We start from the raw sequence: 55,145 nt of genomic DNA on the forward strand, positions 1-55,145 counted from the left end.
ATGAACTTCAGGTCGCTCGTGGCGTGTTCGGCGTACTGCGACAGGGCCAGCGCGACGAGACCGCCGGCTGCCTTCTCACCGCCCTCGCCCCCGCCGTCGCCACCCTCGGCGGTGATCGTGCCCGCACTCGTCGCCGCCGACGTCAGATGCTCGCCGTACGACTTCGCGTACGTCTCGATCTTCCCCGCGGTCTCACCCGTCGTCTTCAGCACGCCCTGAATACCCTGCGGCTTCAGATCCCACCCGGTCACCAGCTAACCCCCGTGCCCAACTGGCCGGGCAACTGCCCGATCATCAAAGGTCCATCAAAAGATTCCGTACACGCCTGGCCCCCGAGGACTCCCGTCCCGGGGGCCCGCCCGCCCAGGTCAGCCGATGTTGTCGACTGCGGCCTTCGCCCGCGTGATGGTGTGCTGCGCGGTGCCGTCGTTCTTCTCCAGCGTCGTCTTCAGCAGCTGGATGATGTTCTTGACCTCCTGCGAGGCCCGGTTCCACCGCAGTTCCTTGCCGTGGTACTCGTCCGCGACACCGTCCGCGGTGAAGTCCGCCATCGCCGCCTTGACCTGGCCGTCCCGCGCCGCGATCACTTCCTCCAGACGCGCGATCACGACCTGGATATTGCCCTGCGCATCCGCCGACGCACCCGTGTCGTACGCACGACGGTCACTGTCACCAGCCATCAACAAACACTCCCCGTGAAATCTGTGGAACCCATGAAACCGAGAGGCGGTCAGCGTCCGCCGAAACGGGCCGCGTCGAAGTTCGCCGCACCCATCTGCTGCCGGGCGTTGTCGCCCTGCTCCTGGTCACCCGAACCGAACGCCTGCTCCATGCCCGACTGACCACCCAGCAGCGCCGAAAGCGAACCGTTCAACGCCGCCGTGATCTCGTCCGAACGATTCTTGAACGAGTCGAACGCCACCCGCCCCGCGCCGTTGAACTTCCCCTCCAACGGCGCGGCCGCCTGCACCAGCTGACGGATCAACGCGCCCAAGTCATCACTCGAACCACGCGACTGCGACGTCAGAGTCGACAGAACCTGCGCCCCCATGTCGAACTTCATGCGCTTCCCCCTGTCACACCAACTGATCCCATAGGGCGCCATCCTTGCGAACCCTGGCCCGGCGGTGCAACCGAGGGACCCCGCTGTGACCAACGCACGACAGGTCTGCGGGGACCCAATGCGCCCGAACAAGGACATCGGCGAACGAATGTTTTTCAGTGCCGTCCAGCCAGCCGGTCCGCCACCTTGGCGATCGGGTCGGTGGTGGCTTCGGCCGAGGTGAGTTCGCGGCGGTCCGCGGTGCGGTAGGCCGCGTACATGCCGTGGACGCCGATCCAGCGGAAGGGTTCCGGTTCCCAGCGGCGGACCTTGTGGTTGACCCAGGGGAGGGTGGTCAGGTCGGTGGGGCCCGACTGGCCGGAGTCCTGCTGGATCAGGTCGCGCAGGGTGCGGGCGGCGAGGTTGGTGGTGGCGACGCCGGAGCCGACGTAGCCGCCGGCCCAGCCGAGTCCGGTGGAGCGGTCGAGGGTGACCGTGGCGCACCAGTCGCGGGGGACGCCGAGGACGCCGGACCAGGCGTGGTCGATGCGGGCGCCCGCGGTGGTGGGGAAGAAGCGGACCAGGATCTCTCGGAGGGCCTCGATGGTGGCGGGCTGGGTGCGCCCGTCGTTGTCGGTACCGGAGCCGAAGCGATACGGGACGCCCCGGCCACCGAGTGCGATGCGGTCGTCGGCGGTGCGCTGGGCGTACATGTAGGCGTGGGCCGTGTCGCCGAGCGTTTCGCGGCCGTCCCAGCCGATGGTTTCCCAGACCGACTTCGGGAGCGGTTCGGTGACGATCATCGAGGAGTTCATCGGGAGCCAGGTGCGCTTCTGGCCCTTGAGGTTGGCCGTGAAGCCCTCGGTGCAGCGCAGGATGTACGGGGCGCGGACGGTGCCGTACGGGGTGTGGGCGTGCTTGGGCTTGATCTCGGTGACGGGTGTCGACTCGTGGATGGTGACGCCGAGCGCCTCGACGGCGTCGGCGAGCCCCTTGACGAGTTTGACCGGGTGCAGGCGGGCGCCGTGCGGTGTCCAGGTGGAGCCGACGGCTCCGGTGACGCGGATGCGTTCGGCGGTCTCGCGGGCGCCGCGCAGGACCCGGTCGGTCTCGCCGAAGGCGATCTCGACGGAGTGGAAGTCCTTGAGGCGGGCCAGTTGGGCCGCGGTGTAGGCCACTTCGAGGACGCCGCCCTGGTGGATGTCGGCGTCGATGTTCTCTTCGGTGGCGACGCGTACGACCTCGTCGACGGTGTCGTTCATCGCCTTCTGGAGGCGGACGGCGGCGTCGTGGCCGTGGAGTTTCGCGTAGCGGTCGCGGCCTGCGATGCCGTTGTAGAGCCAGCCGCCGTTGCGGCCGGAGGCGCCGTAACCGCAGAACTTCGCCTCGAGGACGGTGATGTTCAGGAAGGGGGCGGCCTTCTTGAGGTAGTACGCCGTCCAGAGTCCGGTGTATCCGCCGCCGACGATGCAGACGTCCGTGGTGGTGTCGCCGGGCAGGGGCTCGCGCGGGACAGGTGTGCCGTGGTCCGCGTACCAGAACGATATTCCGCCGTTGACCGTGCTGACCGTGCTCATGTTGCCCCTGCTCGTCCTTGTGAAGCCGAGTTCCTGTGTGGCGGGACGTTACTGCGCGGGGGCGGTTTCGTCCTCCCCAGGGTGAGCGGATAGCAGGCGAGACCGATGAGGACGGCGGTGATGTGGCCGAGGTCGGTGAAGGTGCGGCCCCTGATGAGGGGGATGCCGTAGACGACGAGGACGGCGAAGAGGTACCCGTACCGCAAGGGCCGGGAGACGTGGTACGTGAGGACGGCGACGACGCCCGCGAGTGCGTAACTGACCCCGACGTCCAGGGTGTGGACCGCCGACGCGGGTGCCTCTCCGTGCCGGACGGCCCAGGCGAGGACGCCCTCGCTGACGAGGGTGGCCAGGATGTGGGCGAGCGCCGCAACCGCCAACCAGCGCAGCGTGCCGAGCCAGCGTTCGGCGGGGGCGTGGAAGACCGTGAAGAGGAAGGCGTACGGGAGCCACTTGCCGCTGTCGATCCAGAAGGCGCTGGAGATGAGGACACGTACCGGGTCGCGGATGAGCTCGTGGATGTTGGTCGAGTGCTGACGCAGGAAGTCCTCCTCGAAGTCGGGGGACATCTGATGCACCACGACCGTGGTGACGAAGAGGGCCGTCAGCCAGATGTACGTGCCGGGCGCGCTGCGGATCCAGAAGCGGACGGCGCGCAGGGCGCGCCTCGGGAGGGAGAGCGGGTTCGCGGGCGGGGCCGGGCTGCTGGGGGGCATAACCGATTGACGCACGGGCCTACGACCGGGTGCGTGATTGACATTCCGGACGCGCTGATCGCCACCCGGTCCAAGTACACCGGCGAGACCGGGCGGGTGCTCCTGGCCGCGCTTCCGGAGCTCGCGGACCGGTTCCTGGGCGAGCGGAGGCTGCGGCCGGACGAGAGAGCCGCTTGGGGCCGGAGCCGGCGGACATCGCCCGGCAGCTGCGGGGCCAGGGACAGCGGGAAGACGGTGGTCGGGGCGGCTGCTTACGCTGCTCCCATGATTCGTACCGCTACTGCTGCCGATGTCCCCGTCATCCATTCCATGGTCCGCGATCTCGCCGAGTACGAGAAGGCGCTCCACGAGGTGAACGCCACCGAGGAGCAGCTGTACGAGGCGTTGTTCGGCGAGCGGCCCGCCGCGTATGCGCACATCGCCGAGTCGGACGAGGACGGGGAGATCGTGGGCTTCGCGCTCTGGTTCCTGAATTTCTCGACGTGGCGCGGGGTGCACGGCATCTACCTGGAGGACCTGTACGTACGCCCCGACCGGCGTGGCGGCGGGCACGGCAAGGCGCTGCTGACGGAGCTGGCACGGATCTGTGTGGAGCGGGGGTACGAGCGTCTGGAGTGGTCGGTGCTGAACTGGAACGCCCCGTCCATCGCGTTCTACGAGTCGCTGGGTGCGCGCCCGCAGGACGAGTGGACGGTGTACCGGCTGACGGACGGGGCGCTGGTGAAGCTCGGCGGCTGACCGAGGTCCTAGGAGTATTGCCTCGAGAGGCCGGGGACGAGGACGACCTTGCCGATCGTGCCGCGCGTCTCCAGGGCGCGGTGGGCGGCGGCCGCCTCGGCGAGCGGGAAGCGCTGGACGGCGGGACGCAGGCGGCCCGCGGCGGCTTCGGCGAGCGAGCGTTCTTCGAGGGCGCGCAGGCCGCCCGCCTTCTGCATCATCACCGGGCCGAGGACGCCCTGGGAGGTGATGCCGCGTTCGGCGAGCTCCTCGTCGGTGAAGGTGAGCGGGGACCCGTTGTGAAGTCCCTCACCGGACCAGCCGAAGACGATGTGCTGCCCGCCCTTGCCGAGGAGGCCGACGGCGGCGCGCGCGGTGACGCCGCCGACGGAGTCGTAGACGACGGTGGCGCGGCGGCCGAGGCCGTCGAGGTAGGTACGGACCCGGGCCGGCCAGTCGGGGAGGGTGTAGTCGACGGCGAGGTCGGCGCCGTTGGCCTGCACCGCTGCGACCTTGGCGGGTCCGCCGGCGAGGCCGATGACGGTGGCTCCGGCGTGCTTGGCGTACTGGACGAGCAGGGTGCCGATGCCGCCCGCAGCGGCGGGGACGACGGCGATCGAGTCGGGGCCGAGCTCGGTGAACTGCAGGATGCCCAGGGCGGTGCGGCCGGTGCCGATCATGGCGACGGCCTCGGCCTCGTCGAGGCCGGGCGGGATCGGGTGGAGCTTGTCGGCGTCGGTGACGGCGAGTTCGGCGTAGCCGCCGGGGGCCATGCCGAGGTGGGCGACGACGCGGCTGCCCAGCCAGCCGGGGTCGGTGCCCTCACCGAGCGCGTCGACCGTTCCGGCGACTTCGCGGCCGGGGACGGTGGGCAGCTCGGCGGGGGCCGGGAACGGCCCCGTCATGCCCTCGCGCAGGGCGGCGTCGAGGAGGTGCACACCGGCCGCGGCGACGGCGATCCGGACCTGGCCGGGGCCGGGTACCGGGTCGTCGGTCGTCTCGTACGTGAGGTTCTCGGCGGGGCCGAAGGTGTGGAGGCGGACGGCATGCATGGTGTGCTCCCCGGGTCGGTTGGCTCTCGGGGATCACCCTCCGACCTCAACCGCGCTCGAGGTCAAGCGTCCGACGGGTCGACCGCGGCTGTTCGCTCGCGCCGAGCGCGAGCACGGCGGCCTCCATTCCACTGTTGAACGACACCTCGCTGAGCAGTCCGGGCGCCGCGACCTGGTCGCCCGCGAGGTAGATGCCGTTGCCGCGGTCGATGGCCGGCCGGTCCCGCCAGGTGGTGCCGGGGCGGTCGACCGCGCCCGTACGGCCGGTGGCGAGAGCCTCGCGCCGCCACTCGACGCGGTCGCGCCAGCCGGGGAAGCCGAGGTCGAGGACGTCTTCGGCACGGGCGATGCCCGCCGCCTTCGACTCGCCCGGGGCGACGGGGAACTGGCCCTGGAGGAGCTGCCGACCCGCCGGGGCAAGGGTGTGGTCCTGGGCAGTGAAGCGTTCGATCCAGCCGGGGGCGTCCAGGTCGGAGACGGCGAAGGCGTCGCCGCGCCGGGTGCGCAGGGCCAGGTCGATCAGAGCGGTTCGGCCGCTGTCCCAGGTCAGCGTGGGGTCGCAGAGCAGCCCGCGGGCGGCGTCGAGGGAGGTGGCGACGATGACGGGGCCGCTGCGGGCCAGGTCGTCGAGGGCGCTCGGATCGATCCGGCTCACCGTCTCTATCCGGACGCTCAGGTTCCAGGCGCGTGCGGCCATCCGGTCGACGACCTGAGCCCAGCCGCCGACCGGGTAGCGGGCCTCGGGCGGCAAGGCGGCGGCGCGGCGCAGCCGCTCCTGGACGAACGCGGCGGAGAGCGAACCGGGGTCGTGGTGGAAGAGCGCGACGGCGGCGAAGTGCGCGGCTGTGCGGGCGCCCTCCTCGCCGACCTGGGCGGTGGCCCAGGTGTGGAAGTCGGTGTCGACGGGGGCGTGTTCGGTCCGGCGTCGGGTCAGCCGGAGGAGGGTGAGGGGTGGGGTCCTGCGCAGGGCGCCGCCCAGCCGGAAGCGGAGCCTGGCGGCCTGCCGCAGCGGCACGGTGGCCATCGCGCCGAGAAGGTCACGCTGTGCCAGCCAGGCCCAGTGCGGTCCGTGGCGGTAGAGGGCGTGAGGTCCTTCATTGGTGAGGTACGGGCCTTCGGCGGTCCTGGCGCGGCCGCCGAGGGTGTGGTGGGCCTCATGGACGGTCACCAGGGCGCCGGACTCGGCGGCTGTGATCGCTGCGGTGAAGCCGGCGACGCCGCCGCCGATGATGTGGATGCGCTGCATGTGTACCGGTCTCCTCGTCGTCGGAACGATGACAAAGAGGTGACGTCCTGAAGGGGCCCGGGTGTGACATCGACGCGGGGGCGTTGTCAGTGGTGTGGGTCACGATGGGGTCATGGCACGTAACAGCAGGAGTGGTGGCGGGAAGGACGCCGTGGCGGCGGCGCGACGGCCGGAGGTGCGGTTGCCACCACTCGTTCCGTACGACCGGGTGGGGCTGGAGCCGGACGGGGACTACGACGGTGTGCGGTTCGAGGGGACGGACCTCTCGGACGAGTCGGGTCCGGGCGCCCGGTTCATGGACTGCGCGCTGGAGGGATGCGCGCTCGACCGTACGGAGCTGATCAGGGCCCGCTTCATCGACTCGGTCCTGACGGGGGTGCGGGGGGTGGGCACCGATCTCGCGGGGGCGTCGCTGCGTGATGTGGAGGTGGTGGACGCGCGGCTGGGCGGGGTGCAGCTGCACGGTGCGGTGCTGGAGCGGGTCCATGTGCGCGGCGGGAAGATCGACTATCTGAACCTGCGCACGGCGCGGCTGAAGGACGTGGTCTTCGAGGGCTGCGTGCTGTCCGAGCCGGACTTCGGGGGCGCGCAGCTGGTGCGGGTGGAGTTCCGGGACTGTGTGCTGAAGCGGGCCGACTTCAGTTCCGTGCGGATGGAGTCGGTGGACCTGCGGACGGCCGCCGAGCTGGACATCGCCCGTGGCGTGGAGCGGCTGGCGGGGGCGGTGATCAGCCCGGTGCAGCTGACGGAACTGGCCCCGGCGTTCGCGGCGCAGATCGGGGTGCGGGTGGAGGCGTAGGGGGTGTCCGGCGGGTCATGGCCGGGTCCCTGATCCGCCGGACACCCCCAGCCGGTTTCCACGGATCCGCTCGTCAGACCCGGGGGAAGCGGGCCTGGAGGTCCCAGATCACGGGGTTGTCGGCGAGCCCCTCGTGCATGTCGGCGAGGTCCGCGATCAGGTCGTGCAGGAAGTCGCGGGCCTCGCGGCGCAGCAGGGAGTGGCTGAAGGTGAGCGGGGGCTCGTCGCCGGGCATCCAGTCGGCTTCGACATCGACCCAGCCGAAGCGGCGCTCGAAGAGCATCCGGTCGGACGACTCGGTGAAGTCCAGCTCGGCGAACTGACGTCGGTGCGAGCGGCTGCCGCGGGGGTCCTGGTCGATCTGCTCGACGATGTCGCAGAGCGCCCAGGCGAAGTCGAGCACGGGCACCCATCCCCAGGCTGTGGATACCTCGCGGTCCGCCTTGGTGTCCGCGAGGTAGACGTCCCCGGAGAACAGGTCGTGCCGCAGGGCGTGGACGTCCGCGCGGCGGTAGTCGGTCTGCGGGGGATCGGGGAAGCGTCGGGAGAGGGAGTAGCCGATGTCGAGCACAGTTCGATGGTGTCATGCCCGGGAGTGCACCGACGCCGGAGCGATGGGTCGCCCCACGGCCCCCGGGACCGTGGGCGCCTGGCGCCGCGGCGGTCCTCGCCGCAGGCGGACCGGCTCACGGCAGCAGCCGCTGTTCCTTCGCCACGGCCACGGCGCCCGCGCGGGTGTCGACGTCCGCGACGAGGAGCGGCGCACCCCGCTGCTCCTCGCCGTCCACGGCGACCACGTCGAGCTCGCCCGGCTGCTCGTCGAGGCGGGTGCGGACCCCGATGCGCAGGACCGGCGCGAGGACAGTTCCTGGCTGGCGACCGGCGTCACCGGCAGCGTCGCGATGCTGCACACGCTGCTGCCGGCCGGTCCCGACCTGAAGCTCCGTAACCGCTTCGGCGGCATCGCGCTGATCCCGGCGAGTGAGCGTGGCCATGTCGGTTACGTACGGGAGCTGCTCCGGGTCACGGACATCGACGTCGACCATGTCAACCGGCTCGGCTGGACCGCCCTGCTGGAGGCCGTGATCCTGGGCGACGGCGGCCGTGCGCACCAGGAGATCGTCGAACTGCTGCTGGCGGCGGGCGCGACCCCCGGTCTGCCGGACGGCGACGGGGTGACGGCGCTGGAACACGCGGAGCGGCGCGGGTTCGCGGAGATCGCGGCGCTGCTGCGGAACCGGACCCCGAGGTGAGCATTCACCGATCCGCCAAACCGACATTCCGCACATAGGATTATCTGCGTGCGTCCCACCGCTCTGATCCTGGTCCTCGTCACGACCACCGTGGTTTCTCTCGGCACCGCCTGCTCCGCCGGGATCGGTGGTGTGCAGGGCACCCCCGGCGCCGCCGGTCTGCGCGACCCGTACTTCCCGAAGGCCGGCAACGGTGGGTACGACGTCACTCATTACGACCTCACCCTCGACGTCGACCCGGCCGCCCAGCACCTGCGCGGCACCGCCGTGATCACCGCGCGCGCCACCCAGGACCTCAGCGCCTTCAATCTCGACCTGGCCGGGCTGACCGTCGAGTCCGCGCAGGTCGAGGGCCGCCCGGCCGCCGTCAACCGGGCGGCCCACGAACTGACCCTGCGCCCCGATGCCGAGGTGGAGAGCCACCTCCACAAGGGCAGGACGTTCCGTACGGTCGTCCGCTACTCCGGTTCCCCGCTGACCCTCACCGACCCGGACAGGTCGAAGGAGGGCTGGCTGAGGACGGCGGACGGATCGGTGGCGCTCGGTGAGCCGGTCGGGGCGATGGCTTGGTTCCCCGGCAACAACCACCCGAGCGACAAGGCGTCCTACGACCTCACGGTCACCGTTCCCAAGGGCCTGACCGCCGTGTCCAACGGCGAGCTGACCTCCCGTAGGACCTCCGGTGCCACCACCACGTTCCACTGGCACACCGCCGCGCCCATGGCGACCTATCTCGCGACGCTCACCATCGGGCACTTCGACACGAAGGCGTCGACGACCCCCGACGGCATCAAGGTGTTCACGGCCGTGGACCCGAAGTCGGCGGCGGCGAGCGCCCGGACCCTGGCCCGGATCCCCGAGGTCGTGCGGTGGGAGGCCGAGCGCTTCGGCCCGTATCCGTTCTCCTCGACCGGCGCGATCGTCGAGCGCGCGAACGACTCCGGGTATGCGCTGGAGACCCAGAACCGGCCGTTCTTCCCCGGCCCGCCGGGGATCGGGCTCCTCGTCCACGAGATGTCCCACCAGTGGTTCGGGAACTCCGTCACGCCCGAGAGCTGGCGGGACATGTGGCTCAACGAGGGCTTCGCGACGTACGCGGAATGGCTGTGGCAGGCGGACAAGGAGGGCGTCCCCGTCCAGGACAGCTTCGACCGCGCCTTCGCGAGCGATGCCAACTGGGCGTTCCCGCCGACCGATCCGCCGACGACCGCGGACATCTCGCAGGCGCCGGTGTACGGGCGCGGGGCGATGGTGATCCACAAGATCCGGCAGGCGATGGGCGACGACAAGCGGTTCTTCGCCCTCGTCAGGGGCTGGACGAAGGCGCACCGGCACGGCAACGCGTCGACGGCCGACTTCACCGCCTATGCGGAGAAGACGACCGGCCTGGATCTGACGAGCCTGTGGAACACCTGGCTCTACGGCAGGAGCCGGCCCGCCACGAAGGGCTGACCGGCTCCCGGAACCGCAGATGCGGGGGTTACTTCACGTTGATTCCGGACCAGGCGGCGGCGACGGCCGCGTACTCCGTGCTTCCCGCCCCGTACAGATCGGTCGCCGCCTTCAGGGTCGCGGTCCGCGCCCCGGCGTAGTTGGTGGTCGACGTCATGTAGGTGGAGAGGGCCCGGTACCAGATCTGAATGGCCTTGTCGCGCCCGATCCCCGTGATCGTGGAGCCGTTGGAGGTCGGCGAGTTGTAGGAGACTCCGTTGATGGTCTTCGCGCCGCTGCCCTCGGACAGCAGGTAGAAGAAGTGGTTGGCGGGCCCGGACGAGTAGTGGACGTCGAGGCTGCCGACCTTCTTCGACCAGTAGTCGGCGGAGGCGCCGTCCTTGCTCGGCTGGTCCATGTAGCGCAGCGGGGTGCCGTTGCCCCTGATGTCGATCTTCTCACCGACGAGGTAGTCGCCGACGTCGTTGCTGTTGGCGGCGTAGAACTCGACCGAGTTACCGAAGATGTCGCTGGTCGCCTCGTTGAGGCCGCCCGACTCGCGGCTGTAGTTCAGACCGGCGGTGGACGCGGTCAGACCGTGGCTCATCTCGTGCCCGGCGACGTCCAGCGAGGTGAGCGGCTTGAGGTTGCCCGAGCCGTCGCCGTACGTCATGCAGAAGCAGCTGTCCGACCAGAAGGCGTTGACGTACGCGTTGCCGTAGTGGACCCGGGAGTACGCGGCCCTGCCGTCGCCCGCGATGCCGTTGCGTCCCAGGACGTTCTGGTAGAAGTCCCAGGTCATGGCGGCGCCGTAGTGGGCGTCGACGGCGGCGGTCTGACGGTTGGTCGCGAGACCGTTGCCCCAGATGTCGTCGGCGTCGGTGAAGAGGGTCCCGGTGCCGGCGCTGCCGCCGTTCAGGTCGTACGTGTTGTGGCCGCCGCGACCGCCGTCGGTCAGGTTGTAGCCGGACCCGGAGGCCGTCGTGCCCAGGTTCACCGTGCCGCTGTACTGGCTGGTGCCGGACCCGGTCTCGATGCCCTCGTACGCGTAGAGCTCCTTGCCGGTGGTGGCGTCCGTGATGACGTGACGCTCGCTGGGCGTCCCGTCGTGCTGGGTGCCCTTGACCACGTTCTCGTAGGCGAGCGTGGGCTTGCCGCTGGCGGCCCAGATCACCTTCCGCGCACCGGCCTTGGCGGCGAGTGCGGCGGTCGTCGACGGGACGGCGATGTCGGCGGCGGTGGCCTTGGAGACCCCCTTGAGTGAACCGTCCTTACGAGTGTGGGTGACGAGGTCGCCGCCGAGGACGGGCAGTCCGTCGTAGGTGCGCTCGTATCGGGTGTGAACCGTGCCGTCGGCGTCCTTGATCACATCGCGGACGACGAGCTTTTCCTTGCCGCCGAGCTTGATCTTCGCGGCGGTCGAGGCGGCCCCGGCCTGGGCCTCCTTGAGGGCTGAGACCCGCTGGGACGCGCTGAGAGGCAGGGCGGTGGCCCCGGACTCGCGGTCCTGGGCCGCACCGGCCGGACCTGCTTGTACGCCGACGACGACCATGGCGGCGGTTGCGGCAAGAGCGGCGGCACGCAGAGTGGTTCTCACTCGTTCTCCTTCACTCGGTCCATGAGCTCCGTGAGGGGGCTGCGGAGAGAGTGGCACCGAACCGCCCGTATTGGCAGGGGCGCGTCAAGGATTTGACCGGATCTTGTCCGTCTGTGAGGGAGCATCATCCGATATGCGGCATACGGTCATCGGTGTCTTGGCGGTGGCCGACGGCAGGCGGACGAACGGGAGCCCCTGGCCGAAAACGATCGGCCGGGGGCTCCCATTGTCCGGGCCTTCAGGCCCCTGGGCTCTGCGTCAGAGGTTGACGCCGAAGTCCTGTGCGATGCCGCGCAGGCCCGAGGCGTAACCCTGGCCCACCGCGCGGAACTTCCACTCCGCGCCGTTGCGGTACAGCTCGCCGAAGACCATCGCGGTCTCGGTGGCGGCGTCCTCGCTCAGGTCGTAGCGGGCGATCTCGACGCCGCCGGCCTGGTTGATGATGCGGATGAACGCGTTGCGCACCTGGCCGAAGTTCTGGCTGCGCGTCTCGGCGTCGTAGATGGAGACCGGGAAGACGATCTTGTCGACGTCGGCAGTGAGGCCCGCCAGGTTGACGTTGATCTGCTCGTCGTCGCCCTCGCCCTGGCCCGTGACGTTGTCACCGGTGTGGACGATGGTCTGGTCCGGCGTCGACTTGTTGTTGAAGAAGACGAAGTGGCCGTCGGAGACGACCTTCCCCGCCGCGTTCACCGCGATCGCCGAGGCGTCGAGGTCGAAGTCGGTGCCGGTGGTGGTACGGACGTCCCAGCCGAGGCCGACCGTGACGGCGGTCAGGCCCGGGGCCTCCTTGGTGAGCGAGACGTTGCCGCCCTTGGACAGGCTTACTGCCATGGGAAGTCCCTTTCATCGTCGTGTGCGGGCTTCATGCGTTCACGAAGCTACCGTCACCCGTCATAACGCAGGCGAAGGACCGAGAGGTTCCTGGTCTCTTTGCTTTCTTTACGGCCGGGTGCGCGATAGAGAGTGGATCAGCGAGCGGCGTCATGGGGCTTCGAATCCAAGGCGGAGGAGTGAGGCGACGCGGAGCGTCGTCGACCGACGACAACGCCGGAGGCGGAGTCGCATGACGCCGGGAGCCCGCTCGCTATCGTGCACCCGGCCGTTACCGAATGCGCAGCCGGAGCGACGGCCGGGCACGGCAAAAGAAGGTGACGAACAGGTCCCCGGCCAGGGAACATGGGTGTCATGTCCGGGCCCTATGTCATCCGTGGTTCGGTCTCCCTGCCGGAGGCCGAACTCATGTGGCGTTTCTCGCGGTCCTCCGGGCCCGGCGGTCAGCACGTCAACACCAGCGACTCCCAGGTGGAGCTGCGCTTCGACCTCGCGGCGACCGAGTCGCTTCCGGAGGTATGGAAGGAGCGGGCGCTCCAGCGCCTGGAGAGCCGGCTGGTGGGCGGCGTGGTCGCCGTACGGGCTTCGGAGCACCGCTCCCAGTGGCGCAACCGCGAGACCGCACTCGTCCGCCTCGCCGCCCTGCTGGCCGAAGCCACCGCGCCGCCCCCCAAGCCGCGCCGCAAGACCAGGATCCCGCGCGGGATCAACGAGCGGCGGCTGCGCGAGAAGAAGCAGCGCGGCGACACGAAGCGCGGCCGCTCCGGCCGCGACTGGTAGGCGGCGTCCGCGGCCGCTCCGGCGGCGGACGGGTCGCACCCGCGATCCGTTCCGGCCCCGACCGGACGGCGCCGGTGACTCCCGGTCAGCTCAGCTGCCGGTAGCGCCCCCGGAAGTACGTCAGCGGCCCGCCGTCCGCGCTCGGCAGCGCCGCGCTCACCACCCGCCCGATCACCAGGGTGTGGTCGCCCGCGAGCACCCGCTGCTCCGTGCGGCACTCCAGAGTGGCAAGAGCGCCGCTGATCAGCGGCGCGCCGGACACCTCTCCCCGTACGTAGGGGATGTCGTCGAACAGCAGCCGATCGCTGATCCGGCCCTTCATCGCGAACCGTCCCGCGATGTGCCGCTGGCTCTCCGCGAGCACGGAGACCGCCCACAACGGCTGCTCGCCCAGCAGGTCGTCCATCCGGGAGCCGTTGCGCAGGCTCACCAGGACCAGGGGCGGGTCCAGTGACACGGACATGAAGGCGGTTGCCGTCATCCCCACGTCCTCGCCGCGCCCGTCCTCGTCGAGCGGCGGCTCCTGGGCGGTGATCAGCACCACGCCTGCGGCCAGCCGGGCGAGGGCGCCGCGGAACTCCTCGTTGCTCACCCCTTCAGCATGGGGGACGGGCTCGGATCGTGGGGTGGGGGGTTTCGTCTGCAACACACCGGCACGCTAGCCGTAGCCCGCGCGCGGTCGCATCGGGCCAGGGGACCAGCCGGGTCCTAGGACTCCGGCCCCATGGGGCCGCACCGCCACGGCACAACGCGACGAGGCGCGGCGCCGCGCAACGTACAGATGTGCGTTCGAGAAGAGGAAGGGCCTCTTCCGGAGGTCGCTCGGTCCCCTTCATCATCTGTTGTGACTTGAGTCACAGGGGGCACTATTTGTTGACCCTGTGTACCGGGTGCACAGCTCACTGTGATTCAGTGGCTGTGACACTGCGAACAAGTACGTCGATATGAAGCCTGGAGTGCTGTCGAGGTCTCGGGGAGTGCGATCAATGGAGGCCGAGTCGGAGCCGTACGTTCGTCTAGCGACGATGCGGCAGCTGCATCAGGCCGTCGCCGATCTCAACACGGCGCGGAGCCTGGCCGACACACTGCAGACCGTGGCCGACGGAATCGTCGCCGGTCTTGGGTACGAGCTGGCTTGCGTCAACCTTGTCCGCCCCGACGGCGACCTCGTCGTCGCCGCGTTCGCGGGCAACTCCGCCGCCGAAGCGCTGATCACCGGCCGCGTCGGCTCGCGCACCTCCTGGGAGCGCAGGCTCTCCATGGGGGAGCGCTGGGACGATCTCTGTTTCATACCGCACACCGACGGCTGGGTCCTCCTCGACGACGACGTACCGCAGTGGCACACCGAGGGGCCGGAGCCCCGCTTCGAGGACGAGTGGCATCCGCAGGACCGGCTCTACGCCCCGATGTACGCGTCCGGCGGCGGCCGGGACCTCCTCGGCGTCATATCCGTCGACCGCCCGCGCAACGGCCGCCGCCCCGGCGCCTGGGGTCGCGAGGCCCTCCAGATGTACGCGTCCCAGTCGGCCATTGCGATCAGCAACGCCCGGCTCCGAGCGAACATGCAGCGTGCCCTGGTCCGGCTCGAACGGGAGCAGCAGGCGCTGCGGGCCAGCGAGGAATCCTTTCGCCAGGCCTTCGAGTACGCCCCCAGCGGTATGGCCATCGCCGAGATGGGCGGCGACCAGCACGGCCGGCTGCTGCGCACCAACGACGCACTGTGCCGGCTCCTCGGCCGGCCCGCCTCCGTCCTGCGCCGCTACTCCTTCGCCGACCTCGTGCACCCCGAGGACGTCGGCACCCTGCTGCGCACGTCCGCCGAGGGCGGCCGGGCCGAGCTGCGGCTCGGGCGCCGGGACGGCACCTACCTCTGGGTCTCGCTGCGCAACTCCGTCGTCGCGGACACCACCGACGGCCCCCGCTTCCTCCTCACCCATGTGGAGGACATCGAGGAGCGCAAGCGCCACGAGCTGCACCTCGCGCACCGCGCCTCGCACGACGCGCTCACCGGCCTGCCCAACAGCGCCGAGCTGCGCGCCCGGCTCGGTGCCCGGCTCTGCGAGCGCCCGCACTCGGCGGCGACCACCGCCGTGGAGGCGCTGGACGCGGCGTACGGCGACGTCGAGGACATGGACGCCCGGACGCACGGCTTCCGGGCCGACGGCTTCGAGGCGGACGCGGTGGCGGGCGGCGGCCCGTACGACCACCATGTGCACGCGGTGGCGCCCGACAGCGAGCAGGACGACGGGACGAAGGGGCTGGCGGTCCTCTTCTGCGACCTCGACGGCTTCAAATCCATCAACGACCGCTTCGGGCACCACACCGGCGATGCCGTCCTGATCGAGGTCGCCCGGCGGCTCACCACCTGTGTGCGCGACGGCGACACCGTCGCCCGGCTCGGGGGTGACGAGTTCGTCGTCCTCGCGGACGGGCTCGGTGCCGCGGACGCCGCAGACCTGGCCGTACGGTTGCGCAACGCCATCATTCCCCCCATTCGGGTGGATGGCCGTGCGGTGCGGGTCGGGGCGAGTTTCGGGATCGGCTGGGCCGGCTGCGGCATGACCGCCGAAGAGGTGCTGCGCTCTGCCGACCAGCGGATGTATGTGGAGAAGCGGTCGCGGTCGAAGGTTCACCGCAGAGCCGGCTGACGTTCACGGCAGGTCCGTTCCGGTAACCCGCCCCGGTTCCGGCACGGCACCCCGAAGGCCGACGGCAATTCTTGGTGTGCTCCGTTCGAGGTAGGCTCGGCCGGTCGGCGACGGCTGGCGATATTCGGCGACGGCTGGCGACATGGTGAGGAGTGACCCAGGGATGACGGCCGGGAACAACGGCGCAAGCACACCCGAGGACGACGATCCGTTCGGCTACCTGTACGAGGACGGGCAGGCGTCCGGCGCCCAGTCGCCACGGCAGGGCGGCTACGGCTATCCGGGTCCTGCCTCGCAGCCCGGCGTGCCCAGAACCTCGTACAACCAGGTGCGGACGGTCGGCGAGCGCCAGTACGGGCAGCAGGTGCCGCCGCAGCCGTACGGCGGGCAGCAGCAGGCGCAGTACGGCGGGCCGAACGCCCAGTACGCCGCCCCGGAGACGTACCCCGGCGGTCCCGCCGGGCACGTTCCGGTGCAGGGCGGCCGCGGCCGCAGCGGCGGTCCCGGCAACGGCGGTCCGAACACCAAGGGCCTGCTGATCGGTGCGATCGCGGTCGTCGCGGTCGTCCTCGTCGGCATCGGCGTCGCGATGGTCACGAACAACGGCAAGGACAGCAACAAGAAGGACGAGGCCACCACCTCGGACGGTCCCACCGGTCAGGTCGAGGAGTCCCCGAAGCCGAAGCAGTCCGAGACATCCTCCGAGGCCTCGGAGGAGCTGCCGAAGCAGGACGCCGCGACGCTGAAGCTCGGCGGCGCGGCCACCGTCGAGAAGACCATCAAGGGCGCCGAGGGCGCGGACGGCGTGTACGTCAACGGCTTCAACCAGCCGGGCTCCTCGGTGACCTGGAAGGCGCCGATGAAGACGGCGGGCTCGTACCGGCTGACGGTGCGGTACGCCATCCCGGCCAAGGACGCCAACGCCACGCTGACGGTCAACGGCAAGGCCAACAGCCAGCCCATCGGTCTGAAGAACTTCGTGCACTCCACGGACCCGAACTGGGAGAAGAACTGGCAGACCACATGGGCGCCGGTCACCTTGAACCAGGGCGACAACGAGATCAAGATCTCGTGCGAGACCGGTAATCAGTGCGACGTGATTCTCGACTGGCTCGAGGTCACGTCGGCGAACGGCTGAGCACTCCCGAAACCGATCTGCCCTACGCCTTTCTCCGAACCGCGACCGGTTCCGAGAAAGGCGTAGGGCAGATCTTCTGTGCCGGCCGCCTCGTGGCGCCTCAGAGCCTGTCGGGTGACCTTCGATCAGAGGTCACCCGACAGGCTCTCAGCCCATCAGTGCCAGGAACCCCGCCACCGTCGTGGCCATCGCCTCACGGCCCGGGACGATGTACTTGCGTGGGTCGACGCCCGTCGGGTTCTCGGCCAGGTACGCGCGCACCGCGCCGGTGAACGCCGTGTTCAGCGCCGTACCCACGTTGATCTTGCGCATGCCCGAGGCGACCGCCTGGCGGATCTCCTCGTCCGGGACGCCGCTGGAGCCGTGCAGCACCAGCGGGACCGGGACCGCGTCGCGCAGCCGGCCGATCAGGGCGTGGTCCAGGGCGGCGGTGCGCTCCGTCATCGCGTGCGAGGAGCCGACCGCGACGGCCAGCGCGTCGACGCCGGTCGCCGCGGCGTAGGCGGCGGCCTCGGCCGGGTCGGTCCGGACGCCGGGGGCGTGGGCGTCGAGCGGGGCCTCGCCCTCCTTGCCGCCGACCTTGTCTGTGTCCTTCCCGCCCACCCGGCCCAGCTCTGCCTCGATCCAGATCCCGCGCTCGTGGCCCCAGGCGACCGCGTCGGCCGTGGCCCGCACGTTCTCCTCGTAGGTCAGCTTCGAGGCGTCGAACATCACCGAGCCGAAGCCCTCGTCGTGCGCCTGGTGCAGCAGTTCCACGGACTCGACGTGGTCCAGGTGGAGCGCGAGCGGCGCGTGGGACGCGCGGGCGACGGCGGCGGTCGCGGCGGCGATGGCGGAGAGCCGACCGCCGTGGAACTTCACGGCGTTCTCGGAGATCTGCAGGATGGCGGGCGCCCCGGCGCGTTCCGCGCCCGCGGCGATGGCCTCCGCGTGCTCCAGTGTGATGACGTTGAAGGCGGCGACTGAGCGTCCGTCGGCCTGGGCGGCCGAGACGAGTTCACCGGTGCTGACGAGCGGCATGCTGCCCCCTGGGACTTCGTGTGGTGCGGGATGATCCGGGACGGTGCCGGGCGCGCGATGCGGGCTGGTTCCGCGCCGCTCAGACCGCCGGTACTTGTTCCTCGATGCCGACGCGCGGCAGCAGCTCCTCGTACGCCGCCCGGTCGAACTCCCCGGCCGCCGGCGCCAGCACCGTCGCCGTTGACAGTGCCACCGCCCTGCGCAGCCGGTCCGGCCAGCTCAGCCCCTCGACGAGACCGGACAGCAGCCCGGCCACGGCGGAGTCGCCCGCTCCGGTGGGGTTGCCCGCGACCCGGTCCGGCGGCGCCGCCCGCCAGGCGCCCTCGGGTGTGACGGCGAGCATGCCGTCCGCGCCGAGCGAGGCGATCACGCCGTGCGCGCCCCGGCGGCGGGCGTCATGGGTGGCGCGCAGCGGGTCGCGGGAGCCGGTGAGCTGGGCGAGCTCGTCGGCGTTCGGCTTGATCAGGTCGGGGCGGGCGGCTATGCCCCGGCGCAGCGGTTCGCCGCTGGTGTCGAGGAGCACGGGGACCTCGGCGGCCCGGGCGATGCGGACCAGTTCGGCGTAGGCGCCGACGTGGATGCCGGGCGGCAGGCTGCCGCAGAGTGCGACCGCGTCCGCGCCGGCGAGGAGCTTCTCGTACGTGGCGAGGAAAGTGGTCCACTCGTCGGCGCTGACGAGTGGGCCGGGTTCGTTGAGCTGGGTGGTGTCGCCGGTGGACGCGTCGACGACCGCGATGGTGCGGCGGGTGTTCCCGGCGACGGGAACGAGTGCGTCGCGCGGCGGGAGGTCCGCCAGGAGCTCGCGGAGTACGGCTCCGGTGGCGCCTCCGGCGAAGCCGGTGACCACGGTCTCGTGGCCGAGCGCGGAGAGCACCCGGGCGACGTTGAGTCCTTTGCCGCCGGGGCGTTCGGATATGTCACCGACGCGGTGGCTGGTGTGCGGGACCAGCGCCGGGACGCCGTACGTCAGGTCGAGTGCCGTGTTCAGCGTGACCGTGAGGATCACCTCGGTCACCCCTTCGATCCGTGCCGGAGCGCGGATCCCTTGTGCCAGAACGCGCTTTCCCTGCTGTTTACGAAGCGATCATGCCAAAGAGAAAGCGGTCGGCCCAGACTTCCGGGCCAACCGCTGCCTCTTCGTTACGTATTCGCCCCTCTGTCAAGAATGGCTGAAATCACCCGAGTTCGGGCTCAATGACCCATTCGCCCTTGTGCATGACGCCCTTGAGTGCGAAGTCCGCGTCCAGGACCACCAGGTCCGCGTCCTTGCCCGGGTCGAGCGAGCCGACCTTGTCGTACACGCCGAGCAGCCGTGCCGGGTTGGCGGAGATGGACCGCACGACGTCCTCGACCGGGATCCGGTCGAGCGTGACGGCCCGGCGGAACGCGGTGTCCAGGGTGAGCGTGGAACCCGCGATCGAGTTGCCCTCGACGAGCCGGGCGACGCCGTCCTTGACCTCGACGGCGAGCGGACCCAGCTGGTACTGGCCGTCACCGAACCCGGCCGCGTCCATCGCGTCCGTGATCAGCGCCACGCGGGCGGCGCCCGCGTGGTGGTATGCCAGCTCCAGGGCGGCCGGGTGCAGATGTGTACCGTCGTTGATCAGCTCGACGGTGATCCGCTCGTCCTCCAGGAGGGCGGCGATCGGACCGGGATCGCGGTGGGCGAACGGCGGCATCGCGTTGAACAGATGAGTGGCGACGGTGGCGCCCGCGTCGATCGCCTCGACGGTCTGCTCGTACGTCGCGTCGGTGTGCCCGATCGCGGCGATCACGCCGTGCTCGGCGAGCAGCCGCACCGACTCGATGCCGCCCGGCAGTTCGGTGGCGAGCGTGACCATCTTGGCGGTGCCGCGCGCCGCGTCCATCAGCTTGCGGACCTCGGCCGGGTCCGGGTGGCGCAGCAGCGTCTCGCTGTGCGCGCCCTTGCGGCACGGCGAGATGAACGGGCCCTCGAAGTGGATCCCGGCCAGATCGCCCTGCTCGACCAGCTCGGAGAGGATCCCGGCCCGCTCGGCGAGGAAGTCCATCTCGCCGGTGACGGTGGAGGCGACCAGGGTGGTGGTGCCGTGCTCGCGGTGGGTGCGGACGCCGGTGAGGACCTCGTCCACGGTGCCGGAGGTGAAGGACGCGCCGCCACCGCCGTGGTTGTGCATGTCGACGAAGCCGGGGACGACCCAGTGGCCGGTCAGATCGATGGTCCGGGCGCCCTCCGCCGGACCCTCGGTGATCCGAGTGCCCTCGATGATCACCCGGCCGTTCTCGACGGTGCCGGTGGGAAGGACCACCCGGGCCCCGGCGAGAACCGTGCTGTCTGCGCGTCCGGCCATCAGGCGGATACCTCCGTGGAGAGAAGATCCCAGGCGAGCAGCCCTGCACCCAGGCATCCGGCGGTGTCCCCGAGGGCCGCCGGGACGATGTCGGGCAGCTTCTGGAACGTGACACGTTCCTCGACGGCCGCACGGAGTGGTACGAACAAGGTTTCCCCTGCCTCGGCGAGGCCGCCACCGATGATGAGCGCGCGGGGGTCCAGCAGGGTCAGCGCGGTGACCAGCCCGGCGGCGAGCGCGTCGACCGCGTCCTGCCATACCCGTACGGCCGCGGGGTCACCCGATTCGACGGCCTTCGCGCAGTCCGCGGCGTCGGCTTCCGGGACCCCCGACGCGGCGGCCCAGGCGCGGCTGACGGCGGAGGCGGACGCGAGGGCCTCCAGGCAGCCGCGCTGTCCGCACCCGCAGTCCGGTCCGTCCGGCCGGACCACGATGTGCCCGATCTCGCCGGCGTACCCGTGCGCGCCCGCCTCGATGGTGCCCGTGATGCCGATGGCCCCGGCGATGCCGGTACCGAGCGGGACGAACAGGAAGCGGTCGGCGCCCTTGCCCGCGCCGATCCTGCCCTCGGCGAGGCCACCGGTCCTGACGTCGTGGCCGAGCGCCACGGGTACGCCGCCGAGCCGTTCGCCGAGCAGGGTGCGCATGGGGACGTCGCGCCAGCCCAGGTTCGAGGAGTAGACGGCGATCCCGTTCTCCGCGTCGACGATGCCGGGCACGGCGACACCGGCCGCGACGGCGCTCTCGCCGAAGTGTCGCTCCCCGTGGGCGCGCAGTTCCGCGGCAAAGGTGAGGATCGACTCCACGACGGCGTCGGGTCCGCGCTCCCTGCCGGTTGCGCGCCGAGCCTCGTGCAGCAGGGTGCCGTCGGCCCCGACCAGTGCGGCCTTCATTCCGGTGCCGCCCACATCGAGGGCGATGACGTGTTTCACGGGAGACAGTTTCGCCCGAGGAACCCCAATAGGTCTAGTCCACTTTTGCTGTTTGTTGAGGATCCATACAAAAGTGTGGCAAAGCCCCGGACCGTGCCCCGGACCGCGCCTTCGACCAGGCCTTCTGCCGAGCTCGGCAAGCCACGCTTCGCCGTCTCGAAGGGCGTTCGCCGTCGAAGGCGGAGTACACGGGGGAGCGGGTGGCCGGGCAGCGGGTTCGGGGCGGGCGATAGGTTGGCTCATATGACCGCCCCCGACGACGGCTCCGCCGAGGCGGAGCCCCCTGCCGACAGCCCCGCCGGCCACCCTGGCACCGGGCTCTCCGACCGGGAGCGCGCGGTCCTGGCCGTGGAACGGCGCTCGTGGCCCGGCCCGGGGGCGAAGGAGCGAGAGATCCGGGAGGGCCTGGGCATCTCGCCGACGCGTTACTACCAGCTGCTCAACGCGCTCCTGGACGACCGGCGGGCGCTGGAGGAGGACCCGGTGACGGTGAACCGGCTGCGACGGATCCGGGAGGCTCGGCGGGGGCGTCGCTGAACCGGCCCCGCTGAACCGGCCCCCGCTCAGCCGTCACGCTCGCACGCCGGTATGCCACGTCGCCCCGTGCTGTGCCCGGCCGTACGCCTATAGGCTCGGCCCATGGGCAGCAATCCGCACGTACCCGCGCCGAGCGAGATCCCGTCCGAGCTCCCGACCCCCACCACCCCACCCGGCCGAGAAGCCCTGGCCGCGATCCTCGCGTGCCCGGACCGTGCCGTCGTCGCGCTCGATTTCGACGGCACCCTCGCCGAGATCGTCCCGGACCCGGAGCAGGCCCGCGCCCACCCCGGCGCCGTCCCGGCCCTGGCCGCGCTCGCGCCGAAGGTCGCCTCCGTCGCCGTGATCACCGGCCGCCCGGCCGACGTCGCGGTCCGGCACGGCGGCTTCGCAGGGGTCCCCGGCCTCGACCACCTCGTGGTTCTCGGCCACTACGGCGCCGAACGCTGGGACGCCGTCTCCGGCACCGTCCACGCCCCCGCCCCGCACCCGGGCGTCGCCGCGGTCCGCGCCGAACTCCCCGGCCTGCTCGAACGGTTCGACTCCGGGCGCGGTACCTGGATCGAGGAGAAGGGCCGGGCGCTCGCCGTCCACACCCGCCGCGCCGCCGACCCGCAGGCCGCGTTCGACGCGCTGCGCGGCCCGCTCGGTGCGCTCGCCGCCCGGCACGGGCTGATCGTCGAACCGGGCCGCCTGGTCCTGGAGCTGCGCCCGCCGGGCATCGACAAGGGTATGGCGCTCACCCAGTACGTGCGGGAGCTGGACGCCGAGTCCGTTCTCTTCGCCGGTGACGACCTGGGCGACCTCGCCGCGTACGCCGCCGTGGAGAAGCTCCGCGCCGAGGGACCCGACGGCATCCCGGGCCTGCTGGTCTGCAGCGGCAGCGCCGAAGTGCCCGAACTGGCCGAGCGCGCCGACCTGTTGCTGCCGGGCCCGGGAGCCGTCGTGGAGTTCCTCTCGGACTTGGCGCACTGTCTCCGATCGGATCCCACCGAGGCGTGACGGGCCGCGTCACTCCTGCCGCAGTGCGTCCAGCTGGTCCAGGAACCACTGCTGCGGCGGCAGCGCCACCGCCGCCGCGGCCAGCCGCTCCGTGCGCGCGGCCCGTTCGTCGTCCGCCATCGTCAAAGCCTCGTGCAGCGCCGCCGCCGTCGCGGACACGTCGTACGGGTTCACCACGACCGCGTCGCCGCCCAGCTCCTCGTACGCCCCCGCCTCCCGCGACAGCACCAGCGCACAGCCGTGGTCGGAGACGACGGGGACCTCCTTGGCGACCAGGTTCATGCCGTCGCGGATCGGGTTGACGAGCGCCACGTCGGCCAGCCGGTACGCGGCGAGCGAGCGGGCGAAGTCGTCCTTGACATGGAGCACGACCGGCGTCCAGCCCGACGTGCCGTACACGGCGTTGATCTCGTCGGCGACCTGCTGGACCTCGGCCGTGTAGTCGCGGTACACCGCCAGGTCCTGCCGCGAGGGGTACGCGAAGGCGACATGGACGACGCGCTCACGCCACTGGGGCCGCTCTTCGAGGAGCGCGCGGTACGCGAACAGGCCGCGCACGATGTTCTTGGACAGTTCCGTTCGGTCCACTCGTACGATCGTTTTCCGCCCGGGGCCGACCTGCTCCCGCAGTGCCGCCATCCGCTCGTCCACGTCCGCCTCGTGCGCGCGCCCGCGCAAGAAGTCCGCGTCCGCGCCGAGCCCGTGCACCCCGATCCTGGTCCGGCCGGTGCCGCCCAGGATCTCCGTGCAGCAGCCGATGAACGCGTCCGCCCAGCGCCGGGTCAGGAAGGCCGCCCGGTCCGCACCCAGGATGCCGTGCAGCAGCTGCTCGGCGATGTCGTCGGGAAGCAGGCGGAAATAGTCGACGGGCGCCCACGGGGTGTGCGAGAAGTGGCCGATCCGAAGGTCGGGGCGGAGCTCGCGGAGCATGCCGGGGACCAGCGCCAGGTGGTAGTCCTGCACCAGCACCGCCGCGCCCTCGCCCGCCTCCTCGGCGAGCGCCTCGGCGAAGGCCCGGTTGTATGTCTCGAACGACGCCCACTGCCGCCGGAACTCCGCGTCGAAGACCGGTTCCAGCGGCGTCTGGTACAGCATGTGGTGGACGAACCAGAGCACCGAGTTCGCGATGCCGTTGTACGCGTCCGCGTGGATGGCCGCGTCGATGGCGAGCATCCGTACGCCCTGCTCGGCGACCCCGCGCCGGACCGCCTCCCGGTCCCCGTCACCGAGCGCGGCACACACCCACAGTTTGTCCTTGACGGCGCTCAGCCCGGAGACGAGCCCGCCGCCGCCGCGCTTGGCGTCGAGCGATCCGTCGGTGGCCAGGGTGTACGACACCGGGCCGCGGTTGGACGCAACGAGGACCTGGGCAGCGGACTGGGCTTCGTGCTCGGAGACCATGTTGCGGAATCTAGCCCGATCGCGAACCGCCCAAACGTGCGACGTCAGGCCACGTCAGGCCGCGCGCCGCGAAACGTACTCCGTGACCTCGCACATCGGGGGCCGCTCCTCTGTGTCCACCGGATGGGTGCGCGGTACGAAGCCGCCCTCGCCCCGCTCGAACTGGGTCAGGGCCGGGCGTACCAAGTGGCCGCGGGAAAGCCTGAGTTGAGCGGTGCGATAGATCGCCGCAGCCATCCGTCCCAGCGCCTGGCCGTCCTGGTGGCGGTGTCTGCGCACCCCCACGTCGACCTGTGCCAGCGCGTCCAGCCCGACGGTGTGCAGGGCGTCCACCAGGAGGCCGAGTTCCACTCCGTAACCGACGGGGAACGGCAGCCGCTCCAGCAGTGAGCGCCGCACCGCGTACTCGCCGCCGAGCGGCTGGACGAAGCCGGCCAGCTGCGGCCAGTGCAGATTGAGCAGCGGGCGGGCCACCAGTTCCGTGACGCGACCGCCCTGACCTGCGGTGTCGCCCAGGGGGCGGTCGTACATCGCCTTGACGAACTGCACCTCGGGGTCGGTGAGCAGCGGACCGACGATTCCGGAGACGAACTCCGCGGAGAAGTCCCTCAGGTCGGCGTCTATGAAGCAGACGATCTCACCGCTGGTGACCAGGAGCGAGCGCCACAGGACCTCGCCCTTGCCGGGGAGCGCGGGTATGCGCGGGAGTATCGCGTCGCGGTGCACCACCCGGGCGCCCGCCTTCCGGGCGACTTCCGCCGTGCCGTCCGTCGAGCCGGAGTCGATCACCAGCAACTCGTCGACCAGCGGCACCTTCTCCATCAGCTCGACCCGGATCGTCTCGACGATGGCGCCGACCGTCGCCTCCTCGTTCAGGGCGGGCAGTACCACGCTCACGCTCCCGCGCCGCGGATCCCGGCTCTTGGCGGCGACGAGCCGGTCCAGCGGGCGGTCGGCTGCCGACCAGGAACGCCCGGCGAGCCAGCGTTCGACCTCTTCCAGCACGGTCGATACTCCCTGTATGTGATCCATCTCGCGGTTCGGACGACTGCCTCAACCGTCCGGGGCTTCGGTTACAGTCTTGAACAACGCGGATGGCCCTCGCATGTCGGGGTCCTCCGTCAACAAATGCCTGGGTCGGTGATCCAGTGCCATAGCGCTCATCCAGAGGGACTGAGGGAACGGCCCGTTGAAGTCCCGGCAACCCTCCCGCCGACCGCGAGGTCAGGTGGGGAAGGTGCCAATTCCGTCTCGTGGCGAAATGCGCCGCGAGGAAGATGAGGAGAAAGGGCCTCGCCAGCATGGCTGCGCAGACTGTTGCAGTAAGCACCGATTCTTCCACCGGCGCCGTCGACCTCGGCCCCGCAGCGGCGCTCTCCTGCCGCGAGTGCGGAGAGCGTTTCGAGCTCGGTCCCCTGTTCGCCTGCGCGTCCTGTTTCGGGCCGCTCGAAGTGGCGTACGACCTGCCGAGCGGCTCCCCGGACGAGCTGAGGAAGCGCATCGAGGCCGGACCGGACAATATCTGGCGCTACGCGCCGCTGCTGCCCGTCCCCGCCGATGTCGCGGACAAGCCCAGCATCAACCCCGGCTTCACCAAGCTGGTCAAGGCCGACAACCTCGCCCGTGAGCTGGGCGTCACCGGCGGTCTGTACGTCAAGGACGACTCCGGCAACCCGACGCACTCCTTCAAGGACCGCGTCGTCGCGATCGCCGTCGAGGCCGCCCGCGCCTTCGGTTTCACCACTCTCTCCTGCTCCTCCACCGGCAACCTCGCCGGTGCGGTGGGCGCGGCCGCGGCCCGGGCCGGCTTCCGGTCCTGCGTGTTCATCCCGCACGACCTGGAGCAGGGCAAGGTCGTCATGGCCGCGGTGTACGGCGGTGAGCTGGTCGGCATCGAGGGCAACTACGACGACGTCAACCGCTTCTGCTCGGAGCTCATCGGCGACCCGCTCGGTGAGGGCTGGGGCTTCGTCAACGTCAACCTGCGCCCGTACTACGGCGAGGGTTCCAAGACGCTCGCGTACGAGATCTGCGAGCAGCTCGGCTGGCAGCTGCCCGACCAGCTCGTCATCCCGATCGCGTCCGGCTCGCAGCTCACGAAGATCGACAAGGGTCTTCAGGAGCTGATCAAGCTCGGCCTCGTCGAGGACAAGCCGTACAAGATCTTCGGCGCCCAGGCCGAAGGCTGTTCCCCGGTCTCCACGGCCTTCAAGGCCGGTCACGACGTCGTGCGCCCGCAGAAGCCGAACACGATCGCCAAGTCCCTGGCGATCGGCAATCCGGCCGACGGTCCGTACGTCCTGGACATCGCCCGCCGCACCGGCGGCGCGGTCGAGGACGTCGACGACGAGCAGATCGTCGACGCGATCAAGCTGCTGGCCCGCACCGAGGGCATCTTCGCCGAGACGGCGGGCGGGGTGACGGTCGGTGTGACGAGGAAACTGATCGAGGCGGGTCTGCTGGACCCGACGCTCACCACGGTCGTCCTGAACACCGGTGACGGTCTGAAGACGCTGGACGCGGTCGCCCCGACGACCGGCCCGACCGCGACCATCCGGCCCAGTCTGGACGCGTTCCGCGACGCCGGCCTCGCCAACGGCTGACCCGATCACCCGAGACATAAGGAAGGCACCCAGATGAGCGTCAAGGTCCGTATCCCCACCATCCTGCGCACCTACACGGGCGGCCAGGCCGAGGTCCCGGCCGAGGGCTCGACCCTCTCCCAGGTCATCGAGTCGCTGGAGCAGAACCACCCGGGCATCGCCGCGCGTGTCCTGGACGACCAGGGCAAGCTCCGCCGCTTCGTGAACGTGTACGTCAACGACGACGACGTGCGCTTCGAGGGTGGCCTGGAGGCGGCCACCCCGGACGGCGCGGGCATCTCCATCATCCCGGCGGTCGCGGGCGGCTGCTGACCCGCAGTCGGCCCTGCGGGTCACTTCGCAGCGTTACCGGAATTGCCCCCTCTGCAAGCTAAGCGGAGGGGGCAATTCTGCATGGTTGAGCGCGGTAGAGTGGGGAAGTCCCCTCCGCTGCCCGTGCCGACCGCATATGAGAATGCGCCCGCTCGCGACAAGATGCAGCCAAAGTGTTCGAACTCCTTGAGCCGTAAGTGGCCTTTGTCCGGCCCGACTTGCCCTGGAATCGCGTAAATTCCTCATATTCGGGCGTTCGGCGCTGCCCAGAATTCTCGTCCGATTGACCTGTTGCAGAGGGCAGTTGGACAGATACATTCAGCCGCGGTCGACGCGTTCCGGCGCACGCACCCTCTCCTGTCGGAGGGTGAGTTCTGACCCGGGTCCGCGAAGTGCGGTCCTGTGCAAGGGCCAGTAATAGGGGAGTTAGGCATGGCTCAGGGCACCGTCAAGTGGTTCAACGCGGAGAAGGGGTACGGCTTCATCGCGGTCGACGGTGGTGCGGATGTTTTCGTCCACTACAGCGCGATCCAGATGGACGGGTACCGCACCCTCGAAGAGGGTCAGCGAGTTGAATTCGAAATCTCGCAGGGCCAGAAGGGGCCGCAGGCGGACATGGTCAAGCTCGCCGTCGGCTGAGCTCGACGCGGTCGGCCAACGACACTACTCACGCACGAAGGGCCCGTACCCCCGGGGGTACGGGCCCTTCGTGCGTCCCGGAGCCCGCCCGCGACCGCGCCACCGCTGCCCGGCGCCATCCGCGAACTCGAAGGGGCGCTTGCACTCGAAGGGGTCGAGTGCTAATCATTGGGCGTTAGCACTCTGACGTTGAGAGTGACAGAAGGACCGGGTCGGTGAGGCCCGCAGGCCCGGCGGGGCAAGGAACCGTCAGGCACGCAGGCCGTCCGTCGCGGGCGCCACACGGTCCGGAGCAATCCACCCCTGTCCGGGAGGACCACTTCACATGGCCAAGATCATCGCGTTCGACGAGGAAGCGCGGCGCGGCCTCGAGCGCGGGATGAACCAGCTCGCCGACGCCGTCAAGGTGACCCTCGGCCCCAAGGGCCGGAACGTTGTCCTTGAGAAGAAGTGGGGCGCACCCACGATCACCAACGATGGTGTCTCCATCGCCAAGGAGATCGAGCTCGAGGACCCGTACGAGAAGATCGGCGCAGAGCTGGTCAAGGAAGTCGCCAAGAAGACGGACGACGTCGCCGGCGACGGTACGACCACCGCCACCGTTCTCGCCCAGGCACTCGTCCGTGAGGGCCTCCGCAACGTCGCCGCGGGTGCGAACCCGATGGCCCTCAAGCGGGGCATCGAGAAGGCCGTCGAGGCCGTCTCCGCCGCTCTGCTGGAGCAGGCCAAGGACGTGGAGACCAAGGAGCAGATCGCTTCCACGGCCTCCATCTCCGCCGCCGACACCCAGATCGGCGAGCTCATCGCCGAGGCGATGGACAAGGTCGGCAAGGAAGGCGTCATCACCGTCGAGGAGTCCCAGACCTTCGGTCTGGAGCTGGAGCTCACCGAGGGTATGCGCTTCGACAAGGGCTACATCTCGGCGTACTTCGCCACCGACATGGAGCGTATGGAGTCGGCCCTGGACGACCCGTACATCCTGATCGTCAACTCCAAGGTCAGCAACGTGAAGGACCTCCTTCCGCTGCTGGAGAAGGTCATGCAGTCCGGCAAGCCGCTGCTGATCATCGCCGAGGACGTCGAGGGCGAGGCCCTGTCGACCCTGGTCGTCAACAAGATCCGTGGCACCTTCAAGTCCGTCGCCGTCAAGGCCCCGGGCTTCGGTGACCGCCGCAAGGCCATGCTCGGCGACATCGCCATCCTCACCGGTGGCACCGTCATCTCCGAGGAGGTCGGTCTCAAGCTGGAGAACGCCGGCCTGGACCTGCTGGGCCGTGCCCGCAAGGTCGTCATCACCAAGGACGAGACGACGATCGTCGACGGCGCCGGTGACACCGACCAGGTTCAGGGTCGCGTCAACCAGATCCGTGCCGAGATCGAGAACTCCGACTCGGACTACGACCGCGAGAAGCTCCAGGAGCGCCTGGCGAAGCTGGCCGGCGGCGTGGCCGTCATCAAGGCCGGTGCCGCGACCGAGGTCGAGCTCAAGGAGCGCAAGCACCGCATCGAGGACGCCGTTCGCAACGCGAAGGCGGCCGTCGAGGAGGGCATCGTCGCCGGTGGTGGCGTGGCGCTGCTGCAGGCTTCCGCCGTCTTCGAGAAGCTGGAGCTCTCGGGTGACGAGGCGACCGGCGCCAACGCCGTCAAGCTGGCGCTGGAGGCCCCGCTCAAGCAGATCGCCGTCAACGGTGGTCTCGAGGGTGGCGTCGTCGTCGAGAAGGTGCGCAACCTGGCCGTCGGCCACGGTCTGAACGCCGCGACCGGCGAGTACGTCGACATGATCGCCGAGGGCATTCTCGACCCGGCGAAGGTCACGCGCTCCGCCCTGCAGAACGCCGCGTCGATCGCCGCGCTGTTCCTGACCACCGAGGCCGTCATCGCCGACAAGCCGGAGAAGGCCGCTGCGGCCGCTCCGGGCGGCATGCCGGGCGGTGACATGGACTTCTGATCCTGACGGATCGGTAAGTGCCTGTACGTCGGCCCCCGGGACCAGTTGGTCCCGGGGGCCGACGTCATGTCCGGCGCTGGTGCGTTCAGGCGTTGGGGCGCTTGCCGTGGTTCGCCTTCTTCTTCTTGCGACCGCGTCGCTTGTTGCCTCGCTTGGCCATGGCGAATATCTCCTTATGTCGGGATTTGCCCATGCGTCAGTCAGCTTAATACCGCACCCGCATGTGGGGGCGTGGTCTCGGTGTTTGTGGTGGCGCGGCGCTGCTGCAGGCTTCCGGCGCCCGTACGTCGGCCCCGGGACCAGTTGGTCCCGGGGCCGACGTCGTCGTACCCGGCGCTGCTACATGCTGTTACAGCCGCTCGATGATCCAGGAGCAGAGTTCCTCGGTCACGAGGGTGTGGCCCTCGTTCTGCGAGGCGAGCTTGAAATCGTCGAGCTCGCTGTCCTCCGGCGACAGATCGTCGATGGGTAGATTTCGGACAGCGGTCACGTGGCCGAGTTCGGTGGGTCGTCGCTGGTCCGGGTGGTGAGGACGGGATTTCTTGTGCTGCTCCACCCGCGCCTCGGTCTCCCGCACCGGCAGGGCCGGGTCCCCCGCCGCGCGGCGTCTGAGTACAGGCCACGCGGAACGGTACGGACGGGGTCACCGTGCGCGTGATCAAGCCGTCCGGTCCGTGATGGCGCAGGGTCCGAGGGGGCTATCTCTGGCTGATGCTCGCCGGTCTGGGGCCGGGCACCGTAGCCCGGACTGGTCTTGGGTGGGAAGGGTGCAGCCGGGCGGGCGTCAGGGCCCGCCGGGCTGCACCCGGTTCAGAGGATTCAGTTCGTCGCGTCGGGCTTCACGATGTCCGGCAGCTTCGCCTCGAACAGCTCGTCGAGCTTCAGCGAGGGCAGGATGTGGCCCTGGTTGGCAGCGTCATCGGCCACGCTCGCGCCCCACGAGGACGCCGCGAAGCGCTGGTTGGGCGTGCCGTGGTGACCGGGGCTGTCGAAGGAGCAGTCGCCGACCGCGTAGAAGGACTTCTCGGAGCCCAGCACCCGCTTGGCGTTGAGGGCCTCGCCTCGCGAGTGGGTGAGGAAGTACGTGCCGAACGCGTCCGCCATCAGTTCGGTACGGCGGGTGGCCTCCGGCCCGGTGAGCGTGGTGTTGTCGAAGAGGTTGTTCTCGTACTGCACGTGGTGGCCGAACTCGTGGGCGAGGACGGCACGCGGGGCGGTGTCACCCAGGCCCAGCGCCTTCAGGGCCTCCAGGATGCCGTCACCCATGACGATGCGGTCGGAGATGCCTGCCGGCCGCGGGGAGCCCTTCTCGGAGAAGGCGAACGCGTTGAAGGTGAAGATCGGGTTGTCGCCTCCCTGGAGGACGGGGTCGGCGTTGACGAGGCTGATGACCACTTCGGCCAGGTGCTGCACCACCGGCTCGTTCTTGATCCCGAACATCAGTGAGAGGACGCGGGCCACCCGCCCCGGGGAGGAGAAGACCTCGCGGCCGTGCATCGGCACGGTTTGGATGTCGTCGGAGTAGATGTCCCAGAACTTCTTCAGGTCCTTGCCCTCGGACGCCAGCTCGTTGGTGTACTCGCCGTTGACGCCGAAGGTGTTGGACTTCGACTCGCTGCCGAAGAACAGCGCGTCATAGGTGGGGATGTCGAACACGCCGAAGACGTCGAGCCAGTCGCGCAGGTCCTGATCCTGGATACCTGTCCGCAGGCCGCTCGCATAATCCCTGAACGCCGTGTCCCCGCACTGGTAGTCGCCCGGGTTGATAATGCTGTTGCGGAGGTCCGCCCACTGGGTTTCGTGGATGCCGTACTCGGCGGCGGCGGCATCGCGGCGCTCCTGCCAGTCGGCCGGCAGTGCGGCCAGCATCTCGTCGACGAGGGCCTTCGCCTCCTGGGACAGGCGGGAGGTGTCCAGTGCGGCGCTTGAGGACGCGGCGGACGTGACGGCTGCGGACGTCGTGCCGTCAGCGGCCGTGGCCGGCAGGGCGGCACCGAGGGTGCAGGTGGCTGCGATCCCAGCGGTGACAGCCCAGGCAAGGGTCTTCTTCACGGAGAACTCCTTCGTGTGTGCTTGAGCCGACGCGTAGGGGTGTCCCTGCGGAGTGAGGGGCGGTCAGCTGTGTCGTAGGCAGAGTCTGCGAGGAATCGGCGCGCCGAATGAAGAATTCGTGCTGTCCGAATCCGGCATGACAAGGAGGTGACAGGACTGCGAACTTCCGATCCCCCGCCCGGTCCGGCGACCCGGTCGGTCCCGACATCACCGGCGTCAATCAACAGGTGCCCAGAGTGAGCTGGGCGCTGAGCCCGATCTTGTCCGCCTCGACCAACCAGGCGTACTTCACAGCCTGTTCGGCGGCAGCCGGCGTCTCGGCAGGCAGGGGTCGCTGTGGACAGCCCGGCCGCATCGGGAAGGTTCCGCATTCTGCGGCCCCGGGGGAGGCCGTTGGGTGGGAAGGGTGCAGCCGGGCGGGCGTCAGGGCTCGCCGGGCTGCACCCGGTTCAGGGGGGTACAGTCGGGCGGGCGTCAGGGCCCGCCGGCTGTACCCGGTTCAGAGGACTCAGTTCGTCGCGTCGGGCTTCACGATGTCCGGCAGCTTCGCCTCGAACAGCTCGTCGAGCTTCAGCGAGGGCAGGATGTGGCCCTGGTTGGCAGCGTCATCGGCCACGCTCGCGCCCCACGAGGACGCCGCGAAGCGCTGGTTGGGCGTGCCGTGGTGGCCGGGGCTGCTGAAGCTGCAGTCGCCGACCGCGTAGAAGGACTTCTCCGAGTCCAGCACCCGCTTGGCGTTGAGGGCCTCACCGCGCGAGTGGGTGAGGAAGTACGTGCCGAACGCGTCCGCCATCAGCTCGACACGGCGGCCGCCCTCCGGCGTGCCGACCCTGTCGCCGATCAGGTTGTCCTCGTACTGCACGTGGTGGCCGAACTCGTGGGCGAGGATGGCGCGCGGGGCGGTGTCGCCCAGGCCTATGGCCTTCATGGCCTCCAGGATGCCGTCACCCATGACGATGCGGTCGGAGATGCCTGCCGGGTTCGGGTCGCCCTTCTCGGTGTAGGCGAACGCGTTGAGGGTGAAGAACGGGTTGTCGCCACCCTGGAGGGCGGGATCGAGGTTGATCACGTAGATGATCAGGCTGGCCAGGCCCAGCGCCGCCTCGTGGTTCTCCTTCGGGATGCCGTACATCAGGCTCACGATGGGGGCCAGCCGCTCCGGGGAGGAGAAGACCTCGCCGCCGTGCATCGGCACGAGCTGGATGTCGTCGGAGTAGATGTCCCAGAACTTCTTCAGGTTCTTGCCCTCGGCCGTCAGCTCGTTGGTGTACTCGCCGTTGACACCGAAGGTGCTGGACTTCGACTGGCTGCCGAAGTACAGCGCGTCGTAGGTGGGCATGTCGAACACGCCCAGGAAGGAGAGGAAGAAGAGCAGCCCGAAGTCGGCGTCCTGGAGCAGGGTCTTCTGGTAGTCCCTGAGCGCCGTGTTCTGGCACTGGTAGTCACCCGGGTTGATGGCGCTGTCGCGGATGTCGGTCCACTCGGAGTGGATGCCGTACTTGGCGGCGGCGGCATCGCGGCGCTGCTGCCAGTCGGCCGGCAACTTGGCCAGGACCTGGTCGGCGAGGGCCTTCAGCTCCGGGGACAGGCGGGAGGTGTCGAACGCGGAGCCGGGGGCGGCGGACGTGATGGCGGCGGACGTCGTGTCGTCCGCGGCCGCGGCCGGCAGGGCGGCACCGAGGGTGCAGGTGGCCGCGATCCCAGCGGTGACAGCCCAGGCAAGGGTCTTCTTCACAGAGAACTCCTTCGTGTGCTCGAGCTGACGCGCGGGGGTGTCCCTGCGGAGTGAGGGGCGGTCAGCTGTGCGTAAGCAGAGTCTGCGAGGAAGTGGCGCGCCGGTGAAGAGTTGGTGTTGTCCGAATCCGGCATGGCAGAAACCTGACAGGCGGCGCACCCTTGGAGATCACCGGACCTATAGCACCTGCCGTGTTGACACACGCAGAGCACTGTGTCCGACGGCACTCACCTCGTCCGGTCCCCACATGTGATAATTGGCATATGCATTCAATGCATGGCATAGGTATCAGTACAACGGCCGAGGACGTCTACCTCACCCTCGTCGAGCGGGGCCCGATGGCCCCGGCCGAACTGGCGGGCGCCCTGCGCGTGACCTCGCACGCCATGAGTACGGCGGTCGACGAACTGACCGGCCTCGGCCTGGTGGAACGAGACGGCGCACGGCTTGTCGCCCACCCCCCACGTGTCGCGCTCGACCCCGTGGTGGAAAGCCGCACCAAGGAACTGGCCGCGCTGCGCAACGGCGTCGAGGAACTGTCCCGCTTCTGGCGCGACCACCACATCGAAGGGGCCAGCTACATCGAAATCGCCCGGACGCAGGTGGCCCGCAGCGCACTCGTCCGGCGGCTCTACGGCGAGGCCACCGAGCAGATCCGCGCCCTGACCATCGGCTTCACCGGCCGATCGGCACAACCCAACATCCTGGCCCCCGGTTTTCGGGAGGCACTGACACGCGGCGTCAAGTGCTCGGTCGTCTACGGGGCCGATGTGCTGCGTGACAGGCCCGGCCGGGAGGGCGTCCAGACCTCCATCGACCTCGGTGAGCGAGCGCGTGTCTTTCCCGACATCCCGCTGAACATGGGCATTTGCGACGACCGCTTCGCTCTCGTATGTCCCCCTGCGAGTAATTGGGACCGTCGTCACCACATTGTCGTGCAGCGATCGGACCTCCTTGATGCGCTGATCGGCGTGTTCGAGTCGTTCTGGCAGATCGCCGTCCCGCTGCCCACCGCCATCGACACGGCGAATGACATCGGCACAACGGCCACCGCCGAGAACCGTCAGCTCCTCACCTATCTCAGCGGTGGCCTGACCGACGATTCGATTGCCCGCGAACTCGGCGTCAGCGAAAGGACAGTGGCCCGCCGCATCACCCGTCTCCAGGAGGTGCTCGGCGCCCAGACCCGCTTCCAGCTCGGTGTCCAGGCGAGCCGTCGCGGCTGGCTCTGAGGGGGCGACACCCTCTGTTCGTGCAGCTCGCGCCATTCGGGGGCGAAGACCGACCGGACTATGTCCTTGCCATGGATACTGCGTCGGCCCTGCGCGAGCAGCAGGGCCCGGACTTCGTCGTGGCTCCGCTGCCGAGCGTTCGCGGCGAGACGTTGTGCCGGCTCGGGAACTGCTACGGCGTCAGCGTCCTTCCCTACTCGGACGGCGTCCCCGGCGACTTCGGCCAAGCGCTCGCCGCATCGCAACGAGGCCCGGTCCTGGACATGCTGGCCGACAGCCCTCATCGGCGCGTGGGCTCACCGGACATCGGTAGTGGGGGCGCCGGTCATGCTGTCGGCGTCATGCCCTAGTCTTCGCTCACTCGCCACACGTTCAGCACAGGTCACACACAGGGACTGTTGCCTGTCAGCTGCACGCAGTGGTCCCACACTCGTTCCGGGGGGTTCGAATCACCGTGCGTATGCGCATTCTTCCGGCCGCCACCGCGCTGGCGGTCCTCTTCAGTTCGGCGGTGCTCACCGCCGCACCGGCGTCCGCCGACACCACCAGGATCATCCCGGTCGCGTCCGCGGACGACACGGTCGTCGACGGCATCCACCAGCGGCTGTACTTCAGCGACAGGTCTCAGGACAAGATCGTCGTCACCGACTACACCGGCAAGGCTGTCACCACGCTCACCGGCCTGCCCCAGGTCCGGGACCTCGAACTGAGCCCGGACTCAGGCACGTTGTACGCCGCGGTTTACGGCGCTGACAAGATCGTCGCCTTCGACACCGCGACGCTCACGCAGACCGCCGAGTACCCGACCGGCGACAAGACCATTCCCTCCCGGCTCGCCTACGCCGACGGCAAGCTGTGGTTCGGATACGGCGACCAGTGGGAATCCGGGCTCGGCTCGGTCGACCTGACCGCCGAGACGCCGACGGTGACGCTGGACCTGGCGGCCGGACACGACTTCGCCAGCCCGCCCAAGCTCTACGCGGACCCGGACAACCCGGGCACACTGCTTGCCCTCGACGCAGGCATCAGCTCCGGTCCGATCCTCGTCTACGACATCTCCTCCGGCACCCCGGTGATCCGCGTGTCCGCCGATAAGGGCGGCTTCTACAAAGACGCGGCGCTCACCCCGGACGGACAGAACGTCGTCGTGGCCGGGCCCGGGAACCGCGCGCTCACCGAGTACCGGCTCTCCGACCTGGAGCAGGTCCGCACCTTCCCCGTCGCCTCCGAACCGGAAACGGTCAGCATCGCCCCGGACGGCACGGTCGCGGCCACTGTCCTCGACACCGACGACCTCGGCGACACGTACGTCTTCAGCAGCGACCCCAGCCGGCCCGCCAGCGTCCGCAACCTGTCGCACAGCTGGATGCCCTGGTTCGGGCATTCGATGAACTGGGCGGCCGACGGCGGGAAGCTGTTCGTGGTGAGCGAGGGGGGCGAGAACGACTCCTCCCTGTTCAACGTCGTCGACGAACCCCGCAAGTACGTCGCCACGCTGAAGGCCGATGCCCCGGCCACCGCCACCCGCGGGAAGCCGCTCACCGTCAAGGGCTCGCTCATCTCCGGCCTCGCGCTGCCCGCCGGGACCCCGCTGGCCGTCACCCGCACCGACATGGAGTCGCCGAACGGCAAGTCGCTGGGCACGAAGTACCTCGGCGCGGGCGGCGCGTTCTCCTTCACGGACACCCCGCCGGCCGGCGCCAAGGTCACCTACAAGGTGACGTACGCAGGTGACGCCTCGCACACCCCGGCGACCGCCTCGGACACCGTCAACGTCTCCCGTGCCACGCCCGCGCTGACGCTGAACAACAACGGCAAGGTGTACGACTACGCCAAGAGTGTCACGTTCACGGCGCACCTCGGTACGACGTACAAGAACCGCACGGTCGAGATCTGGGCCGACCCCTTCGGCGCGGACAAGCCGAAGCAACTGGTGAAGACCGGCAAGGTCAACTCCAGCGGCAACCTGTCGTACACCCGGGTCATGACCCGGGACACCACGATCACCGCCGTGTTCAAGGGCGACGCCCGGTACGCCCCGAAGTCGGTGAAGTCCACGGCGTACGCCCGGGTGAAGGTCTCGACGGCGCTGTCCAAGTACTACCGGACCGGCAAGATCGGCTCCACGACGTACTACTACTTCCACAAGAACACCGACGCCATCTCCACGACGACGATGAGCTACTACACGGGCCGCAAGCAGCGGCTGGAGCTCGAGGTGTACTACCAGGGCAAGTGGTACGACGGGGCCACCGAGTACTTCAAGCTCGGCACCAACATGAAGTCGGTCGTCAACCTGGGCCACCCGGGCACATCCGGCCTCCGTGCCCGGGTGCGCTCCTCGTACATCAACGGCACTTCTGGGGACAACGTGAACACGACGACGTACGGCGCCTGGAAGTACTTCATCTTCACCAGCTGATTCGGCGGCTGAGGTCCTACGAGGCCGTGATGTCAGGGGCGCGTTCCCGACGGTGGACGGGGACGCGCCTGAGGGCTGCGGTTCTATGCCTTGATCGCGTCGGCAAGGTCGCGCCGCAGCCTTTACGCCTGGACGCGCTTGAGGTTCGCGACGAAGGACGACCACACCGCCGTACGGAACACGAGCGCCGGACCGTCCGGAACCTTGGAGTCACGGACGGGGACGACACCGGGGTGCCCGTCGGCGACTTCGAGGCAGTTGCCGCCGCTTGCGTCGCTGTACGACGACTTGTGCCAGGTCGCCGTGGTCAGGTCGTAGTCAGAACTACTGATCTTCATGAAGGTGATCCTCCGCCACGGACTCGATCAAGGCCAGGGACGCTTCCGGTGACAATGCGCTGGCCACTAGGAGATCGTAGGGCAGCTCGTATTCGGTGACGGTGGCTGGATCGTCCAGGAGTTGGCCCGAACTGAGGCTTTCAAGGTAGGCAAGGGGAGGCGCATCCGAGAACGCCATCAGCTTGAGACTGCCTGCCATTGCAGCATGTCCGCCTGCGCTGTACGGCAGTACTTGCACGATGATCCGGTGTTCTCGGGCCAACTTCAGGATGTGACGGAGCGCCTCTGCCATCACTGCCGGGCCGCCTACCTGCCGACGTAGCACCGCCTCATCCAGAACTGCCCAAACCAATGGCGTTGTTGGATCGGACAGCAACTGTGCGCGATCCAGCCTCACCGTGGTCAGGCCGTCGATCACGTTCTCCGTCGCCGTTGGCAGCCCGCCTCGGAACACCGCTCGCGCATACGCCTCCGTCTGCAGCAGACCGGGAATCAGCTGCGGTGCGTACTCCTTGATGGTCTTCGCGACGGCTTCCGCCTCCGCCGCCTCCGCGAAGTGATCCGGGTACTTCGACTTCTTCAGGGCGACGCAGTTCCGGACGAAGAATCCGTCCGCGTCCAGAATCTCGTCGAGCTTCTGGGCCTGGTCCACCTGCATCCGGCGCGTGCCGGACTCCAGTTGACCGATGAAGGAACCGCTGACGAAGAGCGGGAGACCCAGTTCCTCCTGGGAGAGTCCGGATTTCTCTCTGCGGTGGCGGAGTTCGGCGCCGAGGAGGGCGCGCGGAGAGGAGGACGGATCGAGCTTCTTGGGCCCCGGCATGACAACTCCCTGTGACACAGGTGCAGTTGTTGGTTCTGCGCCCCTTCCAGGTTAGCCGCGCGTTGGACACGCTGGGTGGGTATTGCGGTTACGGAGCGTGGAAGGTGTGCAGGATGACCCATGCAGAGCGACGACGGGTTGCTGCCGGAAGAGTGCGGGAGGCGGAGGACGCGGTGGAGAAGCTGAGGCAAGGGCTGAAAGACGTGGGGCTCGTGCTGCCGTCACTGCGGGCCGATCCGGTGTCATGCGCGGGGAACGAGCCCGCGCCGTTGGTGGACCTCGGACGGTGCACCATCGATACGGCGCTGCGGCTGAGTGCGGTGCTGGGCGCGGACGGGCAACAGGGAGACCGGACATGACGGGTGAGGGGCTTGAGCCGTGTGTGCCGGAACCCGGGTCGTACGCGGTGGATTCCCGCGACGGGCGGGTGGGGCGCGTGATGGGGTGCGTCGGACCGTACGTACAGCTGCGGCCGCCGGGCGGCGGGGCGGAGTGGGACTGCCCGCCGGAGTCCGTGCGGCCGGCGCCGCCCGGGGAGGTGCTGCGGGCCCGGGTCAGGGAGGTCAACCGGGAGGGGCGGCTGCCATGAGACGCGTGAAGGGCGGCACCCCGGCCGGGGCGCCGCCCCTCGGTCGGGCACATGCATCAAGTCAGGATTGGTGCTCCGGGAGACGGCGAGGTCGGTGCGCTCCTCACGCGATCGTGGGACGCTGAGGGAAGCGGCGAACCGCCGCAGAACCGTCGATCTACGCTCCTCGTCAGGCCACAGGAGAAGGGACCCGCGATGACTGCCGCGATGGTCGAGAACGACCGGCCCGCTGAGGGCCGCCCGTGGGAATACCTGCTGCAGACATGGCGTGAACTGGACGTGCCCGAGGGGTGGCGCGCCGAGATCGACGAAGGGCAGATCGTCTTGGTACCACCGCCTCATGCGCACCACAACGGCATCGCCGAGATGGTGCAGCGGCGCCTGTATCGGGGCCTCCCCGATGAACTGGGCATCTACCAGACCCTGGGCGTACACGTTGCCCCGTTGGACAAGCTCTACGTTCCCGACCTGGTGGTCATGCCGTCGGAGCTGATCGTGGCAGCCGATCCGGAATCCAGCGATCCGATGAACGCCTCCGAAGCCCTCCTCATCGTCGAGATCACGTCGAAGGGCAATGCCCGGGAGGACCGGACGAAGAAGTACCGCGCCTACGCGCGCGCGGGCGTGCCGCTGTACCTGCTGATCGACCGGTTCGACACGCGTGGCGCGATGGCCACGCTGTTCACGGAGCCGAACGAGGACGGGACGTACAAGCACTCCGACCCCGTGCCGTTCGGGAAGCCGCTCACGCTTCCCGAGCCGTTCGGCACGACGCTTCCCACGGGGGACTTTCCGGTGTGACCGGGCACAGCTGAGGGCGGCACCCGGTGCGGGTGCCGCCCTCTGTTGCGTTACGAGGTCGGGCGCGGGCCGGTTCCTGCGCCGGGTCCGTGGTCGGGGCGGCCGGGGTGCCGGTCGCCGTGACCGGGGGTGCGGAGCGGTGCCCCGGATGGGGTCAGGTACTGCGCCGTGCGGCCGCGAGGGCGGCGCGGAGGTGGCCGTCGGACCCGGACAGGAGCGTGGCGGCGGTCGGGCCGTCGACCTGGCCGAGGATGGCGAGGATCGCGTTCTTCACCTCGCCGTCGGTGGCGGCGAGCGCGGCTTCGATCTCTGCGTCGGAGGCGCCGGTGGCGAGAGAGACGATCCGGCGGGAGCGGGCGCGCAGCTTCTCGTTGGAGGCGCGGACGTCGACCATGAGGTTTCCGTACGTCTTGCCGAGCCGGATCATCGTGATCGTCGACAGCATGTTGAGGACGAGCTTCTGTGCCGTACCGGCCTTCAGGCGGGTCGAGCCGGTGAGGAGTTCCGGGCCGACGACGACCTCGATGGGGTGGTCGGCCGCGGCGCCGAGCGCCGAGTCCGCGTTGCAGGACAGGCCGATGGTCAGCGCCCCCTTGGCGCGGGCGTGCTCGACGGCCCCGATCGCGTACGGCGTACGGCCGGAGGCGGAGATGCCGACCACCGTGTCGTCCGGGGTGAGATCCAGTCCGTCGAGGTCGGCGGCGGCCAGCTCCTTGCTGTCCTCGGCGCCCTCGACGGCCGTGACCATCGCGGGCGGGCCGCCCGCGATCAGACCGACCACCTCGGACGGGTCGGTGTTGAACGTGGGCGGGCACTCGCTGGCGTCCAGGACGCCGAGCCGGCCCGCGGTGCCCGCGCCCGCGTAGATCAGCCGGCCACCGCGGGCCATGCGCGCGGCGACCCCGTCGATCGCGGCGGCGATCTCGGGCAGCCGGGCGGCGACGGCGGAGGGAACGGACTGGTCCTCGCCGTTCATGATCCGGGCGATCTCCAGCGTGGCCAGCCGGTCGATCTCGGCGAGCTCGGGCCGGAACGCCTCGGTGGTGAGGGTGGCGAGCTCGGCGCGCAACTCCCCGTACTCGGAGGGCTGATCGGGCGTCGCGGCGTTGGCGCCGGTGGTGGAGGTCATGGAGAGAGGCTCTGCTTTCTCGATCTCGTGGCTCGCGCGGTTCAGCGAGTGCGGGTGGGGGTGGCGGCTGCTGGTGGTGTCAGCGGGTGCGGGGGGTGTGGCGGTGGGCCAGTGCCTCGTACGAGGCGGCGAGCGCCGGGGCCGCCGTCTCGTACGTCCGCTGGGCAACCCCTATGAACAGGCAGTCCACGACGAGGAGCTGGCTCGTCCGGCTCGACATGGCGGCGGGGCGCAGCTCGCTCTCGCGGGCGGTGGACGTGGTCAGCACGTGGTCCGCGTACTGCGTCACCGGGCCGTCGGGGCGGCCGGTGATCGCGATCGTCGTCGCGCCCCGGTCGAATGCCACCCGGAGCGGCTCGATCACGTCACCGGTGGAACCGGAGTGGGTGATCGCGATCGCCACATCGCCGGAACGGAGCTGCACGGCGTTGGTGACCGCCAGGTGCGGGTCCATGTGCGCGTGCGCGATCAGTCCGATACGGAGCAGCTTCTGCCCCAGATCCTGGGCGACGAGAGAGGAGGCGCCGACGCCGTAGATGTCGATCCGGCGGGCGGTCGACGCGGCGGCGACGGCGGCGCCGAGCTGCACCGTGTCGAGTCCGGCGGCTGTGTCCGCGAGGGTCTGCTGCTCGTCGAAGGCGAGCTTGGCGACCACGTCGGCGATCGGGTCGTCGACGGCTATGTCCGCTGTGACGGAGGGGGCGCGGCCGGACTGCTGGTGGGCGGCGAGCCCGGCGAGGGCGAGGCGCAGATCCCGGTAGCCGGGGTAGCCGAGGAGGCGGGCCGTGCGGACCACGGTCGCCTCGCTGGTGCCGGTGAGCTCGGCGAGACCGGTGACCGTCAGGGCGGCGCAGCCGGCCGGGTCACCGGCTACGGCCTCGGCGACCCGCTGCATGGAGCGCGTCATGGACGGCGCGAGCGTCCGCACCTTGGCCGCGAGTGCGGCCGGAGCGGGCGGCGCATCACCGCTGAAACTTTCCTTCAGGTCATTGGTCACCTTTGAAAGGTATTTTCAACCCCGTGGCCCGTCAACCCCCTTTGGTCCCGACCTCTGACGGAACGGAGGCCGGGACGGGTGACTGGACGCAGGACCTGGTCGCACTCGGGTGACAATGGCTCCATGGAGCTGAACCGCCTGGAGCAGGCGCTGCACACCGCCCGCGCCCTGGTCATGGCCGATCTCGCCGCAGGCGGTGTCGCCGAGGCCGAGATCGTCTCGCTCGTCGAGGACGCGGTGACGCACCGGCGCTGGTGGGTCGAGCAATGGCCGGACGGCGTGGAATACCTCGTCGGCCTTGTCGCCCAGGACGTCCAGGACGCGCTGCTGGAGCGGTACGGCCGCTGGCCGCTCTGCCCCGTGTGCGACGCGGGCGACCCGCACGCCCTTGATGTCGAACCGGAGCTGGGCCCGGACCCGCGCTGGGTCTGCACCAAGGCGACCGTGATGGTGGCGCGCGTGGGCGCGCTGAGCGGAGTGCTCGGCCGGTGACGGTCTATATCGACCCGCCCGACTGGCCGGGCCACGGCCGACTCTGGTCGCATCTGGTCAGCGACGTGTCCTTCGGCGAACTGCACGCGTTCGCCGCCGCCATCGGCTGCCTGCCGCAGGCGTTCGAGCGGGACCACTACGACGTACCGGAAACGCGGTACGCGGACGCGGTGCGGGCCGGGGCCGTCGAGATCGGTTCGAAGGAGCTCGTCCGCCGGCTCACGGAGGCGGGACTGCGGCGCCCCAAGGGACGCCCGGCACCCGGCCGGGCGCCCGGCGGCTGAACGACCGCTCAGACGGCGGAGGAGCTTCCCGCTTCCACGTCGACGGGCGTCGGCGACGACGTCACGGCGGGCGACCCGGTCACCCGGCGCGACCTGCCCCCGCCGTGCAGCCGCAGCGAGAACACCACGGCGGCCAGCGCCAGGACCGTCATCGCCGCGCCCGCCCAGGCCGTCGCCTCGAAGCCGAAGTCCGCGTCGATCACGGTGCCGCCCAGCCAGGGGCCGCCCGTGTTGCCGAGGTTGAACGCGGCGGTCGTCGTCGCGCCCGCCAGGGTCGGGGCCGCGCCCGCGATGTTGAACATCCGGGCGTTCAGCGCCGGGGCCGTGTAGAACGCCGACAGGCCCAGCAGGAATGCGAGCCCGACCACGGCGACCTGGTTCGAGGCGAACAGCGCCAGCGCGACCAGGAAGACCGTCGAGGCCGCGATACCGCTCATCAGCACCCCGAAGAGGTGCGCGTCCGCGACCCGGCCGCCGATCGTTGTACCGACCAGCGCCCCGATCCCGAACAGTGCGAGAACCGTCGGAACCCAGCCCGAATCCAGCCCGGCGACATCCGTCAGCAACGGCGCCAGATAGCTGAACGCGCAGAAGACCCCGCCCGCCGCGAGCGCCGTGATCACGATCGACAGCCACACCTGCCGGTCACGGTAGATGGACATCTCCCGCTTGAGCTGCGGCCTCTCCTCGGGGAGCGGGATGCGGGGGATGAGCGTCGCGACACCGACGAGCGCCACGGCGGACGCCGCGCCGACCGCCCAGAACGCCGACCGCCAGCCGAGGTTCTCACCGAGGAACGCCCCCAGCGGTACGCCGAGGACGTTCGCGATCGACAGTCCGCCGATCATCACGGCCATCGCTCTGGCCCGCGCGTTCACCGGCACCATCGCGATGGCGACCGCCGCCCCCACCGCCCAGAACCCCGCGCACGCGAAGGCGCTCACCACGCGGGAGGCGAAGAGCACCTCGTACGTCGGAGCGAGCGCACCCGCGACCTGTCCGAGGCCGAAGACCGAGATCAGTGCGATGAGGGTGGTGCGGCGCGGCAGCCGGAGCGTGGCCACGGCCAGCAGGGGCGCGCCGATCACCATGCCGATGGCGAAGGCGGATATGAGGAGCCCGGCCCGGGGGATGGACACGTTCATGTCGTCGGCGATCGGTGGCAGCAGCCCTGAGAGCATGAACTCGCTGGTGCCGAGGGCGAAGACCGAGAGGCCCAGAATGTAGACGGCAAGTGGCATGCGTGAGCGGCGAGCGGCAGAGTCGGGCATGACAGCTGCCAACAGCGACGACGGGCGTTGCATTCCCGTATCGGGATATCCCGTCGGCCGTCTCAACGGGTGAGCAGTCCCAGCTCCGTCAGCAGGTTCTGCCGGGCCCGCGGCTCCCACTCGGCGAACCCGTGCGGCGTACGGAACAGCCGCGGCAGTCCGAGCAGCTGCCGCAGCACGGCCGCACGCCCGCTCCGGAAGGCTTCGTCGGGGACGAAGCCGTACTCGTCCCGTACCTGCGCCGCGTACGCCGCGTACTCCTTGGGGGCGGCCGCCAGGATGGCCAGGTCCGCATCGCACAGCACCTCGCCGTTGGTGTCGCCGTCCGCCGGATCGTGGGTGACGGTGAGCCGGACCAACCGGGCGACCTCGGCGGTGACGGCGTCCGGGACACCGGCCTCGGGCAGGGCACGCTCGGCGAGGGCGGCGCTGCGCTCCTCGTTCTCGGACCGGTCCGGGCGGTACACCGCGTCGTGGAACCAGGCGGCGAGGCGGACCGCGTCCGGGTCGGCGGCGTGACCGGCGAGGGTGTCGATGCGGTCGAGGACCGCCGTCAGATGGGCGGTGGTGTGGTAGCGGCGCTGCGGTTCGGCCCAGCGGGCGAGCAGGTTGTCGGCGTACGGCAGCGGATCGGGGCCGGTCGCGCCCTCCCGCACGGCGACCAGGGCGTCGCTCCAGCGGGCCCGGAGCGCGTCCGCGGCGTCGGGGGAGGATCCGCTCTCGTGCGCGCTGTCGTCCGTCATACGCACGAGAGTAGATTCCCCCCGTCGTCCACGGCGAGCGGCAGGCGGGCCCGGACCGCCCGGTGGTCGCCGTCGTCGGCGGTGCGTCCTGCCGGGTCACGGTCGACGGGCGGCCCGTGGCCTGGGGGACACCGGTGCACATACCGGCGGGCGCGGTGCTCGACGCCGGCCCCGCGGTGCAGGGGCTGCGCAGCTATCTGGCGTTCGGGGGTGGCCTGCTGCCGGAACCGGTGCTGGGCAGCAGGTCAGCGGACCTGCTCTCGGGGCTCGGCCCGGCCCCGCTGCGCGACGGGGACGTACTGCCGCTGGGACCCGGGCCGTCGAGGCCCGCGGCCCCCGACGCCGTGCCCTGGCCGGCCGCGCCCGCCGAACTCGTCCTCCCCGTACGCCTCGGCCCCCGCCACACCTGGTTCACGGATGAGGCGCTGCGCACGCTCACCACGGCGACGTACCGGGTCTCGCCGCACAGCAACCGGATCGGTCTGCGCACCGAGGGCCCGGCCCTGGCGCGCGCCCACGAGGGCGAACTGCCCAGTGAGGGGATGGTGCTCGGCGCCGTTCAGGTGCCGCCGGACGGCCGCCCGGTGGTGTTCCTCAACGACCATCCGACGACCGGGGGCTACCCGGTCGTCGGGGTCGTGCACGAGACCGCACTCGCGGGAGCGGCCCAGGCGGTGCCGGGAACCCGGGTGCGGTTCGTGAGCGCGGGCTGAGCACCGGCCCCGTCGGGCCGGTGCTCAGGTCTGGGACAGCCCTCAGGCCGCCGCGCGGAACCCGCGCAGTCGCAACGAGTTCCCCACCACGAACACCGACGAGAACGCCATCGCGGCCCCCGCGATCATCGGATTCAGCAGCCCCGCCGCCGCCAGCGGCAGCGCCGCCACGTTGTACGCGAACGCCCAGAACAGGTTCGTACGGATCGTCCCCAGCGTCTTCCTCGACAGCCGGATCGCGTCCGCCGCGGCCCGCAGGTCCCCGCGGACCAGCGTCAGGTCACCGGCCTCGATCGCCGCGTCCGTGCCCGTGCCCATGGCCAGCCCCAGGTCCGCCTGGGCCAGCGCCGCCGCGTCGTTGACGCCGTCGCCGACCATCGCGACCGAACGGCCCTCTGCCTGCAGCCGCTTGACGACGTCGACCTTGTCCTCGGGCATGACCTCGGCGTACACGTCGTCCCGGCCGATCCCGACCTCCGCCGCGACCGACTCCGCGACCGCCCGGTTGTCCCCGGTGAGGAGGATCGGCGTCAGCCCCAGTGACCTCAGCCGCGCGATCGCCTCCGCGCTGGTGTCCTTCACCGCGTCGGCGACCTCCAGGACCGCCCGCGCCCCGCCGTCCCAGGCGACCGCGACGGCCGTCCGGCCCGCCGCCTCGGCGGCCGCCTTCTTCCGGGCCAGCTCCACCGGCAGATGGATCTCCCACTCGGCGAGCAGCTGCTCCCGGCCGACGAGGACCGCGTGCCCCTCGACGACGCCCTGGACGCCGAGCCCCGCGACGTTGGCGAAGTCCTCCGGGACGGGGAGCGCCGCGCCGGTCCGCTCGACCGCGCCGGCGGCGACCGCCTGGGCGATCGGGTGCTCGGAGGCGTGCTCCAGGGCGCCCGCCAGCCGCAGTACCTGCGTCGCGTCGGTGCCGGGCGCCACGTGGACGTCCAGCAGCGTCATCCGGCCGGTGGTGACCGTGCCGGTCTTGTCCAGGACGATCGTGTCGACGCGCCGCGTGGTCTCCAGGACCTCCGGGCCCTTGATCAGGATGCCGAGCTGCGCGCCGCGCCCGGTCCCCACCATGAGGGCGGTCGGAGTGGCGAGGCCCAGCGCGCACGGGCAGGCGATGATCAGTACGGCGACGGCGGCCGTGAACGCGGCCGTCAGACCAGCCCCGTTACCCAGCCAGAACCCCAGCGTGCCGAGCGCGAGCGCGATGACCACGGGCACGAACACCGCGGAGATCCTGTCGGCCAGCCGCTGCGCCGCCGCCTTGCCGTTCTGTGCGTCCTCGACGAGCTTCGCCATCCGCGCCAGCTGCGTGTCGGCGCCGATCCGTGTCGCCTCGACGACGAGCCGGCCGCCCGCGTTGAGCGTGGCACCGGTGACGGAGTCCCCGACACCGACCTCGACCGGCACGGACTCGCCGGTGAGCATCGACGCGTCCACCGCCGAGGCGCCCTCGACGACGGTGCCGTCAGTGGCGATCTTCTCGCCGGGGCGGACCAGGAACCGGTCCCCGACTCGCAGTTCCGCCGTCGGGACGGTCACCTCGCGGCCGCTCCGCATCACGGTGACCTCCTTGGCACCCAGCTCCAGCAGCGCCTTGAGCGCGGCGCCCGCCTTCCGCTTGGAACGGGCCTCGAAATAGCGCCCGGCCAGGATGAACGCGGTGACGCCGGCCGCCGCCTCCAGATAGATGTTCCCGGCGCCGTCACTGCGGCCGATGGTCAGCTCGAAGGGGTGCGTCATGCCCATCATCCCCGCCGTGCCGAAGAACAGCGCCCACAGCGACCACAGGAACGCGGCCGACGTACCGAGCGAGATCAGCGTGTCCATCGTCGCCGCACCGTGCCGGGCATTGGTCCAGGCGGCGCGGTGGAACGGCCAGGCGGCATACGTGACGACCGGCGCCGTCAGGGTCAGCGACAGCCACTGCCAGTAGTCGAACTGGAGCGCCGGGATCATCGCCATCGCGATCACCGGGACGGCGAGCGCCACGGCGGTGAGCAGCCGCTGCCGCAGCGGACGGAGCTCATCGGCTTCCGCTTCGGCTTCTGACGGGGCGCCTTCCCCGGCAGGTGACGGGGGTGCGGGCTGCTGTGCGGTGTATCCGGTTTTCTCGACCGTGGCGATCAGGTCCTGTACGGAGATGTCCTCGCCCCGGTAGCTGACCTTGGCCTTCTCCGTGGCGTAGTTGACGGTGGCGGTGACGCCGTCCATCCGGTTCAGCTTCTTCTCGATGCGGGCCGCACACGATGCGCAGGTCATGCCGCCGATGGCGAGCTCGACCTCTGCGGTGGTGTCGGTGCCGATGCCGGTTGCGGCGGTATGCGCGGACAAGGTTTCCTCCCAGACGTTGACGGCGCTAGATACCCCTAGGGGGTATCCGCCCCTGATCCAGGTATACCCCCTACCCCTATGAAGTGCAAGGGTGGATCCGGGTTCGAGAGATGGATCATGCGCATCCGGTTGCCGGATGCCGCTCCGGCCTCGCGTATCTTCGCGGTCGCGCCGAGGCTTCGCCTTCGCGCGGCCGGCCCGTAGGCTGGCCATTGGACTAGACCTGTAGCTGCTTGCCGGAAGAATGGGGTCCCATGAGCAACCGTGCAGTCCTGGAGGTGATCGCTCTCGACGCGGAGGACGCGGTCGCTGCCCAGGCGGGTGGCGCAGACCGGCTGGAGCTGGTCACCGACATGGCGTCGGACGGCCTGACCCCGTCCTGTGCGACTTTCGCGGAGATCCGCGCCGCAGTCGACCTTCCGCTGCGCGTGATGCTCAGGGTGGCGGACGGATTCGCGGCCGGCGACATCGACGTGCTCGTACGCAGGGCGCGCGAGCTGCGGGCCGAGGGTGCCGATGAATTCGTCCTCGGCTTCCTGGACGCCGAGGGCCACCCGGACCTGGTCGCCGTCGAACGCCTCCTTGCCGCGCTGGACGGCTGCCGCTGGACGTTCCACCGCGCGATCGACCGCGCCACCGACCGGGACACCCTGCGCAAACAGCTGGCAGACCTGCCGGGTCTCGACACGTACCTCACGGCGGGATCGGCGAGCGGCGTCGACGACGGCATCCCGACGCTGCTCGCCGAGGCGGCCCACCAGGGTGAGCCCGGGTACGAGCCGCAGATCCTGGTGGGAGGCGGGCTCCGGCTCGAACACTTGCCCAAGTTGCTGGCCGCGGGCATCGACGCCGTACACATCGGCGGCGCCGCGCGCCCGCACGGCTGGTCGGGTCCGGTGGACACGGCGGCGGTACGGGAGTGGCGGGCGGTGCTCGACGCGTAGCGGGGGCGAGGTGGCCCCGGGCCGTGAGTCCGGGCTCATCCGGCCGAACGGTTCCGTCCTCAATCGCCGGACGAGCTTGATCTCCCAGCCTGTCCGGCGATTGAGGACAAAGCGGCCACCGGACGACCCCGGTAACCGGCGCTCAGCCCCCGAGCACCTCCGGCAGCTCCGCGGCATGCACCACCGTCAGCCCCGACACCGCACGGGTCAGCGCCACGTACAGCCGGCGCAGCCCCGTGCGCTCGTCCGGTTCGCCGTCGACCACCGCCGCCGGCTCGTCCAGCACGACGTAGTCGTACTCCAGGCCCTTCGCCAGCGACGCCGGGACCAGCGTCAGCCGCGACTCGGCCGTCGTCTCCTCGCCCGGCGACAGATACGCGTGACCCGCCGCCGTCAGTGCCTGGGCCAGCACCGGGATCCGCGCGTCCGCCGCGATCAGCCCGATCGATCCCTCCTGCGCCAGCGACTCCTCGCAGGCCGCGAGCACCGCCGCGTCCAGTCCGGCCACGTCGGGCACCTCCCGTACCGCCAGCGAACCCGGCGACTCACGCACCGACTCCACCGCCGCAAGTCCCGGCGAGATCACCGGCAGCAGCCGTGACGCGTACGCGATGACCTCCCTCGGCACACGGAAGCCCGCCGTCAGCTCCTCCACCACGGCGTCCTCCTTGCCCAGGTGGTGCAGCGCCTGCGCCCAGCTCTCCGTCGACCACGGCGTCGTCCCCTGCGCCAGGTCGCCGAGCACCGTCGCCGACCCCGTCGTGCACCGCCGCCCCACCGCCCGGTACTGCATCGGCGACAGGTCCTGCGCCTCGTCGAGGACGACATGGCCGAGCGAGTGGGTACGTGCCACCAGATCGCTCGCCTCGTCGATCAGCACCGCGTCCGCCGCCGACCACTTCGCCGACTTCACGCTGCGGGCAGGCTTCATCCACAGAATCGTCTTCTGCTCGTCCTCGGTGAGCAGCCCGTCCGCATGCGCGGCCAGGAAATCCGGGTCGGAGAGCAGCCGCAGCACCAGCTTCGCCGGATCGACCGCGGGCCAGATCGCCTTCACGGCCGCCTTGACCGCCGGAGTACGGGCCACCGCGTTCTGCACCCGGTCGTCGGGCGCCTCGCCGGCCTCCTCCATCCGGACGAGAACGGCGTGCGCGATCCGCTGCGGAAGCGCCTCGTGCGCCGCGCCGTACCGCATGTCGCGGGCCAGCAACTCGGTGACCATCTCCTCCAGTTCGTACGCGGGTACCCGCCACCGCCGCGAACCGCGCACCACCATCACCGGCTCCGTCGGCAGCGTCACATGCGAACGGATCGCCCGCCGCAGCACCTCCGCCATCCGGGCGTCACCCTTGACGACGGCCGCCTCCGCCGCGTCCGATCCCCGCACCTCGACATGTGCCGCCACCAGATCGTCGACGGTCGCCTGCTTCACCTCCAGCTCACCGAGGGCCGGGAGCACCTGCTCGATGTAGTGCAGGAACGACCGGTTCGGCCCGATCACCAGCGTGCCGGTGCGGGCGAGGCGCTCACGGTGTGCGTACAGCAGATAGGCGACACGGTGCAGACCGACGGCGGTCTTACCCGTACCGGGGCCTCCCTGGACGCAGACCGTCCCGCCCAGCCCGCTGCGGACGATCTCGTCCTGCTCCGGCTGGATCGTCGCCACGATGTCGCGCATCGGACCCACACGCGGCCGCTCGATCTCCGCCTGGAGCAGTTTGCTGGTCTGCGCGGCCTCGGTGGGGTCGGTGAGGTGCTCGTCCTCGTATGCGGTCAGTTCGCCGCCGGTGTAGCCGAAACGGCGCCGCTGTCCGACGTCCTGCGGGTCCTTCTTCGAAGCCCGGTAGAACGGCTGCGAGACGGGCGCACGCCAGTCGATGACCATCGGGTCGCCGTCGGCGTCATGGACGTGGCGGCGCCCGATGTAGAACTGCTCTCCTTCGGCACCCTCGGCCTGATCCGCACCGACCCGGTGCAGATAGTCGAGGCGGCCGAAGAAGAGCGGGGTGTGCGACAGATCGGCGAGCGCCTTGATGCGTTCGTCGATCTTGGCCTGCAGGACGACGGCGTTCACCCAGTTCGCGGTGACATCGCGGATGTCGAGGGCCTGCGCGTCCTCGCGCATGGCCCGCAGCGCGGCGCGGGACGCGGCGAGATGGGCGCGCTCGCGAGCCAGCGCATCGGTGGTGGTCGTAACGGCTTCGTGTTCGTGCGCGGGCACGGTGTTGCCTCCGGCTTGTGACGCAGGACGGCGGGCCGCGGCACGCACCCGGTCATGTGCCGGGGGCGATGCGGTCCGCTCGGGGATCGATCACGGGATACGCACGCCGGTGCGCGTGCGGCTGTCGGCCGGTTTCCGTCCGGTCGGCGGCGCTCCCCCGGCTGCCGGCGAAGAGCCGGTACCACGGTGCGGGAGGCGGGCAGACCGGCGATTGTATCGACCGCGACCGGCGGGGTCGAATGAATTGGGCCGCGGGCCCCGCCCCCCCCGTTCACCCCTTGGTTCACCCCGTAGGGGACCGCGTGCGACCGGAGGCCTGTGCGAAGCCCACGGGGATTGTGCCCGTGGGCCGATGCCTTTGCGGCACGGGAGCAGGACCCTGGATTACATGAGCACCGTCGGTCTGAACCCACACGGCACCGGCCCCGCGCACGGCGCGACCGCGGCAACCGGTCACCCGCCCACCCACTACGTCGGCGACGCCGTGCGCGCCGTCAAGGTCTTCGCACGCGCCGCGTTCGACGTGGCCGTCCTCGGCGAGTACGCGGAGGAGGCGCGCGTCCTCCGCCGCGACCACCGGGAACAGCACGACCACCGAGCACGCCGCGCACACTGAGCACGGCACGGCCCCTCAGTACGGCGGGGCAGCTGAGTACGCGCAACCGTCGCGGCGCTGCCGGGTCCGACGATGGTCACCGGGCTGTTCCTGCTCCTGACCCTCGGCGGCTGACCGGGCGGGACCGCTCGGTTCAGTCGTTCGCCAGCAGCTCGTCCGCGTCCACGATCCGGTACGCGTACCCCTGCTCGGCCAGGAACCGCTGGCGGTGCGCCGCGAAGTCCTGGTCGATCGTGTCGCGGGCGACCACCGAGTAGAACCGGGCCTCGTGCCCGTCCGCCTTCGGCCGCAGCACCCGGCCGAGCCGCTGCGCCTCCTCCTGCCGCGAGCCGAATGTGCCCGACACCTGAATGGCGACGGTCGCCTCCGGCAGGTCGATCGAGAAGTTCGCGACCTTCGACACGACGAGGACGCTGATCTCGCCCTCACGGAACGCGTCGAAGAGCTTCTCGCGCTGTGCGTTGCTCGTCTCGCCCTTGATGACCGGGGCGTCCAGATGCTCACCCAGCTCGTCGAGCTGGTCGATGTACTGCCCGATGACGAGAGTCTGCTCGCCCCGGTGCTTGCGCACCAGCGCCTCCGTCACCTTTTGCTTCGTCGCGGTCGTCGCGCAGAACCGGTACTTCTCCTGCGCCTCGGCGGTCGCGTACGCCAGCCGCTCCGAGTCCGTCAGATTGACCCGCACCTCGACACAGTCGGCGGGCGCGATGTAGCCCTGCGCCTCGATCTCCTTCCACGGAGAGTCGAACCGCTTGGGACCGATCAGCGAGAAGACGTCCGACTCGCGGCCGTCCTCGCGGACGAGCGTCGCGGTGAGACCGAGCCGTCGGCGCGCCTGCAGGTCGGCGGTGAACTTGAAGACGGGCGCGGGCAGCAGATGCACCTCGTCGTAGATCACCAGACCCCAGTCGCGGGAGTCGAACAGCTCCAGGTGCGGGTAGATGCCCTTACGGCGGGTCGTCAGCACCTGGTAGGTGGCGATGGTGACCGGCCGGATCTCCTTGCGCGCACCGCTGTACTCGCCGATCTCGTCCTCGGTCAGCGAGGTCCGCCTCACCAGCTCGTGCTTCCACTGCCGGGCCGAGACGGTGTTCGTCACCAGAATCAGCGTGGTCGCCTTGGCCTGCGCCATCGCACCGGCCCCGACCAGTGTTTTCCCCGCACCACACGGCAGTACGACCACCCCGGAGCCGCCGTGCCAGAACCCTTCGACAGCCTGCTTCTGGTACGGGCGCAGCGCCCAGCCGTCCTCGGCCAGCTCGATCGGGTGGGCCTCGCCGTCCACGTACCCGGCAAGGTCCTCGGCGGGCCAGCCCAGCTTCAGCAGCGTCTGCTTGATCTGCCCGCGCTCGGACGGGTGCACCGCCACGGTGTCCGGGTCGATCCGCGCCCCGACCAGCGGCTGGACCTTCTTCGACCGGAGGATCTCCTCCAGCACCGGCCGGTCGGTGGAGGTCAGGACCAGCCCGTGGACCGGGTTCTTGGAGAGCGTGAGGCGGCCGTACCGGGCCATCGTCTCGGCGATGTCGACGAGCAGCGCGTGCGGCACCGGGTAGCGGGAGTACTGCACGAGGGCGTCGACGACCTGCTCGGCGTCGTGCCCGGCGGCGCGCGCGTTCCACAGTCCGAGCGGCGTCAGCCGGTAGGTGTGGATGTGCTCGGGCGCACGCTCCAGCTCCGCGAACGGGGCGATCGCACGACGGCAGGCGTCGGCCTGCTCGTGGTCGACTTCCAGGAGCAGCGTCTTGTCGCTCTGGACGATGAGGGGTCCGGTCACGCGTCTCGGCCCTTTCTACGGGGGGCGGCCGCCCGTGCGGCCAAACGTCCAGTGTGCCGCATGCGGGGCAGCTGGTGCGTAGGTGTCGGCCGACGGGACGCTCGGCCATCCGCTCGCCGCGCGGGCGGCGGGACGTGTCATGGTCTGTGCGTGACCGATGCCGCTGCCGGGGAAACGCCCCGGGAACCAACCGCTTCCGCGCGTCCGGACGACCGCATACCGTCCGTGCTGCGCTTCTCCACCGAACTCGTCGCCTGGGTGACCACTCCCTGGGTGCTGGCCGGCCACTCGTGGCTGCTCGCCGCGTTGTCGCTGGTGGTACTGATCGGCCTGCCGGCCGTTCTGTCCACCCCGGGTGACAAGAACAGTGTGATCGTCGCCGTGCCGGGCTGGGCCACGATCCTGATGGTGCTGGCCGAGCTGGGCGCTGCCGTCGTCTCGTCGTGGCTGCTGTGGCCGGTGTGGGCGGCCGTTCCGGTGACGTTGCTCGCGGCGGCGGCCGTGGTCACCGAGCAGCCGCGCTGGCGGTGGCTCGTCTCGCTGGACCAAGGGCTGTCCCGTCATCCCTGACGGCGCACGACGACAGCCACGGCATCTCGCCGCGTTGTCGGAACGTCCGAATACTTCCATTATGCGGACACCCCTGCGCCTTGCGCTGCACCGCATCCGACGTCGCGCTGATCCACTCCCTGTCGTGGGGAGGCCGTCAGGCCCGTCAGGCGTCTTCGGAGTCGGCCAGTTCCGCTACGCCCGTGACCCGGTGCAGCGGATACGTGCGGATCTCGTCCGCGGTGTGGTCGTACGCCGTCACGAAGCCGCCCTCGACCCGCACCGGCGCGATGACGCGCTGGCTGGCCGCACCGTCCGCGTTGACGTAGCCGATCCAGATCGCCGAGCCCGTCATGACCGCCGCCTGGACGGTCGCGAGAGTCTCCGCGGAGGTCGTACGAGGCAGTGAACCGGCCGGGGCGGCGTCCTGGGAGCTGTCCTTGCGGACGACGGTGGCGGCCGTGTCCCCGGCGCGGATCGCCCGTACCGCCGCGCCCAGCAGCGTTCCGTCGGGGAGCGGCGGGCCCTCGGGGACCGGCACGGGGGGTGTACGGGGAGGGGTGCGGCGGGTGCCCGCGCGGGTGATCAGGACATCGCCCTCGGCGGACTCGGCGGCGGGCGCATACCCCATCTCGCGCAGCCCTTCGAGCAGGGACGCCGGATCGATCTGGGCGGCCAGTGCCGTCGGGGCGAGGCGGCGCAGTCGCAGGGTGGCCGAGCGTTTGTCGGCGAGGATCTCGCCGAGCACGGCCTCGTCGTCGCAGCGTACGTACGCGGACGCGGCGCCGATCCGCAGATGGCCGTGGCGGCGGGCGACGTCGTCGATGAGATAGCTGAGCGGCTGCGGGACCGGTGTGCGGCTGTGCGTGGCGAGAAACGCGTGCAGATCCGCCGCGGACTGTCCGGCGTCCAGCGCGCGGCGTACGGAGCCGGGCGTGAACCGATAGACGGTCGCGCCGCCCTTCGACTCGATGTCCGCGAGGACGGACAGGGTGTCCGCGAGGGGGCGCTCCAGCGGGCCGGGCGCGACGGCCGTCAGGTCGGCCTGCAGCAGGACGTGGTCGAGAGGCTTCGGGATGAGCGGGGCGAGCAGCGCGGCCGCCTCGGCGGGCCCGGAGTCGAGCAGGGCGCGGGACTGGGAGGAGAGTGCGCCGCGGCCGGTGATGCCGAGGAGTTCGGACTCGTTCAGTGTCCACAGGGCGATCCGGGACCGGAGGTCGGTGGTGTCCCCGGCGGAGGTGGAGGTGCCGCGCAGCGGCCGTTCCCAGCGGAGCCGGGCGAGCAGCGTCTCCGGGTCCGGGGCGGTGCCGGGGTCCAGGGAGGCGAGCAGGGCCAGGAGGCGGTGGCGTACTTCGGGTGCGGCCGAGCGGTCCAGTTCGGGGCCGAGCGCGGACAGGGCCCGGCCCTTGGCGTCCTGGCCGCCGACCAGACCGGCGGTGCGGGTGGCGGAGAGCCAGGCGGCCGCGAGGCGCACCCAGCGGTCCTGCACGGGGAGTTCGGTCCAGTCGTCGTATGCGGGCGTCGGCGCGTAC

Annotated in this window: 55 protein-coding genes, 1 pseudogene and 1 riboswitch (1 of these 57 running past the window's edge); of the genes and pseudogenes, 25 read left to right on the forward strand and 31 right to left on the reverse strand. The window is 70.3% G+C overall.

The genetic code is table 11. From position 1 onward, the window contains the following. From ACIBB8_RS28680 to ACIBB8_RS28700, 5 genes are all read right to left on the reverse strand, one after another. A partial coding sequence (locus ACIBB8_RS28680) for a DUF6507 family protein (protein WP_398956932.1) occupies positions 1–212 on the reverse strand: 212 nt, incomplete at its 3' end. Positions 213–368: 156 nt separating this feature from the next. Next, a complete protein-coding gene (locus ACIBB8_RS28685) occupies positions 369–680 on the reverse strand; it encodes a pore-forming ESAT-6 family protein (RefSeq protein WP_398956934.1) in 312 nt (103 codons plus the stop codon). 50 nt (positions 681–730) lie between these two features. Next, positions 731–1,063 (reverse strand): hypothetical protein, encoded by a 333-nt coding sequence (locus tag ACIBB8_RS28690; RefSeq protein WP_398956936.1) that lies wholly within the window; start codon positions 1,061–1,063, stop codon positions 731–733. A gap of 155 nt (positions 1,064–1,218) precedes the next feature. Next, positions 1,219–2,619, reverse strand: coding sequence for an NAD(P)/FAD-dependent oxidoreductase (locus ACIBB8_RS28695; RefSeq protein ID WP_398956938.1), 1,401 nt, complete (start codon positions 2,617–2,619; stop codon positions 1,219–1,221). Continuing rightward, positions 2,616–3,335 carry a rhomboid-like protein gene (locus ACIBB8_RS28700; protein ID WP_398956940.1) on the reverse strand — a complete coding sequence of 240 codons (720 nt, stop codon included), beginning with the start codon at positions 3,333–3,335 and terminating at the stop codon, positions 2,616–2,618. The genes ACIBB8_RS28695 and ACIBB8_RS28700 overlap by 4 nt, the downstream gene beginning before the upstream one ends. A 264-nt stretch (positions 3,336–3,599) precedes the next feature. Between ACIBB8_RS28700 and ACIBB8_RS28705 the strand changes: the two genes are divergently transcribed. Continuing rightward, positions 3,600–4,073 (forward strand): GNAT family N-acetyltransferase, encoded by a 474-nt coding sequence (locus ACIBB8_RS28705; protein WP_398957024.1) that lies wholly within the window; start codon positions 3,600–3,602, stop codon positions 4,071–4,073. 8 nt (positions 4,074–4,081) lie between these two features. On the opposite strand, the gene ACIBB8_RS28710 is transcribed toward ACIBB8_RS28705, so the two are convergent. Both ACIBB8_RS28710 and ACIBB8_RS28715 read right to left on the reverse strand, forming a co-directional pair. Next, positions 4,082–5,104, reverse strand: a complete 1,023-nt coding sequence (locus tag ACIBB8_RS28710; protein ID WP_398956943.1) for a zinc-binding dehydrogenase — start codon at positions 5,102–5,104, stop codon at positions 4,082–4,084. 46 nt (positions 5,105–5,150) lie between these two features. Beyond that, the gene (locus ACIBB8_RS28715) at positions 5,151–6,350 is read right to left on the reverse strand and encodes an NAD(P)-binding protein (protein WP_398956944.1); all 1,200 of its coding nucleotides are present in this window, start codon (positions 6,348–6,350) and stop codon (positions 5,151–5,153) included. Positions 6,351–6,462: 112 nt separating this feature from the next. Here ACIBB8_RS28715 and ACIBB8_RS28720 point away from each other — a divergent pair, with 112 nt between their 5' ends. Then, positions 6,463–7,149: a pentapeptide repeat-containing protein gene (locus tag ACIBB8_RS28720; RefSeq protein ID WP_398956946.1), complete on the forward strand. Its 687-nt coding sequence runs from the start codon at positions 6,463–6,465 to the stop codon at positions 7,147–7,149. A gap of 73 nt (positions 7,150–7,222) precedes the next feature. Here the strand turns inward: ACIBB8_RS28720 and ACIBB8_RS28725 are convergent, their stop codons facing one another. After that, the gene (locus ACIBB8_RS28725) at positions 7,223–7,720 is read right to left on the reverse strand and encodes a hypothetical protein (RefSeq protein WP_037692856.1); all 498 of its coding nucleotides are present in this window, start codon (positions 7,718–7,720) and stop codon (positions 7,223–7,225) included. Between ACIBB8_RS28725 and ACIBB8_RS28730 the strand changes: the two genes are divergently transcribed. Both ACIBB8_RS28730 and ACIBB8_RS28735 read left to right on the forward strand, forming a co-directional pair. Beyond that, a complete protein-coding gene (locus ACIBB8_RS28730) occupies positions 7,710–8,402 on the forward strand; it encodes an ankyrin repeat domain-containing protein (protein WP_398956949.1) in 693 nt (230 codons plus the stop codon). The genes ACIBB8_RS28725 and ACIBB8_RS28730 overlap by 11 nt on opposite strands. Positions 8,403–8,468: 66 nt before the next feature. Further along, on the forward strand, positions 8,469–9,854 hold the full coding sequence (locus tag ACIBB8_RS28735) for a M1 family metallopeptidase (RefSeq protein WP_398957026.1): 1,386 nt from the start codon (positions 8,469–8,471) through the stop codon (positions 9,852–9,854). 28 nt (positions 9,855–9,882) lie between these two features. On the opposite strand, the gene ACIBB8_RS28740 is transcribed toward ACIBB8_RS28735, so the two are convergent. After that, positions 9,883–11,385, reverse strand: a complete 1,503-nt coding sequence (locus ACIBB8_RS28740; RefSeq protein ID WP_398957028.1) for a M4 family metallopeptidase — start codon at positions 11,383–11,385, stop codon at positions 9,883–9,885. Between the two features lie 303 nt (positions 11,386–11,688). Then, a complete protein-coding gene (locus ACIBB8_RS28745; RefSeq protein WP_398956951.1) occupies positions 11,689–12,264 on the reverse strand; it encodes a TerD family protein in 576 nt (191 codons plus the stop codon). A gap of 345 nt (positions 12,265–12,609) precedes the next feature. On the opposite strand from ACIBB8_RS28745, the gene arfB reads away from it, so the two are divergent. Beyond that, entirely contained in the window at positions 12,610–13,044 is a 435-nt protein-coding gene (gene arfB, locus ACIBB8_RS28750) for an alternative ribosome rescue aminoacyl-tRNA hydrolase ArfB (protein ID WP_366692998.1), read from the forward strand. An 85-nt stretch (positions 13,045–13,129) separates the two neighbouring features. Here arfB and ACIBB8_RS28755 read toward each other — a convergent pair whose 3' ends face one another. Beyond that, positions 13,130–13,636 carry a flavin reductase family protein gene (locus ACIBB8_RS28755; protein ID WP_398956954.1) on the reverse strand — a complete coding sequence of 169 codons (507 nt, stop codon included), beginning with the start codon at positions 13,634–13,636 and terminating at the stop codon, positions 13,130–13,132. Between the two features lie 394 nt (positions 13,637–14,030). Here ACIBB8_RS28755 and cdgB point away from each other — a divergent pair, with 394 nt between their 5' ends. Next, positions 14,031–15,692, forward strand: coding sequence for a diguanylate cyclase CdgB (cdgB, locus tag ACIBB8_RS28760; RefSeq protein ID WP_398956956.1), 1,662 nt, complete (start codon positions 14,031–14,033; stop codon positions 15,690–15,692). Between the two features lie 163 nt (positions 15,693–15,855). After that, positions 15,856–16,830 carry a CBM35 domain-containing protein gene (locus ACIBB8_RS28765; protein ID WP_398956958.1) on the forward strand — a complete coding sequence of 325 codons (975 nt, stop codon included), beginning with the start codon at positions 15,856–15,858 and terminating at the stop codon, positions 16,828–16,830. 147 nt (positions 16,831–16,977) lie between these two features. On the opposite strand, the gene ACIBB8_RS28770 is transcribed toward ACIBB8_RS28765, so the two are convergent. The 4 genes from ACIBB8_RS28770 to ACIBB8_RS28785 all read right to left on the reverse strand — a co-directional run bounded on the left by ACIBB8_RS28770 (position 16,978) and on the right by ACIBB8_RS28785 (position 21,112). Continuing rightward, the gene (locus ACIBB8_RS28770) at positions 16,978–17,850 is read right to left on the reverse strand and encodes a ketose-bisphosphate aldolase (RefSeq protein WP_398956961.1); all 873 of its coding nucleotides are present in this window, start codon (positions 17,848–17,850) and stop codon (positions 16,978–16,980) included. Between the two features lie 79 nt (positions 17,851–17,929). Further along, the gene (locus ACIBB8_RS28775) at positions 17,930–18,856 is read right to left on the reverse strand and encodes a 1-phosphofructokinase family hexose kinase (RefSeq protein ID WP_398957030.1); all 927 of its coding nucleotides are present in this window, start codon (positions 18,854–18,856) and stop codon (positions 17,930–17,932) included. 169 nt (positions 18,857–19,025) lie between these two features. Next, on the reverse strand, positions 19,026–20,180 hold the full coding sequence (nagA, locus tag ACIBB8_RS28780) for an N-acetylglucosamine-6-phosphate deacetylase (RefSeq protein WP_398956963.1): 1,155 nt from the start codon (positions 20,178–20,180) through the stop codon (positions 19,026–19,028). Beyond that, the gene (locus ACIBB8_RS28785) at positions 20,180–21,112 is read right to left on the reverse strand and encodes an ROK family protein (RefSeq protein ID WP_398956965.1); all 933 of its coding nucleotides are present in this window, start codon (positions 21,110–21,112) and stop codon (positions 20,180–20,182) included. The genes nagA and ACIBB8_RS28785 overlap by 1 nt, the downstream gene beginning before the upstream one ends. Before the next feature lie 243 nt (positions 21,113–21,355). Between ACIBB8_RS28785 and ACIBB8_RS28790 the strand changes: the two genes are divergently transcribed. Both ACIBB8_RS28790 and otsB read left to right on the forward strand, forming a co-directional pair. After that, positions 21,356–21,649, forward strand: coding sequence for a DUF3263 domain-containing protein (locus tag ACIBB8_RS28790; RefSeq protein ID WP_359110561.1), 294 nt, complete (start codon positions 21,356–21,358; stop codon positions 21,647–21,649). A 102-nt stretch (positions 21,650–21,751) separates the two neighbouring features. Continuing rightward, positions 21,752–22,651: a trehalose-phosphatase gene (gene otsB, locus ACIBB8_RS28795; protein ID WP_398956968.1), complete on the forward strand. Its 900-nt coding sequence runs from the start codon at positions 21,752–21,754 to the stop codon at positions 22,649–22,651. A gap of 9 nt (positions 22,652–22,660) precedes the next feature. On the opposite strand, the gene ACIBB8_RS28800 is transcribed toward otsB, so the two are convergent. Beyond that, on the reverse strand, positions 22,661–24,052 hold the full coding sequence (locus ACIBB8_RS28800) for a trehalose-6-phosphate synthase (RefSeq protein WP_398956969.1): 1,392 nt from the start codon (positions 24,050–24,052) through the stop codon (positions 22,661–22,663). A gap of 54 nt (positions 24,053–24,106) precedes the next feature. Continuing rightward, entirely contained in the window at positions 24,107–25,057 is a 951-nt protein-coding gene (locus ACIBB8_RS28805; RefSeq protein ID WP_398956971.1) for a glucosyl-3-phosphoglycerate synthase, read from the reverse strand. A gap of 152 nt (positions 25,058–25,209) precedes the next feature. Further along, positions 25,210–25,336, forward strand: a riboswitch (SAM riboswitch). A 17-nt stretch (positions 25,337–25,353) separates the two neighbouring features. On the opposite strand from ACIBB8_RS28805, the gene thrC reads away from it, so the two are divergent. From thrC to groL, 4 genes are all read left to right on the forward strand, one after another. Then, on the forward strand, positions 25,354–26,655 hold the full coding sequence (gene thrC, locus ACIBB8_RS28810) for a threonine synthase (protein WP_398956974.1): 1,302 nt from the start codon (positions 25,354–25,356) through the stop codon (positions 26,653–26,655). A 33-nt stretch (positions 26,656–26,688) separates the two neighbouring features. Continuing rightward, positions 26,689–26,967, forward strand: coding sequence for a MoaD/ThiS family protein (locus ACIBB8_RS28815; protein ID WP_093895830.1), 279 nt, complete (start codon positions 26,689–26,691; stop codon positions 26,965–26,967). A 432-nt stretch (positions 26,968–27,399) separates the two neighbouring features. Further along, positions 27,400–27,606: a cold-shock protein gene (locus ACIBB8_RS28820; protein ID WP_003967346.1), complete on the forward strand. Its 207-nt coding sequence runs from the start codon at positions 27,400–27,402 to the stop codon at positions 27,604–27,606. 325 nt (positions 27,607–27,931) lie between these two features. Further along, positions 27,932–29,554: a chaperonin GroEL gene (groL, locus tag ACIBB8_RS28825; protein WP_398956976.1), complete on the forward strand. Its 1,623-nt coding sequence runs from the start codon at positions 27,932–27,934 to the stop codon at positions 29,552–29,554. An 85-nt stretch (positions 29,555–29,639) separates the two neighbouring features. Here the strand turns inward: groL and ACIBB8_RS28830 are convergent, their stop codons facing one another. The 4 genes from ACIBB8_RS28830 to ACIBB8_RS28845 all read right to left on the reverse strand — a co-directional run bounded on the left by ACIBB8_RS28830 (position 29,640) and on the right by ACIBB8_RS28845 (position 33,341). Next, positions 29,640–29,714, reverse strand: a complete 75-nt coding sequence (locus tag ACIBB8_RS28830) for a 50S ribosomal protein bL37 (protein WP_099504217.1) — start codon at positions 29,712–29,714, stop codon at positions 29,640–29,642. A gap of 189 nt (positions 29,715–29,903) precedes the next feature. After that, complete coding sequence (locus tag ACIBB8_RS28835; RefSeq protein ID WP_398956978.1) at positions 29,904–30,044, reverse strand: hypothetical protein; 141 nt, start codon at positions 30,042–30,044, stop codon at positions 29,904–29,906. Between the two features lie 329 nt (positions 30,045–30,373). Further along, complete coding sequence (locus tag ACIBB8_RS28840; RefSeq protein WP_398956980.1) at positions 30,374–31,606, reverse strand: hypothetical protein; 1,233 nt, start codon at positions 31,604–31,606, stop codon at positions 30,374–30,376. A gap of 508 nt (positions 31,607–32,114) precedes the next feature. Continuing rightward, the gene (locus tag ACIBB8_RS28845; protein WP_398956982.1) at positions 32,115–33,341 is read right to left on the reverse strand and encodes a hypothetical protein; all 1,227 of its coding nucleotides are present in this window, start codon (positions 33,339–33,341) and stop codon (positions 32,115–32,117) included. Positions 33,342–33,604: 263 nt separating this feature from the next. Between ACIBB8_RS28845 and ACIBB8_RS28850 the strand changes: the two genes are divergently transcribed. The 3 genes from ACIBB8_RS28850 to ACIBB8_RS28860 all read left to right on the forward strand — a co-directional run bounded on the left by ACIBB8_RS28850 (position 33,605) and on the right by ACIBB8_RS28860 (position 36,995). Then, entirely contained in the window at positions 33,605–34,573 is a 969-nt protein-coding gene (locus ACIBB8_RS28850) for a LuxR C-terminal-related transcriptional regulator (protein ID WP_398956984.1), read from the forward strand. Between the two features lie 71 nt (positions 34,574–34,644). Further along, positions 34,645–34,923: a hypothetical protein gene (locus ACIBB8_RS28855; RefSeq protein ID WP_398956986.1), complete on the forward strand. Its 279-nt coding sequence runs from the start codon at positions 34,645–34,647 to the stop codon at positions 34,921–34,923. Positions 34,924–35,027: 104 nt separating this feature from the next. Next, positions 35,028–36,995, forward strand: a complete 1,968-nt coding sequence (locus ACIBB8_RS28860) for a YncE family protein (protein WP_398956988.1) — start codon at positions 35,028–35,030, stop codon at positions 36,993–36,995. A 122-nt stretch (positions 36,996–37,117) separates the two neighbouring features. Here ACIBB8_RS28860 and ACIBB8_RS28865 read toward each other — a convergent pair whose 3' ends face one another. Both ACIBB8_RS28865 and ACIBB8_RS28870 read right to left on the reverse strand, forming a co-directional pair. Beyond that, positions 37,118–37,333: a DUF397 domain-containing protein gene (locus ACIBB8_RS28865; RefSeq protein ID WP_398956990.1), complete on the reverse strand. Its 216-nt coding sequence runs from the start codon at positions 37,331–37,333 to the stop codon at positions 37,118–37,120. Next, a complete protein-coding gene (locus tag ACIBB8_RS28870) occupies positions 37,320–38,156 on the reverse strand; it encodes a Scr1 family TA system antitoxin-like transcriptional regulator (RefSeq protein WP_398956992.1) in 837 nt (278 codons plus the stop codon). The genes ACIBB8_RS28865 and ACIBB8_RS28870 overlap by 14 nt, the downstream gene beginning before the upstream one ends. A gap of 113 nt (positions 38,157–38,269) precedes the next feature. Here ACIBB8_RS28870 and ACIBB8_RS28875 point away from each other — a divergent pair, with 113 nt between their 5' ends. From ACIBB8_RS28875 to ACIBB8_RS28885, 3 genes are all read left to right on the forward strand, one after another. Further along, positions 38,270–38,515 (forward strand): hypothetical protein, encoded by a 246-nt coding sequence (locus ACIBB8_RS28875; RefSeq protein WP_398956994.1) that lies wholly within the window; start codon positions 38,270–38,272, stop codon positions 38,513–38,515. Next, on the forward strand, positions 38,512–38,745 hold the full coding sequence (locus ACIBB8_RS28880; RefSeq protein ID WP_398956996.1) for a hypothetical protein: 234 nt from the start codon (positions 38,512–38,514) through the stop codon (positions 38,743–38,745). The genes ACIBB8_RS28875 and ACIBB8_RS28880 overlap by 4 nt, the downstream gene beginning before the upstream one ends. A 195-nt stretch (positions 38,746–38,940) precedes the next feature. Further along, positions 38,941–39,546: a Uma2 family endonuclease gene (locus ACIBB8_RS28885; protein ID WP_398956998.1), complete on the forward strand. Its 606-nt coding sequence runs from the start codon at positions 38,941–38,943 to the stop codon at positions 39,544–39,546. Between the two features lie 154 nt (positions 39,547–39,700). On the opposite strand, the gene murQ is transcribed toward ACIBB8_RS28885, so the two are convergent. Then, positions 39,701–40,675, reverse strand: coding sequence for an N-acetylmuramic acid 6-phosphate etherase (gene murQ, locus ACIBB8_RS28890; RefSeq protein WP_398957000.1), 975 nt, complete (start codon positions 40,673–40,675; stop codon positions 39,701–39,703). Between the two features lie 79 nt (positions 40,676–40,754). Then, positions 40,755–41,672: a MurR/RpiR family transcriptional regulator gene (locus ACIBB8_RS28895; RefSeq protein WP_266983028.1), complete on the reverse strand. Its 918-nt coding sequence runs from the start codon at positions 41,670–41,672 to the stop codon at positions 40,755–40,757. A 123-nt stretch (positions 41,673–41,795) separates the two neighbouring features. Here ACIBB8_RS28895 and ACIBB8_RS28900 point away from each other — a divergent pair, with 123 nt between their 5' ends. After that, on the forward strand, positions 41,796–42,164 hold the full coding sequence (locus ACIBB8_RS28900; protein ID WP_398957002.1) for a hypothetical protein: 369 nt from the start codon (positions 41,796–41,798) through the stop codon (positions 42,162–42,164). Then, the gene (locus ACIBB8_RS28905) at positions 42,161–42,448 is read left to right on the forward strand and encodes a DUF4031 domain-containing protein (RefSeq protein ID WP_398957004.1); all 288 of its coding nucleotides are present in this window, start codon (positions 42,161–42,163) and stop codon (positions 42,446–42,448) included. The genes ACIBB8_RS28900 and ACIBB8_RS28905 overlap by 4 nt, the downstream gene beginning before the upstream one ends. An 8-nt stretch (positions 42,449–42,456) precedes the next feature. On the opposite strand, the gene ACIBB8_RS28910 is transcribed toward ACIBB8_RS28905, so the two are convergent. Together ACIBB8_RS28910 and ACIBB8_RS28915 are read right to left on the reverse strand one after the other, a co-directional pair. Then, positions 42,457–43,689, reverse strand: a complete 1,233-nt coding sequence (locus ACIBB8_RS28910) for a Cmx/CmrA family chloramphenicol efflux MFS transporter (RefSeq protein ID WP_398957033.1) — start codon at positions 43,687–43,689, stop codon at positions 42,457–42,459. Between the two features lie 92 nt (positions 43,690–43,781). Beyond that, a complete protein-coding gene (locus ACIBB8_RS28915) occupies positions 43,782–44,462 on the reverse strand; it encodes a hypothetical protein (protein WP_398957006.1) in 681 nt (226 codons plus the stop codon). 50 nt (positions 44,463–44,512) lie between these two features. On the opposite strand from ACIBB8_RS28915, the pseudogene ACIBB8_RS28920 reads away from it, so the two are divergent. After that, positions 44,513–45,175: pseudogene (locus ACIBB8_RS28920) on the forward strand (biotin-dependent carboxyltransferase family protein); the annotation flags it as partial. A gap of 42 nt (positions 45,176–45,217) precedes the next feature. Here the strand turns inward: ACIBB8_RS28920 and ACIBB8_RS28925 are convergent. Then, positions 45,218–47,506 carry a heavy metal translocating P-type ATPase gene (locus tag ACIBB8_RS28925; RefSeq protein WP_398957008.1) on the reverse strand — a complete coding sequence of 763 codons (2,289 nt, stop codon included), beginning with the start codon at positions 47,504–47,506 and terminating at the stop codon, positions 45,218–45,220. 254 nt (positions 47,507–47,760) lie between these two features. Between ACIBB8_RS28925 and ACIBB8_RS28930 the strand changes: the two genes are divergently transcribed. Beyond that, entirely contained in the window at positions 47,761–48,450 is a 690-nt protein-coding gene (locus ACIBB8_RS28930; protein WP_398957010.1) for a copper homeostasis protein CutC, read from the forward strand. Positions 48,451–48,592: 142 nt separating this feature from the next. On the opposite strand, the gene ACIBB8_RS28935 is transcribed toward ACIBB8_RS28930, so the two are convergent. After that, positions 48,593–50,671, reverse strand: coding sequence for a HelD family protein (locus ACIBB8_RS28935; RefSeq protein WP_398957011.1), 2,079 nt, complete (start codon positions 50,669–50,671; stop codon positions 48,593–48,595). A gap of 388 nt (positions 50,672–51,059) precedes the next feature. Between ACIBB8_RS28935 and ACIBB8_RS28940 the strand changes: the two genes are divergently transcribed. Beyond that, entirely contained in the window at positions 51,060–51,287 is a 228-nt protein-coding gene (locus ACIBB8_RS28940; RefSeq protein WP_398957014.1) for a hypothetical protein, read from the forward strand. 133 nt (positions 51,288–51,420) lie between these two features. On the opposite strand, the gene ACIBB8_RS28945 is transcribed toward ACIBB8_RS28940, so the two are convergent. Beyond that, positions 51,421–53,064 carry a DNA repair helicase XPB gene (locus ACIBB8_RS28945; protein ID WP_398957016.1) on the reverse strand — a complete coding sequence of 548 codons (1,644 nt, stop codon included), beginning with the start codon at positions 53,062–53,064 and terminating at the stop codon, positions 51,421–51,423. Between the two features lie 150 nt (positions 53,065–53,214). Between ACIBB8_RS28945 and ACIBB8_RS28950 the strand changes: the two genes are divergently transcribed. Beyond that, positions 53,215–53,634 (forward strand): hypothetical protein, encoded by a 420-nt coding sequence (locus ACIBB8_RS28950; protein ID WP_398957018.1) that lies wholly within the window; start codon positions 53,215–53,217, stop codon positions 53,632–53,634. A 145-nt stretch (positions 53,635–53,779) separates the two neighbouring features. Here ACIBB8_RS28950 and ACIBB8_RS28955 read toward each other — a convergent pair whose 3' ends face one another. Further along, on the reverse strand, positions 53,780–55,145 hold the 3' portion of the coding sequence (locus ACIBB8_RS28955; protein ID WP_398957020.1) for a helicase C-terminal domain-containing protein. The gene runs 1,091 nt beyond the window's last position; only the last 1,366 of its 2,457 coding nucleotides appear in the window; the start codon falls outside the window, past its right edge; its stop codon occupies positions 53,780–53,782.

Origin of the sequence: Streptomyces sp. NPDC051286 (assembly GCF_044455345.1) — a bacterium.
Classification (GTDB): Bacteria; Actinomycetota; Actinomycetes; order Streptomycetales; family Streptomycetaceae; genus Streptomyces.

Coding starts and splice junctions, on each gene's coding strand:
- ACIBB8_RS28870 (WP_398956992.1), bottom strand. CDS start 38,156: ATGCCGGGGCCCAAGAAGCTCGATCCGTCCTCCTCTCCGCGCGCCCTC.
- ACIBB8_RS28815 (WP_093895830.1), top strand. CDS start 26,689: ATGAGCGTCAAGGTCCGTATCCCCACCATCCTGCGCACCTACACGGGC.
- ACIBB8_RS28720 (WP_398956946.1), top strand. CDS start 6,463: ATGGCACGTAACAGCAGGAGTGGTGGCGGGAAGGACGCCGTGGCGGCG.
- ACIBB8_RS28820 (WP_003967346.1), top strand. CDS start 27,400: ATGGCTCAGGGCACCGTCAAGTGGTTCAACGCGGAGAAGGGGTACGGC.
- thrC (WP_398956974.1), top strand. CDS start 25,354: ATGGCTGCGCAGACTGTTGCAGTAAGCACCGATTCTTCCACCGGCGCC.
- ACIBB8_RS28685 (WP_398956934.1), bottom strand. CDS start 680: ATGGCTGGTGACAGTGACCGTCGTGCGTACGACACGGGTGCGTCGGCG.
- groL (WP_398956976.1), top strand. CDS start 27,932: ATGGCCAAGATCATCGCGTTCGACGAGGAAGCGCGGCGCGGCCTCGAG.
- ACIBB8_RS28910 (WP_398957033.1), bottom strand. CDS start 43,689: ATGCCACTTGCCGTCTACATTCTGGGCCTCTCGGTCTTCGCCCTCGGC.
- ACIBB8_RS28715 (WP_398956944.1), bottom strand. CDS start 6,350: ATGCAGCGCATCCACATCATCGGCGGCGGCGTCGCCGGCTTCACCGCA.
- ACIBB8_RS28880 (WP_398956996.1), top strand. CDS start 38,512: ATGACGGGTGAGGGGCTTGAGCCGTGTGTGCCGGAACCCGGGTCGTAC.
- ACIBB8_RS28790 (WP_359110561.1), top strand. CDS start 21,356: ATGACCGCCCCCGACGACGGCTCCGCCGAGGCGGAGCCCCCTGCCGAC.
- ACIBB8_RS28900 (WP_398957002.1), top strand. CDS start 41,796: ATGGAGCTGAACCGCCTGGAGCAGGCGCTGCACACCGCCCGCGCCCTG.
- otsB (WP_398956968.1), top strand. CDS start 21,752: ATGGGCAGCAATCCGCACGTACCCGCGCCGAGCGAGATCCCGTCCGAG.
- murQ (WP_398957000.1), bottom strand. CDS start 40,675: ATGACCTCCACCACCGGCGCCAACGCCGCGACGCCCGATCAGCCCTCC.
- arfB (WP_366692998.1), top strand. CDS start 12,610: ATGGGTGTCATGTCCGGGCCCTATGTCATCCGTGGTTCGGTCTCCCTG.
- ACIBB8_RS28695 (WP_398956938.1), bottom strand. CDS start 2,619: ATGAGCACGGTCAGCACGGTCAACGGCGGAATATCGTTCTGGTACGCG.
- nagA (WP_398956963.1), bottom strand. CDS start 20,180: ATGGCCGGACGCGCAGACAGCACGGTTCTCGCCGGGGCCCGGGTGGTC.
- ACIBB8_RS28740 (WP_398957028.1), bottom strand. CDS start 11,385: ATGGTCGTCGTCGGCGTACAAGCAGGTCCGGCCGGTGCGGCCCAGGAC.
- ACIBB8_RS28770 (WP_398956961.1), bottom strand. CDS start 17,850: ATGCCGCTCGTCAGCACCGGTGAACTCGTCTCGGCCGCCCAGGCCGAC.
- ACIBB8_RS28705 (WP_398957024.1), top strand. CDS start 3,600: ATGATTCGTACCGCTACTGCTGCCGATGTCCCCGTCATCCATTCCATG.
- ACIBB8_RS28940 (WP_398957014.1), top strand. CDS start 51,060: ATGAGCACCGTCGGTCTGAACCCACACGGCACCGGCCCCGCGCACGGC.
- ACIBB8_RS28875 (WP_398956994.1), top strand. CDS start 38,270: ATGACCCATGCAGAGCGACGACGGGTTGCTGCCGGAAGAGTGCGGGAG.
- ACIBB8_RS28700 (WP_398956940.1), bottom strand. CDS start 3,335: ATGCCCCCCAGCAGCCCGGCCCCGCCCGCGAACCCGCTCTCCCTCCCG.
- ACIBB8_RS28885 (WP_398956998.1), top strand. CDS start 38,941: ATGACTGCCGCGATGGTCGAGAACGACCGGCCCGCTGAGGGCCGCCCG.
- ACIBB8_RS28865 (WP_398956990.1), bottom strand. CDS start 37,333: ATGAAGATCAGTAGTTCTGACTACGACCTGACCACGGCGACCTGGCAC.
- ACIBB8_RS28690 (WP_398956936.1), bottom strand. CDS start 1,063: ATGAAGTTCGACATGGGGGCGCAGGTTCTGTCGACTCTGACGTCGCAG.
- ACIBB8_RS28930 (WP_398957010.1), top strand. CDS start 47,761: ATGAGCAACCGTGCAGTCCTGGAGGTGATCGCTCTCGACGCGGAGGAC.
- ACIBB8_RS28855 (WP_398956986.1), top strand. CDS start 34,645: ATGGATACTGCGTCGGCCCTGCGCGAGCAGCAGGGCCCGGACTTCGTC.
- cdgB (WP_398956956.1), top strand. CDS start 14,031: ATGGAGGCCGAGTCGGAGCCGTACGTTCGTCTAGCGACGATGCGGCAG.
- ACIBB8_RS28745 (WP_398956951.1), bottom strand. CDS start 12,264: ATGGCAGTAAGCCTGTCCAAGGGCGGCAACGTCTCGCTCACCAAGGAG.
- ACIBB8_RS28800 (WP_398956969.1), bottom strand. CDS start 24,052: ATGGTCTCCGAGCACGAAGCCCAGTCCGCTGCCCAGGTCCTCGTTGCG.
- ACIBB8_RS28730 (WP_398956949.1), top strand. CDS start 7,710: ATGTCGAGCACAGTTCGATGGTGTCATGCCCGGGAGTGCACCGACGCC.
- ACIBB8_RS28850 (WP_398956984.1), top strand. CDS start 33,605: ATGCATTCAATGCATGGCATAGGTATCAGTACAACGGCCGAGGACGTC.
- ACIBB8_RS28710 (WP_398956943.1), bottom strand. CDS start 5,104: ATGCATGCCGTCCGCCTCCACACCTTCGGCCCCGCCGAGAACCTCACG.
- ACIBB8_RS28915 (WP_398957006.1), bottom strand. CDS start 44,462: ATGACGGACGACAGCGCGCACGAGAGCGGATCCTCCCCCGACGCCGCG.
- ACIBB8_RS28765 (WP_398956958.1), top strand. CDS start 15,856: ATGACGGCCGGGAACAACGGCGCAAGCACACCCGAGGACGACGATCCG.